The organism is Pseudomonas abyssi (assembly GCF_002307495.1).
Taxonomy (GTDB): Bacteria; Pseudomonadota; Gammaproteobacteria; order Pseudomonadales; family Pseudomonadaceae; genus Halopseudomonas; species Halopseudomonas abyssi.
On sequence record NZ_NTMR01000002.1, the window covers coordinates 394,753 to 448,278 of the forward strand.

Annotated in this window: 64 protein-coding genes and 1 tRNA gene (2 of these 65 cut by a window edge); 24 read left to right on the forward strand and 41 right to left on the reverse strand. The window is 62.1% G+C overall.

Going from position 1 to position 53,526, the window contains the following annotated elements; translation table 11 throughout:
• A protein-coding gene (locus tag CNQ84_RS02090; protein ID WP_096003253.1) for an SAM-dependent methyltransferase crosses the window boundary here: on the forward strand, positions 1-137 show its 3' end. 1,135 nt of this gene lie to the left of the window's left edge; only the last 137 of its 1,272 coding nucleotides appear in the window; the start codon falls outside the window, past its left edge; its stop codon occupies positions 135-137.
• Between the two features lies 1 nt (position 138).
• Complete coding sequence (locus CNQ84_RS02095; protein ID WP_096003254.1) at positions 139-684, forward strand: DUF2878 domain-containing protein; 546 nt, start codon at positions 139-141, stop codon at positions 682-684.
• A 6-nt stretch (positions 685-690) separates the two neighbouring features.
• Here the strand turns inward: CNQ84_RS02095 and CNQ84_RS02100 are convergent, their stop codons facing one another.
• From CNQ84_RS02100 to hemA, 6 genes are all read right to left on the reverse strand, one after another.
• Complete coding sequence (locus CNQ84_RS02100) at positions 691-1,185, reverse strand: acyloxyacyl hydrolase (RefSeq protein ID WP_245841200.1); 495 nt, start codon at positions 1,183-1,185, stop codon at positions 691-693.
• A gap of 123 nt (positions 1,186-1,308) precedes the next feature.
• Positions 1,309-2,094, reverse strand: coding sequence for a glutamate racemase (gene murI, locus CNQ84_RS02105; protein ID WP_096003255.1), 786 nt, complete (start codon positions 2,092-2,094; stop codon positions 1,309-1,311).
• Positions 2,091-2,840, reverse strand: coding sequence for a molybdopterin-synthase adenylyltransferase MoeB (locus tag CNQ84_RS02110; protein WP_096003256.1), 750 nt, complete (start codon positions 2,838-2,840; stop codon positions 2,091-2,093). Before CNQ84_RS02110 ends, murI begins: the two co-directional genes overlap by 4 nt.
• The gene (prmC, locus tag CNQ84_RS02115; protein ID WP_096003257.1) at positions 2,833-3,666 is read right to left on the reverse strand and encodes a peptide chain release factor N(5)-glutamine methyltransferase; all 834 of its coding nucleotides are present in this window, start codon (positions 3,664-3,666) and stop codon (positions 2,833-2,835) included. Before prmC ends, CNQ84_RS02110 begins: the two co-directional genes overlap by 8 nt.
• Positions 3,663-4,748 carry a peptide chain release factor 1 gene (prfA, locus tag CNQ84_RS02120; RefSeq protein WP_096003258.1) on the reverse strand — a complete coding sequence of 362 codons (1,086 nt, stop codon included), beginning with the start codon at positions 4,746-4,748 and terminating at the stop codon, positions 3,663-3,665. The genes prmC and prfA overlap by 4 nt, the downstream gene beginning before the upstream one ends.
• Positions 4,745-6,040, reverse strand: a complete 1,296-nt coding sequence (hemA, locus tag CNQ84_RS02125) for a glutamyl-tRNA reductase (RefSeq protein ID WP_096003259.1) — start codon at positions 6,038-6,040, stop codon at positions 4,745-4,747. Before hemA ends, prfA begins: the two co-directional genes overlap by 4 nt.
• Positions 6,041-6,279: 239 nt before the next feature.
• Here hemA and CNQ84_RS02130 point away from each other — a divergent pair, with 239 nt between their 5' ends.
• The 8 genes from CNQ84_RS02130 to ychF all read left to right on the forward strand — a co-directional run bounded on the left by CNQ84_RS02130 (position 6,280) and on the right by ychF (position 13,136).
• Complete coding sequence (locus CNQ84_RS02130) at positions 6,280-8,016, forward strand: tetratricopeptide repeat protein (protein ID WP_096003260.1); 1,737 nt, start codon at positions 6,280-6,282, stop codon at positions 8,014-8,016.
• A 3-nt stretch (positions 8,017-8,019) separates the two neighbouring features.
• Positions 8,020-8,637 (forward strand): lipoprotein insertase outer membrane protein LolB, encoded by a 618-nt coding sequence (lolB, locus tag CNQ84_RS02135; RefSeq protein ID WP_096003261.1) that lies wholly within the window; start codon positions 8,020-8,022, stop codon positions 8,635-8,637.
• Positions 8,634-9,485 carry a 4-(cytidine 5'-diphospho)-2-C-methyl-D-erythritol kinase gene (ispE, locus tag CNQ84_RS02140; protein WP_096003262.1) on the forward strand — a complete coding sequence of 284 codons (852 nt, stop codon included), beginning with the start codon at positions 8,634-8,636 and terminating at the stop codon, positions 9,483-9,485. The genes lolB and ispE overlap by 4 nt, the downstream gene beginning before the upstream one ends.
• Before the next feature lie 29 nt (positions 9,486-9,514).
• A tRNA-Gln gene (locus CNQ84_RS02145) sits at positions 9,515-9,589 on the forward strand.
• Positions 9,590-9,709: 120 nt separating this feature from the next.
• Entirely contained in the window at positions 9,710-10,651 is a 942-nt protein-coding gene (locus CNQ84_RS02150; protein ID WP_096003263.1) for a ribose-phosphate pyrophosphokinase, read from the forward strand.
• A 92-nt stretch (positions 10,652-10,743) separates the two neighbouring features.
• Positions 10,744-11,376 (forward strand): 50S ribosomal protein L25/general stress protein Ctc, encoded by a 633-nt coding sequence (locus CNQ84_RS02155; protein WP_096003264.1) that lies wholly within the window; start codon positions 10,744-10,746, stop codon positions 11,374-11,376.
• Between the two features lie 34 nt (positions 11,377-11,410).
• Complete coding sequence (gene pth, locus CNQ84_RS02160) at positions 11,411-11,998, forward strand: aminoacyl-tRNA hydrolase (RefSeq protein ID WP_245841202.1); 588 nt, start codon at positions 11,411-11,413, stop codon at positions 11,996-11,998.
• A gap of 37 nt (positions 11,999-12,035) precedes the next feature.
• Positions 12,036-13,136: a redox-regulated ATPase YchF gene (ychF, locus tag CNQ84_RS02165; RefSeq protein ID WP_096003265.1), complete on the forward strand. Its 1,101-nt coding sequence runs from the start codon at positions 12,036-12,038 to the stop codon at positions 13,134-13,136.
• 213 nt (positions 13,137-13,349) lie between these two features.
• On the opposite strand, the gene CNQ84_RS02170 is transcribed toward ychF, so the two are convergent.
• Positions 13,350-13,616, reverse strand: coding sequence for a response regulator transcription factor (locus CNQ84_RS02170; RefSeq protein ID WP_065335925.1), 267 nt, complete (start codon positions 13,614-13,616; stop codon positions 13,350-13,352).
• Positions 13,617-13,702: 86 nt separating this feature from the next.
• A complete protein-coding gene (locus CNQ84_RS02175; protein WP_096003266.1) occupies positions 13,703-14,611 on the reverse strand; it encodes a LysR family transcriptional regulator in 909 nt (302 codons plus the stop codon).
• Between the two features lie 395 nt (positions 14,612-15,006).
• On the opposite strand from CNQ84_RS02175, the gene CNQ84_RS02180 reads away from it, so the two are divergent.
• The 6 genes from CNQ84_RS02180 (at position 15,007) to CNQ84_RS02200 (ending at position 19,819) form a co-directional block, all read left to right on the forward strand.
• Positions 15,007-15,990, forward strand: a complete 984-nt coding sequence (locus CNQ84_RS02180; RefSeq protein WP_096003267.1) for a DUF1852 domain-containing protein — start codon at positions 15,007-15,009, stop codon at positions 15,988-15,990.
• Between the two features lie 27 nt (positions 15,991-16,017).
• Positions 16,018-17,040 (forward strand): methionine synthase, encoded by a 1,023-nt coding sequence (locus tag CNQ84_RS02185; RefSeq protein WP_096003268.1) that lies wholly within the window; start codon positions 16,018-16,020, stop codon positions 17,038-17,040.
• 91 nt (positions 17,041-17,131) lie between these two features.
• Positions 17,132-17,641, forward strand: a complete 510-nt coding sequence (locus tag CNQ84_RS02190; protein ID WP_096003269.1) for a flavin reductase family protein — start codon at positions 17,132-17,134, stop codon at positions 17,639-17,641.
• 118 nt (positions 17,642-17,759) lie between these two features.
• The gene (locus CNQ84_RS02195; protein WP_096003270.1) at positions 17,760-18,053 is read left to right on the forward strand and encodes a hypothetical protein; all 294 of its coding nucleotides are present in this window, start codon (positions 17,760-17,762) and stop codon (positions 18,051-18,053) included.
• A 9-nt stretch (positions 18,054-18,062) separates the two neighbouring features.
• On the forward strand, positions 18,063-18,212 hold the full coding sequence (locus CNQ84_RS20460; protein ID WP_165771201.1) for a hypothetical protein: 150 nt from the start codon (positions 18,063-18,065) through the stop codon (positions 18,210-18,212).
• Positions 18,209-19,819, forward strand: coding sequence for a PepSY-associated TM helix domain-containing protein (locus CNQ84_RS02200; RefSeq protein ID WP_096003271.1), 1,611 nt, complete (start codon positions 18,209-18,211; stop codon positions 19,817-19,819). The genes CNQ84_RS20460 and CNQ84_RS02200 overlap by 4 nt, the downstream gene beginning before the upstream one ends.
• A gap of 107 nt (positions 19,820-19,926) precedes the next feature.
• Here CNQ84_RS02200 and CNQ84_RS02205 read toward each other — a convergent pair whose 3' ends face one another.
• The 32 genes from CNQ84_RS02205 to CNQ84_RS02365 form a co-directional block, all read right to left on the reverse strand.
• The gene (locus CNQ84_RS02205; RefSeq protein WP_165771202.1) at positions 19,927-20,736 is read right to left on the reverse strand and encodes a DUF2971 domain-containing protein; all 810 of its coding nucleotides are present in this window, start codon (positions 20,734-20,736) and stop codon (positions 19,927-19,929) included.
• A 112-nt stretch (positions 20,737-20,848) separates the two neighbouring features.
• Complete coding sequence (locus tag CNQ84_RS02210) at positions 20,849-23,434, reverse strand: discoidin domain-containing protein (RefSeq protein ID WP_096003273.1); 2,586 nt, start codon at positions 23,432-23,434, stop codon at positions 20,849-20,851.
• On the reverse strand, positions 23,421-23,636 hold the full coding sequence (locus tag CNQ84_RS02215; protein ID WP_096003274.1) for a hypothetical protein: 216 nt from the start codon (positions 23,634-23,636) through the stop codon (positions 23,421-23,423). The genes CNQ84_RS02210 and CNQ84_RS02215 overlap by 14 nt, the downstream gene beginning before the upstream one ends.
• A 238-nt stretch (positions 23,637-23,874) precedes the next feature.
• Positions 23,875-24,702 (reverse strand): phage BR0599 family protein, encoded by an 828-nt coding sequence (locus CNQ84_RS02225; protein WP_096003276.1) that lies wholly within the window; start codon positions 24,700-24,702, stop codon positions 23,875-23,877.
• Positions 24,689-26,407, reverse strand: a complete 1,719-nt coding sequence (locus CNQ84_RS02230; protein WP_096003277.1) for a hypothetical protein — start codon at positions 26,405-26,407, stop codon at positions 24,689-24,691. Before CNQ84_RS02230 ends, CNQ84_RS02225 begins: the two co-directional genes overlap by 14 nt.
• A 1-nt stretch (position 26,408) precedes the next feature.
• Positions 26,409-27,380: a hypothetical protein gene (locus tag CNQ84_RS02235; RefSeq protein ID WP_096003278.1), complete on the reverse strand. Its 972-nt coding sequence runs from the start codon at positions 27,378-27,380 to the stop codon at positions 26,409-26,411.
• A complete protein-coding gene (locus CNQ84_RS02240; protein WP_096003279.1) occupies positions 27,380-28,219 on the reverse strand; it encodes a hypothetical protein in 840 nt (279 codons plus the stop codon). The genes CNQ84_RS02235 and CNQ84_RS02240 overlap by 1 nt, the downstream gene beginning before the upstream one ends.
• A complete protein-coding gene (locus CNQ84_RS02245; protein ID WP_096003280.1) occupies positions 28,220-31,528 on the reverse strand; it encodes a phage tail length tape measure family protein in 3,309 nt (1,102 codons plus the stop codon).
• A 150-nt stretch (positions 31,529-31,678) separates the two neighbouring features.
• A complete protein-coding gene (locus CNQ84_RS20890) occupies positions 31,679-31,807 on the reverse strand; it encodes a hypothetical protein (RefSeq protein WP_281254801.1) in 129 nt (42 codons plus the stop codon).
• A complete protein-coding gene (locus CNQ84_RS02250; protein ID WP_096003281.1) occupies positions 31,804-32,322 on the reverse strand; it encodes a DUF6631 family protein in 519 nt (172 codons plus the stop codon). Before CNQ84_RS02250 ends, CNQ84_RS20890 begins: the two co-directional genes overlap by 4 nt.
• Before the next feature lie 2 nt (positions 32,323-32,324).
• A complete protein-coding gene (locus CNQ84_RS02255; protein WP_096003282.1) occupies positions 32,325-33,086 on the reverse strand; it encodes a phage tail tube protein in 762 nt (253 codons plus the stop codon).
• Complete coding sequence (locus CNQ84_RS02260; protein ID WP_096003283.1) at positions 33,083-33,262, reverse strand: DUF7210 family protein; 180 nt, start codon at positions 33,260-33,262, stop codon at positions 33,083-33,085. Before CNQ84_RS02260 ends, CNQ84_RS02255 begins: the two co-directional genes overlap by 4 nt.
• Entirely contained in the window at positions 33,259-33,693 is a 435-nt protein-coding gene (locus tag CNQ84_RS02265; protein ID WP_096003284.1) for a phage tail terminator protein, read from the reverse strand. The genes CNQ84_RS02260 and CNQ84_RS02265 overlap by 4 nt, the downstream gene beginning before the upstream one ends.
• The gene (locus CNQ84_RS02270; RefSeq protein ID WP_096003285.1) at positions 33,690-34,205 is read right to left on the reverse strand and encodes a gp436 family protein; all 516 of its coding nucleotides are present in this window, start codon (positions 34,203-34,205) and stop codon (positions 33,690-33,692) included. Before CNQ84_RS02270 ends, CNQ84_RS02265 begins: the two co-directional genes overlap by 4 nt.
• The gene (locus tag CNQ84_RS20585) at positions 34,202-34,564 is read right to left on the reverse strand and encodes an HI1506-related protein (RefSeq protein WP_174704234.1); all 363 of its coding nucleotides are present in this window, start codon (positions 34,562-34,564) and stop codon (positions 34,202-34,204) included. The genes CNQ84_RS02270 and CNQ84_RS20585 overlap by 4 nt, the downstream gene beginning before the upstream one ends.
• A gap of 9 nt (positions 34,565-34,573) precedes the next feature.
• Positions 34,574-35,467, reverse strand: a complete 894-nt coding sequence (locus CNQ84_RS02280) for a Mu-like prophage major head subunit gpT family protein (protein ID WP_096003286.1) — start codon at positions 35,465-35,467, stop codon at positions 34,574-34,576.
• A gap of 14 nt (positions 35,468-35,481) precedes the next feature.
• A complete protein-coding gene (locus tag CNQ84_RS02285) occupies positions 35,482-35,886 on the reverse strand; it encodes a hypothetical protein (protein WP_096003287.1) in 405 nt (134 codons plus the stop codon).
• Positions 35,887-35,889: 3 nt separating this feature from the next.
• Positions 35,890-36,987 carry a phage protease gene (locus CNQ84_RS02290; protein ID WP_096003288.1) on the reverse strand — a complete coding sequence of 366 codons (1,098 nt, stop codon included), beginning with the start codon at positions 36,985-36,987 and terminating at the stop codon, positions 35,890-35,892.
• A gap of 210 nt (positions 36,988-37,197) precedes the next feature.
• Positions 37,198-37,770 carry a phage virion morphogenesis protein gene (locus CNQ84_RS02295; RefSeq protein WP_096003289.1) on the reverse strand — a complete coding sequence of 191 codons (573 nt, stop codon included), beginning with the start codon at positions 37,768-37,770 and terminating at the stop codon, positions 37,198-37,200.
• Positions 37,771-37,862: 92 nt separating this feature from the next.
• Positions 37,863-39,101 carry a PBECR2 nuclease fold domain-containing protein gene (locus tag CNQ84_RS02300; protein WP_096003290.1) on the reverse strand — a complete coding sequence of 413 codons (1,239 nt, stop codon included), beginning with the start codon at positions 39,099-39,101 and terminating at the stop codon, positions 37,863-37,865.
• Positions 39,091-40,650, reverse strand: a complete 1,560-nt coding sequence (locus CNQ84_RS02305; protein ID WP_096003291.1) for a DUF935 domain-containing protein — start codon at positions 40,648-40,650, stop codon at positions 39,091-39,093. Before CNQ84_RS02305 ends, CNQ84_RS02300 begins: the two co-directional genes overlap by 11 nt.
• Complete coding sequence (locus tag CNQ84_RS02310; RefSeq protein ID WP_096003292.1) at positions 40,644-42,302, reverse strand: hypothetical protein; 1,659 nt, start codon at positions 42,300-42,302, stop codon at positions 40,644-40,646. Before CNQ84_RS02310 ends, CNQ84_RS02305 begins: the two co-directional genes overlap by 7 nt.
• The gene (locus tag CNQ84_RS02315; protein WP_096003293.1) at positions 42,302-42,850 is read right to left on the reverse strand and encodes a phage protein Gp27 family protein; all 549 of its coding nucleotides are present in this window, start codon (positions 42,848-42,850) and stop codon (positions 42,302-42,304) included. The genes CNQ84_RS02310 and CNQ84_RS02315 overlap by 1 nt, the downstream gene beginning before the upstream one ends.
• 2 nt (positions 42,851-42,852) lie before the next feature.
• Positions 42,853-43,152: a VpaChn25_0724 family phage protein gene (locus CNQ84_RS02320; RefSeq protein WP_096003294.1), complete on the reverse strand. Its 300-nt coding sequence runs from the start codon at positions 43,150-43,152 to the stop codon at positions 42,853-42,855.
• Entirely contained in the window at positions 43,149-43,469 is a 321-nt protein-coding gene (locus CNQ84_RS02325) for a DUF2730 family protein (protein WP_096003295.1), read from the reverse strand. The genes CNQ84_RS02320 and CNQ84_RS02325 overlap by 4 nt, the downstream gene beginning before the upstream one ends.
• A gap of 109 nt (positions 43,470-43,578) precedes the next feature.
• Positions 43,579-43,989: a hypothetical protein gene (locus CNQ84_RS02330; RefSeq protein WP_096003296.1), complete on the reverse strand. Its 411-nt coding sequence runs from the start codon at positions 43,987-43,989 to the stop codon at positions 43,579-43,581.
• A gap of 8 nt (positions 43,990-43,997) precedes the next feature.
• Positions 43,998-44,633, reverse strand: a complete 636-nt coding sequence (locus tag CNQ84_RS02335; RefSeq protein WP_425439941.1) for a transglycosylase SLT domain-containing protein — start codon at positions 44,631-44,633, stop codon at positions 43,998-44,000.
• A 56-nt stretch (positions 44,634-44,689) separates the two neighbouring features.
• Positions 44,690-45,043 (reverse strand): putative holin, encoded by a 354-nt coding sequence (locus CNQ84_RS02340; RefSeq protein ID WP_096003298.1) that lies wholly within the window; start codon positions 45,041-45,043, stop codon positions 44,690-44,692.
• A gap of 97 nt (positions 45,044-45,140) precedes the next feature.
• Entirely contained in the window at positions 45,141-45,533 is a 393-nt protein-coding gene (locus tag CNQ84_RS02345; protein ID WP_096003299.1) for a hypothetical protein, read from the reverse strand.
• 354 nt (positions 45,534-45,887) lie between these two features.
• Entirely contained in the window at positions 45,888-46,325 is a 438-nt protein-coding gene (locus CNQ84_RS02355; protein ID WP_096003301.1) for a hypothetical protein, read from the reverse strand.
• A gap of 56 nt (positions 46,326-46,381) precedes the next feature.
• Complete coding sequence (locus CNQ84_RS02360; RefSeq protein ID WP_096003302.1) at positions 46,382-46,984, reverse strand: hypothetical protein; 603 nt, start codon at positions 46,982-46,984, stop codon at positions 46,382-46,384.
• A gap of 3 nt (positions 46,985-46,987) precedes the next feature.
• Positions 46,988-47,467, reverse strand: a complete 480-nt coding sequence (locus tag CNQ84_RS02365) for a helix-turn-helix domain-containing protein (RefSeq protein WP_174704235.1) — start codon at positions 47,465-47,467, stop codon at positions 46,988-46,990.
• Between the two features lie 24 nt (positions 47,468-47,491).
• Here CNQ84_RS02365 and CNQ84_RS02370 point away from each other — a divergent pair, with 24 nt between their 5' ends.
• From CNQ84_RS02370 to CNQ84_RS02380, 3 genes are read left to right on the forward strand one after another with little or no spacing between them, the layout of a single operon-like run.
• Positions 47,492-47,704: a DNA-binding protein gene (locus CNQ84_RS02370; RefSeq protein WP_200818478.1), complete on the forward strand. Its 213-nt coding sequence runs from the start codon at positions 47,492-47,494 to the stop codon at positions 47,702-47,704.
• Positions 47,705-47,714: 10 nt separating this feature from the next.
• Positions 47,715-47,981, forward strand: coding sequence for a hypothetical protein (locus CNQ84_RS02375; protein WP_096003304.1), 267 nt, complete (start codon positions 47,715-47,717; stop codon positions 47,979-47,981).
• On the forward strand, positions 47,978-48,199 hold the full coding sequence (locus CNQ84_RS02380; protein WP_096003305.1) for a hypothetical protein: 222 nt from the start codon (positions 47,978-47,980) through the stop codon (positions 48,197-48,199). The genes CNQ84_RS02375 and CNQ84_RS02380 overlap by 4 nt, the downstream gene beginning before the upstream one ends.
• A 60-nt stretch (positions 48,200-48,259) precedes the next feature.
• On the opposite strand, the gene CNQ84_RS02385 is transcribed toward CNQ84_RS02380, so the two are convergent.
• The gene (locus tag CNQ84_RS02385) at positions 48,260-48,733 is read right to left on the reverse strand and encodes a hypothetical protein (RefSeq protein WP_096003306.1); all 474 of its coding nucleotides are present in this window, start codon (positions 48,731-48,733) and stop codon (positions 48,260-48,262) included.
• A gap of 123 nt (positions 48,734-48,856) precedes the next feature.
• On the opposite strand from CNQ84_RS02385, the gene CNQ84_RS02390 reads away from it, so the two are divergent.
• The 5 genes in view from CNQ84_RS02390 to CNQ84_RS02410 are tightly spaced (at most 9 nt apart) and all read left to right on the forward strand, a layout consistent with a single transcriptional unit that may run on beyond the window.
• On the forward strand, positions 48,857-49,345 hold the full coding sequence (locus CNQ84_RS02390) for a hypothetical protein (protein WP_096003307.1): 489 nt from the start codon (positions 48,857-48,859) through the stop codon (positions 49,343-49,345).
• Complete coding sequence (locus tag CNQ84_RS02395) at positions 49,338-49,652, forward strand: helix-turn-helix domain-containing protein (RefSeq protein WP_096003308.1); 315 nt, start codon at positions 49,338-49,340, stop codon at positions 49,650-49,652. Before CNQ84_RS02390 ends, CNQ84_RS02395 begins: the two co-directional genes overlap by 8 nt.
• A gap of 9 nt (positions 49,653-49,661) precedes the next feature.
• Positions 49,662-50,630 carry a hypothetical protein gene (locus CNQ84_RS02400; RefSeq protein WP_096003309.1) on the forward strand — a complete coding sequence of 323 codons (969 nt, stop codon included), beginning with the start codon at positions 49,662-49,664 and terminating at the stop codon, positions 50,628-50,630.
• A gap of 2 nt (positions 50,631-50,632) precedes the next feature.
• The gene (locus tag CNQ84_RS02405) at positions 50,633-52,393 is read left to right on the forward strand and encodes a DDE-type integrase/transposase/recombinase (protein WP_096003310.1); all 1,761 of its coding nucleotides are present in this window, start codon (positions 50,633-50,635) and stop codon (positions 52,391-52,393) included.
• Positions 52,394-53,526 carry the 5' portion of an AAA family ATPase gene (locus CNQ84_RS02410; protein ID WP_217350044.1) on the forward strand. Its footprint extends 64 nt past the window's final position, so only the first 1,133 of its 1,197 coding nucleotides appear in the window; it begins with the start codon at positions 52,394-52,396; its stop codon lies off the right edge, out of view.

Genomic DNA, 53,526 nt, shown 5'->3' on the forward strand with positions numbered 1-53,526 from the left:
ATGACGCCTTTTTCCGACTCTGGGAGTTCTACCTCTGCTACTGCGAGGGCGGCTTCCGCGAGCGCGGCATCGGCACAGCGCAAATCCTGCTTGGCAAACCTGATGCGCGCCCTGGAGAAACCATCTTGGGGGAGTGACATGCCTGACCGGCGACTGATTGCCAATGCCGTGCTGTTCCAGCTCGGCTGGCTGGCCTGCGTACTGGGCGGCAACAGCTACTGGCTAGCGGTGCCGGCGGCGGCCTTGCTGGTGCATTTTTTCTGGACCAGCAGTTGGGCTGCCGAAGGCAAACTGGTGGTCTCGGTGATGCTGGCAGGCGCCGCGCTGGACTCCTTCCTGCTGCAGTTGGGCGTATTGGAATTTCGCGACCAGGACACGCTGGTGCCGCTATGGCTGGCCGTGCTCTGGGCGCTGCTGGGGACGACGCTGAACCACTGCCTGGGCTGGACCGCCAAGCCCATCTGGCGGGCAGTGCTACTGGGCGCTGTTGGCGGGCCGCTCAGTTACCTGGCCGGCGCACGGCTGGCCGATGTCGGTTTGCCGCTGGGTACCCCCACCACCCTGGTGCTGCTGGGCTGCATCTGGGCCTTGGTCATGCCAGTGCTGCACGGTTTTGCTCACCTTTACCGCGAGCAATATCGCATGCAGCAGTTGGCTAACAAGCGCCGCGGGGACGCATCCTGACCGCCGTCAGATCGGGTGACGGTAGTAGAGCGCGGCCTTGTTGATACCCTGGTTGGGCTGTTTGATACCGGCGTTGGAATAGTGGTAGTAGCGCAGCCCTACTTCCGCCCCCGAGGTGAAGCGCATACCAGCGCCAATGCGGTCCTCGAACTGGAATTTGGACCCCAAGTCACGACGGTTGTCCAGGTTGGTTTCGGTAAACACGGCGGCACCGATACCGCCCTCGATAAAGGGCGTCACGCCACCATTACCCGGAAAGCTCAGGGTAAACACCGGGGTCAGGGTGACACTCTCTGCGTCCAGCCCGCTCCAGTGGGTGTAGCCGGCATCCCAATAGCCACTGATTACCGCGCCACCGCCATCGCTTTGCCACAGCGTACGGCCGAAATCGAACTGCAGGCCCAGGCGCAAGGTGTCGGTCGATTCGTTGGTATGCCCCCCTTCCAGGGTAATACCATCGAGGGCGTATACGGATGAACTGCAGGCCATAATCGACAGCATACTTCCGATTATCAATGAACGTCTCATGCGTCTTCTTCCTTAATTATCGACAAATCACGCTAGATAGACCGCGAATTCACGCAAAGTTCTCCCAACAGGAATTTTTCCTGCCCATTGCGATTTCTACACCGGCAGTGCAGCAACCGGCCCCTCATCGCCCCAGAGCACGGGTAGCACGGCCCGCATCTGCTGCGGATCGCCACTGGTCCAGAAACGCACTGACGCCGTACCCGTGGCGCGCAGCAAGCCACTCTCGGTCAGTCTCGCCTGCACCTGGCGGGCAACCGCTTCGCCGGTATCCACCACCTGCACATCGGGCGGCAGCATGGGCCCCAGCAGCGGCTTGAGGAAAGGGTAGTGCGTACAGCCCAGAATCAGCGTATCGCAACCGGCAGCCAGCAACGGCTGAACATACTGGCGCAGCAGCATCGTCACCTCCGGGCCGTCGAGATCACCGCGCTCGACACATTCGACCAGCCCCGGACAGGGCTGGGCCAGCACCTGCACATCACGGGCAAAGCGGTCCAGCAGGGCAGCGAAGGTCGCACTTTGCAGCGTCCCGGTGGTAGCCAGCACACCCACCTTGCCATTGCGGGTGGCCCGTGCGGCCGGCTTCACCGCTGGTTCCATGCCGACGATCGGCATATCGAAGATCCCGCGCAGATCATTGACCGCAGCCACCGTAGCGGTGTTGCAGGCCAACACCAGCGAACGGGCGCCCCGCGCAATGAGGAATTCGGCGATATGTCTGCTGCGCTGACGAATCACCTCAGGAGACTTTTCGCCATAGGGCACATAGCCGCTGTCAGCCACATACAGCAGGTCTTCGCTTGGCAGCAGCCGGCGAATTTCACGTAACACCGAGAGGCCGCCCACACCTGAGTCGAAGACACCGATAGGGCAACTCATGCGCGCGCGCCACAACAGGCACAGCCCGGGTCACGGCGCACCCGCAGCTCGCGAAAACGACCGTCCAGCGCATCAATCAGCAGCAGACGCCCAACCAGCGGTTCACCAAACCCGACCAACAACTTGAGCGCCTCCAGCGCCTGCAGGCTGCCGACCAGGCCCACCAGCGGCCCTACCACGCCGGCCTCGCTGCAGCTGAGCGCCTGCTCATCACCATCACCGTACAGGCATTGATAGCAGGGGCTATCATCGCGGCGCGGATCAAACACGCTGAGCTGCCCTTCAAGACGAATGGCGGCGCCCGACACCAGTGGCTTACCCAGTTGCACGCAGGCGCGGTTGACCGCATGCCGGGTCGCAAAGTTATCAGAGCAGTCGAGCACCAGATCAACCTCGCCAACGGCTGTCAGCAGCGCATCGTCCGCCAGCGCGACCGGCAACTGACGACAACCAACCTGCGGGTTGATGGCAGCCAGCCGTTCGGCGGCAGAGGCTACCTTGTCACGACCAATGTCGGCTGCGTGATGAATGATCTGCCGCTGCAGGTTGGTCAGATCGACCTGATCCGGATCGGCGAGCACCAGTTCGCCCACCCCGGCAGCGGCCAGATACAGCGCGACCGGCGAGCCAAGTCCGCCGACACCGACAATCAGCACCCGGCTATCGAGCAGCCGCTGCTGGCCGTCGACATCAATCTGCGGCAACAGAATCTGTCTGCTGTAGCGCAGCAACTGCTGGTCATCCACGCCATTGCCCTCCGGTTACCCGTTGCTGGCCACCAAGATCACGCCAACTCTGAACCTGCTCAAAGCCTCGCTGGCCCAGCAGCTCTGCGACGGCTTGGGCCTGTTGCCAGCCATGCTCAAACAGCAGCCAGCCACCCGATTGCAGGTGATCGGGCACCTGTTGCACGAGCCGGCGAATATCATCCAGACCGTCAGCGCCACTGACCAGCGCGCTGCCAGGCTCAAAGCGCACATCGCCCCGCTGCAGGTGCGGATCATCTGCCGCAATATAGGGCGGGTTGGACACAATCAGGTCAAACTGCCGACCGGCCAGCGCACTGAACCAGTCGCTCGGCTCAAAATGGGCATTATCGATCTGCAGACGCTCGGCATTAGCGCGCGCCAGCGCCACAGCCTCGGCGACCCGGTCGACCCCGGTCAGCTGCCAGTCAGGGCGCTCGACCGCCAGCGCCAGCGCGATCGCACCGGTGCCGGTGCCGAGATCCAGGACCTCGGCAGGCCCCTGCGGCCCCAGCTCCAGCGCCACCTCAACCAAACGCTCGGTGTCCGGGCGTGGAATCAGCGTGCTTTCGCTGACGTCCAGCTGCAGGCTCCAGAAGCCTTGCGAGCCGAGCAGGTAAGCCACCGGCACGCCGCTGCGGCGCTGCCTGATGAGCTGTTCAAAATGACGCAGCTGCTCCGCATCGGGCTGGCGTTCAGGCCAGGTACGCAGATAGGACCGGGGTTTGCCGATGGCGTGGCACAGCAGCAGCTCGGCGTCCAGCCGCGCGGTGTCCGAGTCAGGCAACTCGGCGCTGGCCAGCAGCTCGGCCAGGGTTGGCGTCATGCCGACTCCAGCGCTGCCAGCTGATCGGCCTGATATTCACGCAGCAGCGGCTCGATGACGTTGTCGAGGTTGCCGGCAATGACTTCATCCAGGCTATAGAGGGTCAGGTTGATGCGGTGATCGGTCACCCGGCCCTGCGGGAAGTTGTAGGTGCGGATGCGCTCGGAGCGATCGCCCGACCCCACCAGCGAGCGGCGGGTATCGGACAGCTCTTTCTCCTGTGCTTCGCGTTGCTGATTGACCAGCTTGGCCTGCAGCAGGCTCATGGCGCGGGCGCGGTTCTTGTGCTGCGAGCGCTCGTCCTGACATTCGACCACAATGCCGGTGGGCAAGTGGGTCAGACGAATCGCCGAATCGGTCTTGTTGACGTGCTGCCCACCAGCGCCGGAGGCGCGGTAGGTGTCCACTCGCAGGTCCGCCGGATTGATCTCGATGTCGGCCTGCTCGTCCATCTCGGGCAGGATCGCCACGGTGCAGGCAGAGGTATGAATACGGCCCTGGGACTCGGTCTCCGGTACTCGTTGCACGCGGTGCGCACCGGACTCGAACTTGAGCTTGGCATACACAGACTGGCCTTCCACCCGCGCAATGACTTCCTTGTACCCGCCGTGCTCACCGGGATTCTCAGACAGCACCTCGACACGCCAGCCCTGGCGCTCAGCATAGCGGCTGTACATGCGGAACAGGTCGCCGGAGAAAATGGCGGCTTCATCGCCGCCGGTGCCGGCGCGAATTTCCAGAAACACGTTACGGTCGTCGTTCGGGTCTTTCGGCAACAGCAGGCGGTTCAGCTCTTCTTCCAGCTCGGCCAGCTGCGCCGTATTGGCGTCCAGGTCTTCCTCGGCCATGGCCCGCAGGTCCGGATCGCTATCCTTGAGCAGGCTGCGCGCCTCCTCGATATCACCCTGCACGCGGCGCCACTGCGCATAGCACTTGACCGTCCCTTCCAGCTCGGCGTACTCCTTGGAGTAGCTGCGAAAACGCGGCTGATCGCTGATTACCTCGGCGTCGCTGAGCAGCGCCGCCAATTCTTCGAAGCGCTCGCCGAGGGCGTCCAGCCGGTTCAACAGGGATGCTTTCATGAGTCGCCTTGTGAGGAGTTGTTACGGTTGCCCGGCGCCGAGTCGCCCAGGGCAAAGAGTTCCTGTGCCAGCGCCAGCGCTTCCACCCGCCCCTGCGCCGTCATCTGCTTGAGCTGCACACTGGGGTCGTGCAGCAATTTATTGGTCAGCATGCGTGCCATTTCGGCCATCACCAGCGCCGGATCAGCGCCGCGCTGCAGCTTGGCCAGCGCCTTCTGCAGTTCCTGATCGCGGGCCTGCTCGGCCTTTTGCCGGTAGCTGCGCAGCACATCCACCGCCGCCAGCGCCCGCAGGCGCTGCATGAAATCGCCAGTACCCAGTTCAATCAGACGCTCCGCAGCCTCGGCCGCGCCTTGACGCGAGCGCAGGTTTTCCTCAATCACCTCGTGCAGGTCATCGACGGTATAGAGATAGACATCTGACAGGCTACCAACCTCCGGCTCGATATCCCGGGGTACGGCGATATCAACCATGAACATCGGCTTGTGCCGGCGCTGCTTGAGCGCACGCTCCACCGCGCCCTTGCCAAGGATCGGTAGCGGGCTGGCGGTGGAGCTGATGACCACATCACACTCGGCCAGAATGTCCGGGATCTGGGTCAACACGATGGCCTGACCGCCCAGCGGCTCGCTTAACAGCTCGGCGCGCTGCAAGGTGCGGTTGGCGACGATAATACGCCCCACGCCCTGCTCGAACAGGTGCCGTGCGACCAGCCCGATGGTCTCGCCCGCGCCGATCAGCAAGGCGGTACTGCGGCGCAGGTCGGCAAAGATCTGGCGTGCCAGGCTGACCGCAGCAAAGGCCACCGAGACCGGGTTTTCGCCAATCGCGGTGTCGGTACGCACCTGCTTGGCCATGCTGAAAGTGCTCTGAAACAGCCGATCCAGATAGGGTCCCAGCGTGCCGGCGGTACGCGCGGCCTGCCAGGCATCCTTCATCTGGCCGAGAATCTGCGGCTCACCCAGCACCAGCGAGTCGAGGCCGGCGGCGACACGCATCATGTGATGCACCGCGCCCGCGTCCTGATGCAGGTAACTGGAACGGCGAATCTCATCTGCGGTCATACCATGAAAGCGGGCGACCCATTCCACCAGCCGCTCGGCGTCGAGCCGATCCTGAGCGCAATACAGCTCGGTGCGGTTACAGGTGGAGAGGATGGCCACTTCATCGGCGCCCGCTTCGGCGCGCAGGCGCTGCAGGGCATCGGGCAGCTGTTCGGGCGAGAAGGATACGCGCTCGCGCACCTCCACCCCTGCGGTCCGATGATTGATGCCCAGTGCAATAAAACCCATGATGCCTCGTATTGCGAGAACGGAGCTGCTGCCAAAAACGTGCAATTGTCCTATGTTAGTTCAAGCCAATCAATCGCCAGATGCCCAACAGCGCCTCCGGCCATGGCGACAGAACGCCGCGCAGGCCGCTGGCAGCCGCTGGGTTTGCCCGCACGCCTGTGTCATGATGCCACCTGCTGTACCGCGCTTGCGCGCTCCACCAAGGCAGGCCAACCGTTTTGCATGAGACTTCCTATTCTATGAAGGTGTTTTCCGCATCCACCCTGCCCGCCCTGCTCGCAGCCGGCCTTCTGCTCAGTGGCTGCAGCAGCCTGTCCCAGCCGGACGCGCCGGCCGCACCAGCAAAGCCGCCGGCCAGCAGTGAAACCGACAGCACAGCCGACACCCCGGTCACCTATGGTCGCTTTCAGCAGGACACGCTCTATGAGCTGTTGAGCGCCGAAATTGCCGGCCAGCGCAACCGCTTTGACCTGGCACTGGACAACTACCTGCGCCAGGCCCGCAGCACGCGCGACGCCGGCATCAGCGAACGCGCCCTGCGTGTCGCCGAGTTTCTCGGCAATGAGCCGGCGGCCCTGGAAATGGCACGGTTGTGGGTAGAGGTCGCACCGCAGGACCCGGAAGCCCTGCGCTCAGCCGCCATTCACCTGGCACGCACCGGTCGCCACGAGCAGGCCATGGATATGATGCAGCGCGCACTGGAGCTGCATGGCGAAACCCATTTCGATTTTCTTGCCCTGGCCGCAGCCGACACCGATGCGACCACACGCAACGCCTTGCTCGACAGCCTCGAACGCATGAACGACCGCTTCCCGGACAACACCCAGCTGGTCTTTGCCCGCGCCCTGCTATTGCAACAGGCCAATCGCAACGCCGAAGCACTAGCCCTGCTGGAAGAGCACCCGCATACGGACGAGGCGCCGCCCGCCATCCTCCTGCACAGCCGTCTGGTGGCTGAACAGGATATCGAGGAAGCCACCGAGATTCTGTATCGCGGGCTGGAGAGCTTTCCGGATGACACCCGCCTGCGCCTGATGCTGGCACGCACCCTGGTCAGTGAAGGCAACTTTGCCGACGCCCGCACGCAGTACGCCAAGCTGGCCCGCGACAACCCGGACGAACCGGACCTGCAGCTGTCGCTGGGGCTGATTGAGCTGGAACTGGGCCAGGCCAGCGACGCCGTCATTCATCTGCAGAACACCCTGCAGCTGGCACCGGGCAACAATACCGCCCGCTACCACCTGGGCAATGCCTACCTGGCCGCGGACCGCCCCGACGACGCCCTGCTGACCTGGCAGAGTATCGACAGCGGCACCGAACTACTCACCTCCCGCGTGCAGATGGCGCGCCTGTTGCTGGAGCAGGACCGCATCGCCGCCCTGCAGGCACAGTTGCAACAGGATCGTGATCAGCACCCGCAACACGGCCTGGCATTGTTCCAGATCGAAATAGAAGCGCTGCTGCCGAACCACCCGGAGCTGGCCATCCAGCAGGCCAACACCGCCCTGCAGGCCTACCCGAACGACAGCAATCTGCTCTACAGCCGCGCCATGCTGCACGAGATGCTGGGCAACCCACGCGGCCTGGAAGAAGACCTGGGCAATATCATCGCCCGCGAGCCGGACAACGCCATGGCGCTGAACGCGCTGGGTTATACCCTGGCCGATCGCAACGAGCGCCTGGACGAGGCGCTGGCCCTGATCAAACGCGCCGCCGCCCTGGATCCCAGCGACCCCGCCATTCAGGACAGTCTGGGCTGGGTCTGCTACCGCCTGGGTGATCTGGACCGCGCCGAAGCCCTACTGCGCGACGCCTACGCCGCCTACCCTGACCAGGAAGTCGCCGCCCACCTGGGCGAGGTGCTCTGGCGCCAGGGCAAGGAACGCGAAGCCCGCAAGATCTGGCGCGAGGCGCTGGAACACAGCCCCGACAGTCAGTTGATCCCCGCCACCCGCGACCGCCTGGAAGCCGAATAAGCCATGCCCCTGTTGCACCGCATCCTGCTGGCCTGCCTGCTGCTGACCCTGACCGCCTGTAGCAGCCTGCATCAGCGCGAAACCCTCGAACTGGGCGGCGACGAAGCCGCCTGGAAAACCCATCGCAGCGCCGTCGAACCCATCGACAGCTGGATCTTGCAGGGCAAGCTGGGCATTCGCAGCCCCCAGGAATCCGGTAGCGGCACCCTGTTCTGGCTACAGCGCCAGCAGTACTACGATATCCGCCTGTCCGGACCACTGGGCCGCGGCGCCACGCGCATCCAGGGTGACCGCCAGCAAACCACACTGGAGATCGCCGGGCGTGCCCCGGTGACCGCAGAATCCGCCGAGCAGCTGGTAGAAGACCAGATTGGCTGGCGTCTGCCAGTCGACCATCTGCTCTGGTGGGTCCGGGGCCTGCCGGCACCGGATTCGCCCAGCCACCTGCAACTGGACAGCAACAGTCGCCTTGGCCGCCTCAGCCAAAGCGGCTGGACCGTAGAATACAGCCGCTACCAGCAGGTCGACGGTGTCGAACTGCCACAACGCCTGCAGATTTCCGGTCACGACCTGCTGCTGACCCTGGTCGTCACCGAATGGAAGCCCGGTCTCAGCGAATGAACAGCACCACACTCAGCCTGCCCGCCCCCGCCAAACTGAACCTGTTTTTGCACATCACCGGTCGCCGCGCCAACGGTTACCACGAACTGCAGACCCTGTTTCAGTTTCTCGACTATGGCGACACCCTGCATTTCAATCGGCGCGACGATGACCAATTGCAGCTGCTGACCGATCTGCCCGGCGTCGATGCCGAAGACAACCTGATCATGCGTGCTGCGCGCCTGCTACGCGAAGCCAGCGGCAGCCAGCTGGGCGCCGACATACGCCTGGAGAAAGTGCTGCCGATGGGCGGCGGCATTGGCGGTGGCAGTTCCGACGCGGCGACCACTCTGCTCGGCCTCAACCAGCTATGGCAAACCGGCCTGTCGCTTGAGCAATTGGCCGAGCTCGGCATCCGCCTGGGCGCCGACGTGCCGGTGTTCGTGCACGGCAAGGCCGCCTGGGCCGAAGGCGTCGGCGAACAACTGACGCCAGTGGAGCTGGACGAACCCTGGTTTCTGGTCGTGGCGCCGGACTGCCACGTCAGTACCGCAGAAATTTTTTCCGACCAGAGGTTGACGCGCGATACATCGCCCATTACATTAGCGGCCTTCCGTGAGCACGGTGGTCGGAATGACTGCTTGCCGGTTGTCACAACGCGTTACCCTGAAATTCGTAACACGTTGATCTTGCTAAACAAATATTGTGAGGCTAAGATGACCGGGACTGGCAGTTGCTTGTTTGGGGCCTTCCCAAACGAATGCGAAGCTGATAAAGTTCGCGCCCGGTTGCCAGCCACACTGCGAAGTTTTGTAGCACGAGGTTGTAACGTTTCACCGTTACACCGAGCACTGCAAAAGCAAGCATGACGGATGCAGCCGTGCATCCGGACAGATACAGGGGCGTCGCCAAGCGGTAAGGCAGCAGGTTTTGATCCTGCCATGCGTTGGTTCGAATCCAGCCGCCCCTGCCATTTTTCTCTCCGGCAGCAATCACGTACAGAACAGATTCATGTCTGACTGGTTGAGGCCTCCCGGCATTCCCGCAGACCTGAATCTTCCGCCAAGACCGCTACCCAAAAAGGTAATGCTGCGTGTCCAAGATGATGGTTTTCACGGGGAACGCCAACCCCGATCTGGCACGGCGCGTCGTGCGTCAACTGCACATTCCGCTCGGCGACGCTACCGTCGGTCGTTTCAGCGACGGTGAAGTCAACGTCGAGCTGAACGAAAATGTACGCGGCAAGGACGTCTTCATTCTTCAGCCCACCTGCGCGCCAACCAACGACAACCTGATGGAACTGGTCGTCATGGCTGATGCCCTGCGTCGCTCTTCTGCGTCGCGCGTCACGGCGGTGGTCCCCTACTTCGGCTATGCCCGTCAGGATCGTCGCCCGCGCTCGGCCCGTGTTGCCATCAGCGCCAAGGTCGTCGCCGACATGCTCGACACCGTTGGTGTTGACCGCCTGCTCACCGTTGACCTGCACGCTGACCAGATCCAGGGCTTCTTCGATATCCCGGTCGACAACATCTACGGCTCGCCCGTCCTGATCGACGATATTCAGGACCAGCGTTTTGAAAACCTGATGATTGTGTCGCCGGACATCGGTGGTGTCGTTCGCGCCCGTGCCGTTGCCAAGAGCCTCGGCGTTGACCTGGCGATTATCGACAAGCGTCGCCCCAAGGCCAACCAGTCTGAAGTGATGCACATCATCGGTGATGTCGAAGGGCGCACCTGTGTCCTGGTCGACGACATGGTCGATACCGCCGGCACCCTGTGCCACGCGGCCAAGGCCCTGAAAGACCATGGTGCTGCGCAGGTCTATGCCTACTGCACACACCCGATCCTGTCGGGCAAGGCCATCGAAAATATTACCGGCTCGGTGCTGGATGAGCTGGTGGTGACCAACACCATCCCGCTGACCCCGGCCGCCGAAGCCTGCGAGCGCATCCGCCAGCTGGACATGGCCCCGATTGTGGCCGAAGCCATGCGCCGCATTAGCAACGAAGAATCCATCAGCGCCATGTTCCGTTAAGGAACCGGCGCTGGTTTACGCCCAACAAGGGCACAACCCTTCGCCCGATGCACTGGTCGCAAGTGCCCGGGTGAATTAGCAAGGAGACTACAATGGTCGACTTCTCTCTGAATGCGAAAGCGCGTAACGACCTGGGGAAAGGTGCGAGCCGCCGCCTGCGTCGTAACGCTGATCTGGTTCCGGCAATCGTTTACGGCGGCGACAAGGCCCCGCAAAACATCGCGCTGGAAGCTCGCGAACTGAAAAAAGCACTGGAAAACGAAGCTTTCTACTCCCACGTCATCAAGCTGTCCATCGACGGCAAGAAAGAAGACGTGCTGCTGAAAGCCCTGCAACGTCACCCGGCCAAGCCGCTGATCATGCACGCTGACTTCCTGCGCGTTGTTGCTGGCCACGAAGTCACCGTCCACGTTCCGCTGCACTTCATCAACGAAGACAGCTGCGTTGGCGTCAAGAAGAGCGGTGGCGTGATCTCCCACACCATGACCGAAGTTGAAGTGAACTGCCTGCCGAAAGACCTGCCGGAGTTCATCGAAGTCGACATGGCTGGCGTTGATCTGAACCAGATCGTTCACCTGTCTGATCTGAAACTGCCGAAAGGCGTTAGCATCCCGTTCCTGGCTCAGGGTCCTGACCACGATCTGCCGGTTGCCAACGTTCACGCTGCTCGCGTTGCCGCTGCTGACGACGCGCCGGCTGCCGAAGGCGAGGAGTCCGCGGAGTAATCTCCCGTACGACTTCTGAAGAGGGGCGCCCGTTGTGACGCAGGGAATCAAGTTGATTGCAGGATTGGGAAACCCCGGTCCGGAATACGAACTGACCCGCCACAACGCTGGCGCCCTTTTTGTTGAGCGCCTGGCCGCACGGCACAACGCCAGTCTGCGACCAGAGAGCAAGTTTTTTGGCCTGACTGCACGCATCAGCGTCGCCGGTCAGGATGTTCGCCTGATTATCCCCACCACCTACATGAACCGCAGCGGGCAGGCTGTCGCCGCGCTAGCGAGTTTCTATCGCATTGCACCGGAAGAAATCCTGATTGCCCACGACGAGCTGGATTTGCCGCCGGGCGTGGTCAAGTGCAAGAAAGGTGGCGGGCACGGCGGGCACAACGGTTTGCGCGACATCATCGCCAAACTGGGCAACAACAACGCATTTCACCGCCTGCGTCTGGGTATCGGCCATCCCGGCCACAGTTCGCAGGTGACCGGCTTTGTGTTGGGGCGAGCGCCCCGCTCCGAGCAGGACGCACTGGATGCCTGCATCGACGAAGCCATTGGCGAACTGCCCGGCATGGTCGAAGGCAACTGGACCGCAGTCATGCAACGCCTGCACAGCTTCAAGGCCTGAATCTCATTACGCCGAACCAACGGCAGAGGACAACACCATGGGTTTTAACTGCGGCATCGTCGGCCTGCCCAACGTCGGCAAATCCACTCTGTTCAATGCCCTGACCAAGGCCGGCATTGGCGCCGAGAACTTCCCCTTCTGCACCATCGAACCGAACAGCGGCGTGGTCCCCATGCCCGATGCCCGCCTGGACGCCCTGGCCGCCATCGTCAAACCCGAGCGCGTAATCCCCACCAGCATGGAGTTCGTCGACATCGCCGGCCTGGTAGAAGGCGCATCCAAGGGTGAAGGTCTAGGCAACAAGTTCCTGGCCAACATTCGCGAAACCGACGCCATCGCCCACGTCGTGCGCTGCTTTGAAGACGAGAACGTCATTCACGTATCCAACAGCGTCAACCCGCGCCGCGACATCGAAACCATTGATCTCGAGCTGATCTTTGCCGACCTGGAAAGCTGTGAAAAACAACTGCAGCGCGTTGCCCGCAACGCCAAGGGTGGCGACAAGGAATCGATCGCACAAAAAGCCCTGCTGGAACAACTGATCCCGCACTTTGAAGACGGCAAGCCCGCCCGCTCCCTGCTGAAGGACCTCAGCCCGGAGGAACGCCAGCTGGCCAAGGGCTTCCACCTGCTGACCAACAAGCCGGTAATGTACATCGCCAACGTCTCTGAAGAAGGCTTTGAGGATAACCCGCACCTGGACGTGGTGCGCGAGATCGCCGCCGAAGAAGGTGCCGTAGTCGTACCGGTCTGCAACAAGATCGAAGCGGAAATCGCCGAACTGGATGACGACGAGGAAAAGCAGATGTTCCTCGAAACCATGGGCATGGAAGAACCCGGCCTTAACCGCGTGATCCGCGCCGGTTACGAGCTGCTGGGCCTGCAGACCTACTTCACCGCTGGTGTAAAGGAAGTCCGTGCCTGGACCGTGAAGATCGGCGCCACCGCACCGCAAGCGGCTGCCGTGATTCACACCGACTTTGAGAAAGGCTTCATCCGCGCCGAAGTGGTCGCCTATAACGACTTCATCCAGTACAACGGCGAAAGCGGTGCCAAGGAAGCCGGCAAATGGCGTCTGGAAGGTAAGGAATACATCGTCAAAGATGGCGACGTGATGCACTTCCGCTTCAACGTCTGACGGTCTTGTCTGATCTCGGGGGCGTTCAGCAGGCTAGCCTGTTGAACGCCCTTGCTGCGCTTGTAGCGCGCCCAAAAACGCATTGATCGAGTGGCGCAATGCCCACTTGCCATGATGTCATGGCTACTCCTGCCAGCATTCTCTACGCTGACCTGTCAGCGCTCACCCCTGTGTTTCGCGAAGCGAATCACACCGCAGCAACACGGCCACCTCCTACAAGTCGGCCATATCAAGATGGTTCAAGTTGAGAATCCCATGCTGAACGGCAAACAGCGTCGCCATCGTGCGGTTTCTGATGCCGAGCTTTCGGTAAATTTCTTTCACGTAACCATCAACGGTATACATGCTGATGGACAGGATGTGCGCGATCATCTTGTTGCTCTTACCCATGGCAAGGGCTTGCAGCACTTGCCGCTCACGTGGCGTCAGCGGCAGCTGGCTTGAGTGGGAGAGTCCACTAGCGAGGTTATCCAGGGGCATGTTGGCTATCACTTTTCCGTTGCGATTGCCGCCTATCTTCCCCAGTGAACACGGGGGTGACAAATGAATAATTCAGCGCCTTCGGATTAGATATTCTTATCCGACCATTCTTTGGCGATCACGCCGACCACCCAATCATGAAACGCCCGGATGACGTCATCATCCTTTTTGCTGTTGCTATAGGCCAAAAAGCACTCACCGTGCTGGGTCACTTTTTCTGCCAGTGGCAACACCAAATCATCGTCACTACGCATAAATTGATAGGACGTTGGCAGGTAGCCCATGACAACGCCTACATTGCTCTTCACCGCCTCGATACTGGCTTGCACCGTACTGACCACCAACTCATTCGCAATCTCTGGCAGCAACCCCCACTGCGTTTGCCAGCGGGGCCACTGGTAGGTATCGCTGGCAATCTTGATGATCCGGCAGCCGCTAAAATCGCCCGCACTCAACCCCGGATGCTCGGCGAGGTAGCTGCGCGTGCAGATCGGCGTGAGTGAGATCTCCACCAAGGGGTGGTAGGTCAGCTCCGGCTCATTTCCACATTCATGACGGATGGCCACCGTCGCCTCCGAGCGCTCCAGATCGATTCTGGCTATATCTGAATCAATCTGAATGTTCAGGTCCGGAAACCTGGCCTGAAACTCGTGAATATTAGGAAACAGCAACAAACTGGCGATATTGGGCAGCGTATTGATCACAAAATGCCGCTTTTTCCGTTCCTTGCGCACGGCCAACGTAGCGCTGTCAATCAGGTCCAAGCCGCGCTTTACATGCAGGTAATAGCGCTTGCCTTCGGAGGTCAGAGATATTTTCCGGTTCTCGCGCTTGAACAGCGCGACGCCGAGGCTTTCTTCCAGCGCCTTGATCTGATGACTGACGGCTGGCGGGGACACAAACAGCTCGTCCGCCGCGTCCTTGAAACTTAATCGGCGCGCAGCCACTTCAAAAACACGAATCAAATTCAGTGAAGGCAAATGCGGGGTGGGCATAGCGTGGCTGCTCAGCTGTACAGAGGTTAATCAATACGAGGAAATGAGGCTGCAACAAGAGTATCGCACGGTTGCACAGTATTTCATCGATTCCGCTCCGGTGCCTGCCCGATGCGCGCCGTCTGGATCGGCTGGCGATGGCCCGACAGCGGTACCCCCCCGTATGCAGCCCTCCTGAATCACTGCCGAGTCCCATCAGCACCCGTTTGGCAGCACATGAAAATGACTAATGCCGGATTGAAATAAGTTCATTTTTACTCATTCAGCGCAACCCATAGAATGCCTGCCATCAACCAGGCGCGCAGCGACCAGCGGCGCCGGAGCACGCATTGCGCCCCCTGAACAGCTACCGATGACGTTCAGGTTTACTTCGGATATCAGGACTGCAGACGATCATGAGCACTGACTTCAGCTTTTCTATCAAGACCCTGCGTTTCGACGAACACTACCAGCCGTCTGAGAGCACCCGCATCACCACCAACTTTGCCAACCTGGCCCGGGGCGCTGACCGTGAGAACAACCTGCGCAATGCCCTGGCCATGATCAACAACCGGTTTAACGACCTGGCCAAATGGGATAACCCCAACGCCGACCGTTACGCGGTGGAACTGGACATCATCTCGGTCGAGCTGCACGTGGACGCTGCCGGCAAGGGCGATACCTTCCCGGCCATCGAGATTCTCAAGACAAACATCCTCGACAAGAAGACCGGCAACCGCATCGAAGGCATTGTCGGCAACAACTTCTCGTCCTACGTGCGCGACTATGATTTCAGCGTACTGCTGCTCGATCACAACAAAGGCAAACCCTCGTTCAGTATCCCCAAGAACTTTGGCGACCTGCACGGCAAGCTGTTCCAGTACTTCATCAACTCGGAGACCTACAAGCAGCATTTCAGCAAGCTGCCGGTCATCTGCCTGAGTGTGTCCGACAACAAGGTGTATCGGCGCACCGAGAATCAGCATCCGATCCTCGGCTTTGAGTACACGCCCAACGAGTCGTCACTGACCGAGCAGTACTTCAAGAAAATGGGCCTGCAGGTACGTTACTTCATGCCGCCGAACAGCGCAGCGCCGCTGGCGTTCTACTTCTTTGGCGACCTGCTGAACGACTACACCAACCTGGAGCTGATCAGCACCATCAGCACCATGGAGTCGTTCCAGCGCATCTACCGTCCGGAAATCTACAACGCCAACGCGGCCGCCGGCGCCTGCTACCAACCGGACCTGAAGAACCGCGACCATTCGCTGACCCAGATCGTGTATGACCGCAAGGAGCGCAGCCAGCTCGCCATCGAGCAGGGCAAGTTCACCGAAGAGCACTTCATCAAGCCTTATCAGACCGTGCTCGAGCAGTGGTCTGCCAGCTACACCCTTTAAACTACCGGACAGACGGCCGCATTGATTATGAAAAAATTGCTACCCACTTCGACCGCAGGCAGCCTGCCCAAACCCTCCTGGCTGGCCGAACCGGAAAAACTGTGGTCGCCCTGGAAGCTGCAGGGTCAGGAGCTGGTTGACGGCAAGCAGGATGCATTGCGCGTATCTCTGCAGGAGCAGCTGCACGCCGGCATTGATATCGTCAGTGACGGTGAACAGACCCGGCAGCACTTTGTCACCACCTTTATCGAGCACCTGGACGGCGTTGATTTCGAACAACGCGAGACCGTCAGAATCCGTGACCGCTACGACGCCAGCGTCCCCTCGGTCGTGGGCGCAGTCAGCCGTCCCAAATCCGTGTTTGTTGACGATGCGCGTTTCCTGCGCCAGCAAACCAGCCAGCCGATCAAGTGGGCCCTGCCCGGCCCCATGACCATGATCGACACCCTGTACGACGGCCACTACAGAAGCCGCGAAAAGCTTGCCTGGGAATTTGCCAAGATCCTCAACCAAGAAGCCCGCGAGCTGGAAGCCGCCGGCGTCGACATCATCCAGTTTGATGAGCCCGCCTTTAACGTGTTCTTTGACGAGGTCAACGACTGGGGTGTGGCGACGCTGGAGCGCGCCATCGAAGGTCTTAAGTGTGAAACCGCGGTGCACATCTGCTACGGCTATGGCATCCAGGCCAACACCGACTGGAAAAAGACCCTGGGTTCGGAGTGGCGTCAGTACGAAGAAGCGTTTCCCAAGCTGCAGAAATCCACCATCGACATGATTTCGCTGGAGTGCCACAACTCGCATGTGCCAATGGAATTGATCGAACTGGTACGCGGCAAGAAGGTCATGGTCGGCGCCATCGACGTCGCCAGCAACACCATCGAAACGCCCGAAGAGGTCGCCAGCACGCTGCGCAAGGCGCTGGAGTTTGTCGATGCCGACAAGCTCTACCCCTGTACCAATTGCGGCATGGCGCCGCTGTCCCGCGAGGTAGCCCGGGGCAAGCTGCAGGCCCTCAGTGCCGGTGCAGCCATCGTTCGCGGCGAGCTCTAATCGTGGCTCGGGAAGGGCCTGCCCGGCCGGCCCTTCCTGCCAGCACGGCCGCCGGGCATTGCGCACACCACACCCGAATTCAGGATTGACCATGTCAGGTTTCACCACGGCTATCGAGCCACTGCGCTTTCGCGAAGCGCTCGGACACTACGCCTCCGGCATCACCATCATTACCGCGCAGGACGGAGACGAACCCATCGGCTTTACCTGCCAATCCTTCTACAGCGTATCGATGAACCCGCCGCTGGTCTCCTTCAGCGTCAAGGCCGACGCTTACAGCTACCCCAAGATTCGCCGTGCAGGCCGCTTCGCTGTCAACATCCTGGCGGGCGAGCAGGCCGACATCTCCAATACCTTCGCCCGGCAGGGCGCGGACAAGTGGCGTGCGGTCGACTGGGAGCACTCGCCGCTAGGCAGCCCGCTCATCAAAGGCAGCCTGCACTGGCTGGATTGCGAGATTCATGCAGAACACCCCGCAGGAGATCATCTGATCGTCATTGGCGAGGTCAAAGCACTGAACCTGCAGCAAGCGCCAGCCAGCGCGCCACTGCTGTACTTTAAAGGCCAATACCGCGGCCTGGCCGAGCACAGCGTCGCCTGAACCCACGCGGGCAGTTTGCAGCGCCGTCCTGGGCCGGAGATAATTCCGCGCACCGACCCTTAGCGGAGCGCTACATGCAGCTGCCCCCGTCCACTACCCACTCAAGGCCCATCGCGTAATGGGCCTGCTGGCTACGGCGTTGCTGGTCGCCGGCGTACTGACCCTGCGTCTGACCTGGGGCAAGGCGCTGCGCGCCCGCGCCCTGTCGCTGGCTATCGCCTGGGGCTTGATCATGCTTGGCCACGTGACCTTTGCCAGGACCTTCGGAGCCGAAGTGGGGATTCCCGCAGCGCAGCTGGCCTGCATGCTGCTGGGATTGCTACTGGTCGTGGCCAACCTGCAACGCTCACCCCGACGGCTGCCACGCCAACGCACGGCCGTAGCCGACCCACCCGCCACCCGCGGCCGGTGACACAAATCCATGCGGTTGCTGCTCGCCGGCCCGCTGGCCGCGCTGGCTGCCCTGTCCGTTTGCATGCTGCTAGCCCGGCTGTTGCCGCCGCCAGCCATCAACAGCATTGTGATTGCCGGGCTCAGCGTTCCCCTCCTCTGGGCGACGGCGGTGTTATGAGCCGTCAGCACGCAACGTCTGCGCTGGCCCGCCACGGGGCTGCTGCTGTGCTGCGGGCTGTCGGCGACGCTGTTGCTGCTCAGGAGCGGCACCAGCCCATGAAGAACCTGCTCTCCCCGCGCCTGGTCAGCAGCATGCTGGCGGCCCACTCGCTGGTCGGCTTGCTGCTGGCCGCGCTGATTTACCTGCTGTGTCTGTCTGGCACCCTGCTGGTCATCGGCCAGGAAATTGAGCGCTGGGAAAATCCGCAGGCGCCACGGCTTGAGCAGGCCTCTGCCGACGCCATGATCCGCGCCTTGCAGGCAGGCATCACCCAGGCGCAAGAGGCCGGCACTCACGACTACGTGGTGGTCACCACACCGGCAGACGGCAGTCCGAATCTATCGCTGCGCTGGGTCGACTACCAGGCCGGCAGCGAGCAGCTGCTGCAGGTCAGCCCAACGGGCGAAGTGCTCGGTCCGCGCCACACGGGTTTCAGCCATTTTCTCGAGCATCTGCACTTCTATCTGCACCTGCCAGCCACGCCGGGCCTGACGCTGGTTGGGCTGATCGGCGTGTTAATGCTCATGGTGATCCTCTCAGGCGTGCTGGCGCATCCGCGCATCTTCCGCGATGCCTTCCGCTTTCGCCGTGGAGGTAATCCGCGCCTGGAGCAGGCTGACCTGCACAACCGGCTGAGTGTCTGGGCGTTGCCCTTCCATCTGACGGTGACCCTTACCGGCGCAATTCTCGGCCTCACCACGCTGGTTCTGGGCGCGCTGTCCTACGCCGCCTTCGACGGCGATACCCAGCGCGCACGAGCGGTTTTCGTCGGGCCGCAGGTCGCCCACAACGAGGCAGCTGCGCCGTTGCCTGCGCTGCAGCCCATTTTGCAGGACATCCAGCAGCGCTACCCGGACGCCCAGGTAGCGCGCCTGGCGATACGCGAATTTGGTACGGCCGGGCAAAGCGTACAAATCGACATCGCGCACCCCGCAGAGCTGGCACTGACTGACCGCCACATCTACAACGGCGCAGGCGAGCATCTGAGCAGTCGCAATGCCTTCGACGGCCCCTTTGGTGCGCAAGCCATCGCTGCCCTGGCACCGCTGCACTTTGGTCGTTTTGGCCAACCCTGGCTCGCGCCCCTGGTCAAGCTCAGCTATCTGCTGCTGGGCGCCGCGCTCTGTCTGATCACCACCAGCGGTGTGCGAATCTGGCTGCTGCGCCGCAGCGACAGTGGGCGCGCGGCACCCGGCTGGCAGCGCCAGTGGGATGCGGTGCTGTGGGGGCAGCCGCTGATCTACGCCCTGCTCGCGATACTGACGCTGCTGCGGCCTGAGGCGCCAACCTTGCCCGCCTGGCTGCTGTTGACCGCGAGCAGCTTGCTGATCGCGGCCGTCCCCGTCAGAGCGGACACCAGCAATCGACTGTGGCGCGTTGCGCTTAGTAGCAGTCTGCCTGTGCTGGTAGCCACGCACCTGGCAGTGCACGGCTGGCCGAAGGACCCCATAGCGCTGCTGATCAACGCCGCCCTTATGCTCTGCGCCATGCTGCTAGTGCTGCGCCTGAGGCGCAGCGCCGCCCCGAGCACGCGTTCCTCCAGCCCCCGCCGCCAGCACCCGTAACCACGACGCATCCGCGCCAGACATCAGGTGTAGCGCCGCGCGATGTTTGAGTTAGTGAAGCGCGATATTTTGACGGATTGCTCTCTTGCGCTCTGCGCAAAGAAATTTCAACTTGGCGGGTTGAGCTTAGGGTCAGGATGCCCAGGTATATATACTTCATAGGTGCTACCTGACAGCTGGGCCCGATAGAGTGGGATTTCCTTGTCGGTATCCTGTTCCGCTTTGGTGACCGCCAGTTTGAGTTTCTCGAACATCTCATCGCTCATTCTCGCGCCGGCGGTCACAGAGTTCAGGAACAGCTGTCGAGAATAAGGGTGAATACCAGGACCGCGCCTTACATCCAGAGTGCGCTCCTCCTCTTCATACTCCCAGTCGCGACTCTTGGTCAGGAACACATCTTCAAAGTCGGGCTTCACCGCACCCCACTCCAGCCTGGGTCTCTCGTCCGCATACCTGACCGGAAGAGGCATAAACTCGGTTAGATCCAGATACGGTGCATCCATACTGATACTGAACTCCACCAAAAAGCCTGTATGGTTCTTTGCGTAGTGGGCCCACATTAGCTGGCTTGAAGGATTGCGGCTGAGGCAAAAGATACCCGCTTGGGCCCCAAGCTGTTCTGTCCATGCGCCTGAATCGACGGCCCGCAATATGTTGGCAACCCACTTTCCTTTCTGTTGGATGCGCTTTGCTGGGCTCAAACCTTTGGAGTCACCAACTCTCTTTACCAAGTCCGGCCGCCGACTAAAAATATCGGTCATGCTTTCCCTGTCATAAGCAGGAGAACAGTCAAACGGATCATTAAAATCCGAGGGCCGCGAAAAGCTAAGCGTGCCCTCGGTGATGATCTTGAGATTGTCGTCAGTCATTTCCCTGTATTTATAGCGATACAGGACATCCGCATTGTCGTCTTCCATCCATTTCTCCATTCCGGTGCCATACGAGCGCCAGATTAGCCCAGTAGGCTTCGCGCTAACATACCTACTGAAGACGACTACGCCTGAACGGTCGCCCGTCTTCATTGCGTGCTCACAGCGTGTATGTCCTCTCCTCACCAGACGCCCAGCCAGTCTGATCTGTAACCACGTGGGCATCAGACCAGACCACACCATCGTCCGAGTACTGCAGTACCCACGCCTTGGGCGTTCTAGTGGTCCATGCACCGCCGCCCAACACCTGAACCGAGTAGCTAGCCAACTCAACAGCGGCAGGCATTTCATAACTGAGCCAAATAGGCAGCGGGGTGCCGTTCTGCGATACAAACCGTGTCGACGTTTCGCCGTCGAATGCTGCGGCGGGCAGGTAAGGTGCGCCGGCCGTTGAACTTGCCGCCGCAGTGCCACCTACGGCCATGTTCGTGTCAGATGCGTCCAACAGCTTTAGCTCGGCTATGGCCACGTAATAATCTGCCGCCCCGTTGTTCTCTGTCACATACAAGCGCCAGAACTGATGCGCGCCGACGCCTGCAGGCGGGGCAAGAGCGACGCGGTGGGTGTGGCGCTGGGGGCTTTCAAGGCCGTCTCGTACCGCCCACAGCTCAACATCGACCTCGACGCCCTGGTACTCGGTCGATAGCGTCAGCTCTGTGCCGGCAACGCCGGATGCAGAGTCCAGCACCGTTGCCGTGTCCGCCAGCAGCATTCGCGCGCTGTAGGTTGTTCCAGGCTCCGGCCCAACAGTGCCAAACGCGGTATCGATCAGTTGATCTGCCTGCATCAGCCGGTCTCTGTGCGCCCAGCTCAGCACCAGCTCGCTGCCGCTCTCGACTGGGTATGCCTCGCCGTTGATCAGGAACTGGCCCGGCGGATAAGGTCGTCCCTGGCGCGCCTGCAGGGTCTGTGTGAGCGTGCCGGCCAGCTCTGGGGCCAGGCGGCCGCTTGATGTGTTGGTCAGCAGCTGCGCCTGCATCGTCGTGCCCAGGGAATAGGCGGTTTCGTCGAGGCCGGTCCAGTCCTCATAGAACCAGATCCGGGTGCCGGCAGCATGGTCAGCGGGTACCGTGTCAACGCAGCCGCGCGCGATGGTGACTGCACCCGTCTCCGGGTCGATGGCGTCGATGCGCACAATCTCCTCGCCCAGCAGCGCAGCAGTACCGGTTACGACGTCGTCCAGGCGGGTGGCGCTGTTGAGGGTGATCTCAGTAGCCAGCTTGTTGATCGCCGCTGCGAGCACGCCGGAGGGGCACCAATCTGCGATGCCCTGGTTGATGAACTCCCCGCTGGCACCAACGCGGGTGGTCAAGCTGTAGTTGAGAGACATCATCGACGGCGCGCTGGCCAGGCTGCCGAGGTAGGCGGCGGACACATCGATCAACTGCAGGTTGGCCGGGTCCACACGCTGAACCAGGTCGCGCCAGGTGGCCTCCATCAGTTGACTGATGACAACGGGTTGCGGCGTGCGATCGGGCGGCTGCCAACCTGCCGGCGGCACGCCAACAAAGGAAGTGCTGGGCAGGCCGAACAGATCCTGCACCACGGTGACGGTAATACGGCCATTGGTGAGCAGCCCGTCCTCAATCTTGCCCACACGCACAACCACCTGCTCGATGCCACGGCGTAGTGAGCGGATGCGGATCGGGTCGCCCAGGTTCAGATCGCGGCCGCGACGGTCGAGTACGACCTTGAAGCGGCGCAGCCCCCCGGTTTCAATGCGCATGTCGCGCTCCAACAACCGGCCAGCAATCTCGGCTGTAGGCGCGCCCAGGTAGTCGACCGTTTTAGGGGCGCGCTTGCCACGCGCCGATATGGCGGCGTTGACGCCGCGTACGGTCTTCTTTTCACCATCTATCGCATCAATGTAATTGACCACCATCGCCGACGGCATGTCGTCGACCGATGGAGCTTCATTCTCCAGCTCTTCGAGCAGCCCGCTGTCCTCATCAAACAGTGGCAGCTCGGCAGGGTCGTAGTCATCCCGTAACAGGCGGATGCTGCACAGCCCGGTTGTGCGGTGGTTAAACACCTCGGCGCCAACGTGCGCCTCAATAACATCCGTGAACGCCTTGAAGGTATCGCCCCGGTGCCACTCGATGCACAGCCCAAGCCCCTCGGCATAGCAGGTATCGGCAGCCGCTCGCCAGGCCGCATCGTCCATGATTGACCGGCTCCAACCTCGGAACAGCCGGCTAGTGCGGATCTGATACAGGATATGCACCGGGTTCATGGCCTTGATCTCGCCATCGGCCAGCCAGATGAACTGCTTTTCCGGGTACCAGGGCGCCTCCTGGCCCCACAGCCGGTTGCCGCCTCGGCGCAGCACCTCCCATGGCTTGGGGTACGGGTTGCCTGTCGTAATCAGGCCACTATAAAAAGCCGAGGTGAACCCTCTGAAGGCGGGCGCCACACCGCCCAGCATTGCGGCTAGCTTGGGCAGGACGCCCTGGGTTTCTTCGCCGAACATCACATCCATCCGGCCCTGCAGGCCGCCTTCACCTTCATCGCCACCGAACAGCTCCGGCGCGTCGATAAAGATCTGGCCGTTATCGGTAATTGAGCCGCGCCACGCCTGCTTGTCGCTCGCGCGGATCTCTACCAGTTCATCAAGCGGCAGTCCCAGCCCCATGTGAATGTCGAAGTAGTACCGGGTAACCCGCGGCTTGCTGCTACTGCTGCCCATGGAGTGCCTCCGCGTGTTCCACCAGGTGCAAAGCCAACGCGTCGCCGGTTGCGCGCAATTGCTCGCTGTCGATGCCTGAACGGAGAAAGGCCAGCCAGTCCAGCCCATGGCGTGCGAAGAACACCCGGCTCTGGCTATGGCAGTAGCCTTGGCGGCCGTTCCAGGTAGGTACCGAGTGCAGGTGGTCGATAGTGATGATCACTTTTTGCCCCCGCCAATCTTCACTCGCCGCGTGCGGTAGTTACCGACTGTCAGGCACATCCAGCTTTTGCTCCAGCACTGACCGAACACGGCCGTTTTTGGCTCACCCTCTTCAAACAGGGGGAAGTCAAAGTCCTCAAATGCCGCCGGCTTCTGCTGCGGCGGTTTGGGCGCGAGCGCAACCGATAGGACGTAGGACGCAACCATAATTGCGATTTGGACCCACATAGCAGTACTCCTTACCAGACGGCGTTGCCATCGAATGGACTGCGGCGCTCCAGATCAGGAATGCCGCGAAACCGGTCACTGTTTGCATACTTATCGGTGCAGGTGCCGAACAGAAAGTCGCAGCCAGGCAGCACTCGCAGTCGCAGTGTTGCCGATGCCGGAATACCGGCGGTGCCGCCCAGCAACCGCAACTCGGTACCCACATGCCGATCGATGTGCCGGCGGTCGTACTCCCCTGAGCCAATCGGCCACTCAACCCACCCGGCCATAAACCAGCCGTCCGGGTACCCGGCAGCCGCAGCGCACTGAACAGCCGCCCCATCCATGGACTGAATGGTCATCGAAACCCGGTGGGCGGTCAGATCCACGCCGCAGCGCTCGTCACCCAGGGTTGCCGTGCAAAACTGGGAATACGCATCATCCAGGCCAGGCTGGCCCATCTCGGCATCACGGCTGACGCAAGTAATGCGGCAACGATCCAGCGCTGGCCAGTTCACAGACTGGATGCGCCCGGCCCACCTCAAACGGGGGTCGTTGTCGCCGTAGTGCATGTCAAATACAGTCAGTTCTATCTGATCGCTTGGGCAGCCTGTGCGCCACGGCTGCGCGACCTCAATGTCTGCCGGCGCAGTCACAACGAACTTGTCAGCAGTAGCATCGCCAGTGAACTTGGCACCGGCATCGGTCACGCCGCCGCTGAGCGAGCGATAGACCTCCGAGCCAACTGTGATATCGCGGTCTGCGCTGCAGTACAGCCAGCGCAGCACGCCTCGGCTGAATCGATACAGGGCCACAGGCTGGGCGGCATCAATAGACTGTTCGTAGCTATTGAAGGTCATCGTCGCGCACCCCTCTGAATGTCACCTGTGCAGCGGCGGCACCCTCGCTGTCGGTTATGTGATCTAGCGTCACTCGGTCAGCGCTGCCTCGTGACAACACCAGCCAGCAGACGCGAGCGATCGCCGAAGGGGCCACGGTAACGCCCAGCGCCGAGTCAATGGCGAGTCGCTCGACCTCTGCATCAATCTCGCTGGCACCGGTGATGCGGCGATATAGCACCTGGCCATCTACCAGCTCGATGCGGATATCCCGCCGTCCCACGCGCTGCAGACCAAACCGGCTGTAACCTACGTTGGCAACGTCGATGGTCAGCGAGGTATCGGTCGTTGCTGCAACAACGGTCAGGTCATCGGCGTGGGTCGGTACCCATACCGCCCGCTGCCGGCCGCGCAGGTAGTAGAGCAGCGAGCGCAGCCAGGCGCGCTCGGCGCGCCCTAGATCCACCCAGCGCCAGTCGGTGATTGGCATCGCGCGTCCGGCGACGTCGGTTACCAGCGGCAGAGCGGTACGGCTGTCCAGTGTCAGCAGCAGGCGCTCAAACTGATGCGTCAGATCCTCGGTCTCGTCCGGCCGCAGCTCAAGCACCGGCCAGCCCCGGTAGGCCGGCAACTCCGCGACGTCGAGCGCTGGCCAGTCACATGCCTCCATCACTTGAAACGTCACGTCCGCCTGCATCAGTTGGTCAGTCAAGCGCACCAGGTCAGGCTGCTGCATCAACTGGGCTGTGCGAACAGGATAAAGCCGGGTGCCCACCGGCCAGGCCTGCAGGGTTGGTCGCTTCAGGGTGAGCCCGCCAGCGTCTACTGAATCAATCTCCACCACCTCAGAATGAAACGCCGTTTCAGCGCGCAGCATCGCCAGGCCACCCGCGCGAAAATCCAGATATTCAGTAGCGCAGGGAATACTCAGCGACTCTGCCGGCACATCTACGCCCAGCCGTTGGATATCCGGCCAGATGGGCAGCGCCCAGATCCTGCTGCCCCAGCCAAACAGCGCCAGGTCCAGCAGCTGGCGCTCGCGGCCTTCCACGTACATAGGCGCGCTCAGTTCACGGCGCGGGGCCGTGCGCAGCGCGCGGCGCTGCTCGGCCTGGCTTTCTGATGCCAGCACATCGGTCAGCCACTCCAGCTGCTCCTGCACCCCCTGACCCCAATCAGGTGCAAACGCCCAGGCAATGATGCGGTTGGCGGTGATACGCAGGCCGGGCTGCTCTCCGTTGGCAAATACCCAGCTCAGCAGCGTGTCGAGCACTGGCTGCCCATCTGGGGTGACTGATACTTGGTATTCGCGCTCCTGCAGGGCGGTGAACAGCAGCGGCGGTGCGGGCTGACCGGAGACGTCCAGCCCCTCGTCCAGCCCGCCGATTTCGCTCAGCGACTGCGGTACCAGGTGCGCGTTCCAGATGAAAACCGACATGGTCTGGGTGGATGCTACGTTGCCTAGGTCCAGCTGCTGCGGGCTGCTGTGAACGCGGTGGTAATAGTCGTCCGAGAAACGGCGCTGTAGCTGGCCACCAAGCACCCTCTGCTGCGGCGCGCTAACCGGCAGTTGACGGGTGAGCGGCTGGGCAGGCCGGCGCTGCATGGCCGACTCGGCCGGCGGCCAGCCGACGATAGCATCGGGGTCCAGGCTGTCCACATCCCCGCTGATATAGGGATTGTCTGAGAGCGCCAGACCTTGAGGAACCCATCCAGTCAGCAGCATGTCATGGCCCGTCGTATCTGATGGCCATACCGAATGCACCGGTGTGCGCCTCGTTGGTTACCGAGGTCACGCCGGGCACCCGGCGATAAAACGGGTAAACGCGCCATTGCTCGCCGCCCATCGCGATGATCTGGCCGGCCTCCAGATTGTCGACGCGCACGTAGCGGGCATGCGCCAGGTCTGCAACCTTCGATACCTTGCTCTCTGCTCTGACCAGCACTGGCTGGATCGGTAGCAGCGCTGCCTGCTGATTCCAGCCAACGCTGCGCACCAGGAGTGGGCTAAGGGGCACGTTCGCGTGAATCGTGTTGATGAGGCTGTGAGAGTTGCTGTTGGCGCTGGGCCACGGCCAAAGGTTGCCGTCAAAGCCTGTGCAAACGGCATTATTCTGGCTGTCTGCACTCTGGCTGCCACCGCTTCCACTACCGTTTCCGTTCCACAACAGGCCTGCAGAGGTCTGGGAGTCAGAAGTATCATCTGTGCCGCGTGTCCCGCCCCCACCTAGAGCGCTGATTCTGATGCCTGCATTGTTAGGCCCACGCAAACGCCGACTGATTGCCGATAGCCACAGCCCTGACCCTGGCAGGTCGAGTGTTGACACCCCAAACGCGCACCATAGGTAGTAGTCCACGCTGTAGCGCACGACGAAATACACCTCGTCCGGGTCGGAGTGGATATGCACGTAATAATCGACGGGCCAAACCACCTGGTTGAGCAACCGGCTGGGGCAGCCGAGGCGCGGCATCTGGGGGGATGGGTCAGTCAATACCGCGGCGGCTTGGCCGGTGCCGCCCTGCAGCAAAATACCTTCACCCTCCGAAAACGTCTCCGGGCTGCGCACCCATAGCTTCACGAATGCCGTGCCTTTGCTCAGGATGCCGTCATTCCACGCCCAGCCCTCGTCGGTACAAGCGGACACCAAGGCACTCAAAAGGTCGCCCCATGAGGCTGCGCTGCCGTTCACGTAAGCCATTAGCTATCCATCCTCAATGCGACGTAGTCGTTGAACCCGGTGCGCCAGGCGTCCTGCAGCACCACCCATGTCTCGCCGCCAATCACGAGAGTGTTTTCGGTTGCGTTGTCGAATCCGGTGATGTGGGCAACGCCATCCAGCTCACCCAAATCGCCCAGGGTGTCCGAACTCAGGGCGATGTTGTTCAGCGCATAGTTGTCATTGGAATCGCGCTCTTGCGTGGTTGCGCCGGCCAACCACGGGTTTGCATACGGCCAGCAGTCGGGCTGGTGCCACACGCCATCGTTGAACAGCACCCGCATGTTGGCTCCACCTCTGAACGGCATCGAATGACCGGTATCAGAAAACCGGGTCGCCGGGGTGCCGTTCAGCATGCCGCCTACCGCCAGTGGATAGGGGTACTGGCTCGGCCTGGCATAGGGTAAGTACTTGCCGGCATAGCCCAGCTCATAAACCGGCGTCCCCACCTTCATGCCCAGCACAATGCGTTGCGGGTTTAGGGTCAGCCAGTAGTCAACACGCTGGTTGTGGCAGGGAATGCCAGAGAGCATCGCCCCCGGCTGGCTATCAAACGGGTTACCCGGCACGTAGCCGGTGAAGCCGGCCGCGCACAGGTTGTAGTAGTCAGCGGCTGCATTCTGGTAGGTACGAAACCCGACGAATATCTCCTCTTCGCCGCTGTAGCCAGCACCCTTGAGAATAAGCTCGCGGTTATCCGGCGCGGTGTCGTAGCGCAGCACCGTCCAGCCGTTGTCTGCAGCAAAGTCGCGGATCTGCTCCAGCATCGCGTAGTGCGCAAGCTGGCTGGTGTTATCGACGTATCCGATATCGTGTGGCATTTAAAGCTCCAGTAGCTGGCGAATGGTGGCCTTGTCTTCCTGCACGACGCTGAGGAACTTCTCGCGGCCCTGACGGCTCCACGCGCCATTGACGATGAACTGTTCCGGCACCCCGACGAATACGTCGACGTTGTTCTGCAGCTGCGTGCCCTCGGCTCGGCCTGTCTCGGCAAGCTGGCCCGCGTTCATGACGGGCGACGGCATGGCAGGCGCCGGCACTCCGGCCAAGCCGCCGGTAGCCTGGCCGACCGCAAAGTGGTCATGTAGCGCTGCCCAGCCTCGGGCGTTGATGTCCTCCAGCAGCGGCAGCATGCCGGGCTGGTTCACCACGGCAGCGCGGGTAACAAACTCTTCATTTGAGAGCCAGGTAGCGATGCTGTCGCTGGTGCCGGTACCGGGGCCGAGCACCTGGCCACCGGCCGCCCGCATCTTGCCGGCCTTAACCAGAGAGCCTGCCGCTCCCGCGCCACCCAGCCCGCCACCGAATGACGAAAACAACGCGCCCATGGCTGCGTTGGCCAGCTGGTTGGCAGCCATCTGCGCCATGGCCTGGATAACTGTTTGAGCCAGGGACTGAATCGCGCCGCGCAGGTCCATGGTGCCGGTGGCCAGCCCGGTCAGTGCGTTGGCCAGGCCGTCCTCCAGTCCGCCGCGCAGCGTCTCAACCAGCAGGCTGGTGGTGGACTGCAGCCGGATCATCTGGTTATCAATCTCGGCAAGCACGGCCGTGGCCGCCTCACCAATTGCATCGGGCATGCTCGCCATGTCGTCCAGCATCGGCCGGATGCGCTCCAGCTCGTCAGCGGTAGCGCGGTGCAATTCCAGCAGCTGCTCGCGGGCCGCGACCTCAGACAGCAGTCCCGCGTCCTGCTGCACGTTGATGGATTGCTCGTCGCGCTGTTGTCGGGCGAGTACCTCATCGATCTGCCGCTCCAGCTCCTGCAGCTGGGCCTGCGCTGATTCCACACCGATCAGCTTGTCTACTAGGGTGGCTGAGTCAGTTTCGCCACGCTCCAACAGCCGATCGCGCAGGGCGCCGTACTTGCGCTCAATTTCGGCCTCGGTCGCTTCGACGGCGTTACCAGTGGCCTTGAGGTAATCCAGCTGCAGCTGGGTCAGTAGTTGGGTGTCGCGCTTGGCTTGTTCATCGGATGCCTTCTGCCGCTCGGCAGCATCCAGCGCCTCCCACGCGGCCTCGGCCCGCTCGCGCATGGCGCCGGTCAGGTTGCGCTGCTCCAGCTCGTACTCGCGGGTCGCGGCTTTGCCTTGGCCGAAGGTGGCGGCTTCCTTCTCCAGCTGCTCGACCCAGCGGCGGTTCTGCTCGGCCAGACGCTCGGCGTCGGACGTGCCCGAGCCACCGGTGGATTGAAAGCGCTTTTCAATGGCGGCAATGTCGCGGGCGACCAGGTCAGGAGAAATAGAAGGGTCGTTCGGGTCAGCGGCGCGAATGCGCTCGACTTTGGCCCGGTATTCCGCGATGGCCTTTTCACGCTGCTCAACGCGGGTGAGTGATTGCTCGCGGAGGTCCGCGATGAATTCCTGGGCCTCGATGGCTTCGTTGTTTAGGCGTCGTTCTTCGCCCTCGCGTTCAGCCCGCGCATCACGCTCCTGGATATCCAGGCGCAGTTGCTCGCGCTGAGCCTCCAGTTCGTCGTCGCGGCTAGTACGAACACGGAATGCCATCGGGTTGGGAGTAGCATTGCGGGCGCGCTGCTCGATCTCACGCTCGACCTTGGCCAGCTGCTGTTCAAGTGTGGCCTCGCGGCCAATGCCCAGCATCGCGTCCCAGGACTCCGCCGCGATCGACTTGATGCCGCGCCATGCGGTTTCAATCAGCCCAAGGTTCTCCACCACCTGGCCTGCACGGCTTTGCATGGTGTTGGAGTAGGTATCCATCGCCAGGCGCACTGCGCCAATCTCGTCGCCCTGGTCTTTGAGGGAGCGGATCTGCTGCATGACGGAGGCAGTAAGGAAGCCGTACTGCTCATTCAGCTTGATGATGCCCTGCACCGGATCGCGCGCGAGGCTCTCGTATTCTTCGACCGTCTCCTCGACCGCCTTACCCAGCGCGATCTGCAACTGGATGGCGGTCTGGGCTACCTGCTCCAGTTGATCACCTGCCAGCTTGCCCGATCGAGCGGCAGTAGCCAGTGCAGCGGCGGCCTGGCGCTGGGTACCCGCTATGCCGTCAATACGCTCTGCCATGGCAGCCAGCTGGTCGGAGCTGGTGCCGGCTGCGTTTCCAGTGAGAATCAGCGCCTCGCGGTACCGGCGCGCCTCTGCAGCGCCTTGCTCATGAGCAACAACAAGCCCTATAGCCGCTGCGGCAGCAGCGCCAATCGCCAGTGTCATCGGGTTAATTGAAGAGACGACCGCTCGGGCCGCTGGGCCGATACCGCCGAAGCTGTCCTTGATCTGGCCGCCTTGCTGGATAGCCACCATCCATACGGGCATGCCGGTTGCCAGGCTGGTGGTGACGTCGGTGAGCTGCATTGGCAGCTGACGCATCGCCTGCTGATACTGGCGGGTGGTGAGGGCCGCGCGGCCGGTCATGTCTGAGGCCGCTGCTAGGCGGTTGCGGTTCTCTGCCAGCTTGGTGTTGTAGACAGACCAGGTCTCGGTATCGATGCGCCCGGCGCGGTGCGCCTGGGCCAGTTGGCGCTCCATGGCATCGAGCCGGTCCAGTTCACGAACCACCGGGTCAATACGGCCCAGCAGATCGGTCAGCTCCTGCGCCTGCTCGTCGGCAGCAGTGGCGGCCGTGCGCGTCGAGGTTGCGACCTTTTCCTGGGCTGAAGCTGTCGAGGTCGCCCCTCGCTCTGCTTGGTGGTAAGCGTTCATTGCTGCCGTCTGTGCGGCAGCGACCTTTGCCGACGAAGCGTCAGCCCGGTCCAATGCGGTACTCATTTGCACAGCGCTTTGCGCTGCCTGCTCGTGGGCATTCGCTTGCGCCAGGCTGGCGTCCACCATCATGCGAATCCGCAGCGCTTGCTGCTCGGCAGATTCACCCACCTTGGCTAGGTCTGAAGCGGTGGCTTCAGCGGACTCACCGACCTTAGCTATATCAATTGCGGCGGTGTCTGCGACGGAGCCAGCATCGCCCAAGGCGTTACTCAGTTCATCGCCAAGGACTTTCACACGGGGAGCCACCCGATCAGCAGATTCTCCCACCTTCGACAGGTCTGTCGCTGCCGTACCAGCAGCACTTCCGGTGTTGGTCAGCTCCTGCGAAAACTCCTGCAGCTCGGCCTTGCCCTGGTCAAGGTCGGCTTTGATTCGGAGGGCTATTTCGAGGTCTTTGTTCGACATGGGCGCATGGGTCTGAGGAAGTTCAGTCCCATGGTCGCGCGCGCGTGATGAGATGTATTTTTGCCGGCGCAAAAAGAAAGCGGCCGAAGCCGCTGATGCCTATCCGTTGGGGCCGACCGGCTGCATCCCGCAGCCTCCCTGGTACCCTGACTAAACCTTGATCTTGTCCAGATGCTCCTGCGCCACCTTGCCGCCCATGAAGCCGGCGTTTACGTCGCTTACCAGCTGGCGGCGCTTGCTGCGGTCGCGGGCCAGAGCCCTGTCCAGATACAGATTCACTTGGCGGCGGGTGTAGCGGCCGATGTCTTCTGGTCGGTGGCCGTGCTCGATGAGGACGGCGTAGGCATCGCCCCAGCGTCCACTGCTGCCTTGACCATGTTGGCCTTGATGCGGTCGAACACCCTCCGCAAGAAAAAAGGGGCGTTTACGATCCACCACAGGTACATCAGGTTCATGCCGTTGCGGTCATCCAGGCCGCGAACCCACTCGACCTCAACATCGGCTGCAATGGCGATCAATTGCTCCACCTGGTCCGCATGCGCCGCGAGCAGCGCCACGATCTCTTCAAGCGGCGGCGAACGCTCGATGGTCACCGCTTGGCTGATGTCATCAACAATGCCTTTGTACAGGGGGGCGATCTTCAGCCCTTCAATAAACCCGTACTCGCGCATGGTGATGGCCCGGCCGGCGATGGTCGTCGAGCGATCCGGGTGAAGCACTTCCAGATCATCTGCGCCCACCTCGGCGGGTGCCGAGGCAGGTGCGACGATATCGGCCTGCTTTTTACGCGCCATGGTCAGTAGCCCACGGTGACAACTTGAGCAAACTGCCCAAGTTCGCCATCAGCTGGTTTGCTGGTGTCCTTCAGCGGTTTGAAGCTGACCGGAGATTGCGCAAGTTGCTGACCGTTGTTGATCAGCTCCAGGTTCTGCAGCAGACCAGGACTCACCTTGTAAAACTGGACGTACTGCTTCTTGTTGCCCTCGGCCAAGTTGATGCCCTTGTAGCGCAGGGCAATTTCCCCTTTCTGGCCATTCAGCAAGGCAACACGCTTGTACGCGCTATGGCTGTACGAAACCTTCAGCGGCATGGTCGGCGCGGGGTCCGGCAGCGAGTTAAAGGTCAGCTCGTTGTAGCCGTCGTACTCGTAATGAGACGGGTCAATGGTCGCCGGGGTACCGGTGCTGTCGATCACCACGATGTTGGAAAGACCGAAGTCATCAAGCACCAGCACGTCACCTGCGGCCACAGTGCCAAGGGGTTCTTCCGAAACCGTGCCGGCTGCCTTCTCGGTGTTAGTGCCACGGGTGAATTGCGCAACGTTCTCGGCCGATAGGGACTGCAGCGTGATAGAACCGTTACACGTGACGCCAGTGACGATTTCCCGCACCTCGCTCTTTTCACCACTGTAGGACTCATTGTGCGAGAACTTTGCCTCTTCAATAGCAAGAGCCATCGCACTCACGTCGCCCAGCCACCGCCAGGCACCGATCACACCATCTACGATTGGCGCGATCTCAACTTTACCCTGGCCGTATTGATAGACTTCCTGGCTCATTTCTCACCCCCAGTCTTGGGTTTGTCTTCAACTGCAGGCGCAGCGGCTTCGATCACGCCGAGGCCCAGCAACCAGTCACGGGTTGGTTCCGTGACGTCGATTTTGGCGCCGGCCTTGTAATCCTTACCGGCATGCTTGTGAGCCTTCAGCAGGGTCACCTTGATTGTCTTGCTCATGTATTTCCCCTGAGAACGTGGGTTGTGGTGAAAACATCAATCCAGAGCACCCGGCTGGCGTCGCTGTCCAGTGCGTCGCCCTGCAGCCAAACGATGGGGCTCCAGCCTTCGGGCGTCCAACCATTCAGCGCCTGGCGCACTGCGCCGACGATGCTGCTGATATCGTCCAGTGCGGCCTTGCCGGACTGATCGCGGTAATTCTGCGCAACGATCACAACGCCGAAGGTCGCCTGGGCCGGTGTGGCTCGACGCGGCTGCGGGGTGCCCGCCGCCGGGTTGCGCTCGGAGGCCAGCACCACATACGCGCTGCCGGGCCGAAAACTGCTCAGATCCTTGATCTGGCTGTACTCAACCACGCCGGCAACCGTATCCAGAGCCGGCACAGCGGCCTTCAGGCGCGCTTCGATGATTGAGGTATCAAGCGGGTTCATCGGAACGCCTTCAGCTCTTTGCGGCTGAACACACTCGGCGACGCATCAAAGCGCACATCAATCGCGCTCGGGCTGGCCTGCACCGGGTCGTAGACGCCCAGGCTGAACTTGCCGTCTGCTGTCAGCTGCAGCAGCTTCATCGCGTCGCGGTAGTCCCGCACGATCGGGTCGGTACCCTCGTTGCTGACTCGGTGCTGGTGCAGGTTGTACCGAGTGATGGCCCGGCACCACACGGTCACCATGTCCGGCACCGGATCGAGTGGCAGGTACCCACGCTTGGCCAGGAATCCGTCAATCACCGCTGCAGCGTCTTTCACCGCATCATCAATGCGGGCAAGGGCCTCATCGGCTCGGGCGTTTTCGTCAGCCGTCCAGCTGCTGCGGTCGGCGCCGGTCAGGGCGGCTTCCATCAGCTCTGGCGGGGTCGCGCGCAGGTGCGCCGGAGTAGCCGCCTCGGCCAACTCCTTTGCACCTGGCCGCTCGGCCAGCTGGGCGTGGGTGATGTAGCTCACTCGGCGTCATCCTCGGCGGTGACGCTGGTGCGCTCGACCACCAGATTGGGGTCAGACTCCAGCGTCTCGATCTGCTCATCCGTCAGGGCATCCAGCGCGATGCCGAAACCCTCACGGGTAAAGCGAAAGCCGCAGCGGCGGAATGACTCCGGTACCGACCGAATCCACAGCGCTTCTACGGCAGCACCCTCCTTGGCAGCCTCCGCGCTGGGCATCTCCTGTGCTGCCGGGGCAGCGGTAGCGGCCGAGGCCGCTTTCTCGGTGGGTTGTGCGGTTGCCTGGTCAGCGGCCGGCGTACTTGTCGCCGGCTGCTTGTCCTGGTCTTTGGTGATGGTAGCGGCGGGTTTCTTGGCAGCCATGGTGCCCCCTTACGCAAGCCACGGGGTGACGAGCACGTCGACCGCGTCGCGGTTGATGTTGGTTGCGCCGGCTGCATTGCGCTCGGCCTTGACGACCTCAAGCGCGGCTTCGCGCAGCGTCGGGGGCACGACCAGCAGTTTCGGGCGAATGTTCAGGGGGCGCTCGTTGTCGCCTTTCAGGCTCTGCATCGACGCATACGCATCATTGAAGCTCGACGCGTCCAGCGCTTCCTTGGAGCCATGGGCCAACTGCCAGAGACCGAAGCCGACATTGAGGCGGGCATCCACGCCGTACACAAATTCCTTGCGGGTGAATACGTTCTCGTCGGTTTCCTGGTTCTTGGCCACGAAGTTGTACGGCTTGCGCTTCTGCAGCAGGATCGGCCGGATCATGCGCGTGGTATCTAGCAGGAACCACGGCGTGCCAGAGCCGCCCTGGAAGTTACTGACCGACTGCTCGACGCCGGCCTTGTTCAGCACCGGGTGATCGGTATCAAAGAAGTTCTGGCCGTCGTAGCACTTCTGGTTGAAACCGTCTTTCAACAGCGCATACACCAGCTCGGCCGGGTGCTCCTTCGCGTCCTGGCCGAGCTGGGCCATCAGCGGGGTGTACACGCCGTACTGGTCGTCCTCGATCGCTTCGCGCGGGACGCCGACGGTGTTCTCAAAGGTCCGGTTCTTGATCGAATAGCCGTGCTGCTTCAGGTTCTGGATGACGCGGTCGCCAATCCACTCACGGAAGCCGGTAGTCTGGCCCAGCCAGCCGTATTCCTCGGTGGCGGTGGTCGACTTCACTTCGAGCACGATCTGGTCATAGTCGACCAGGGCATCAGTGAATGCCTGTGCAAAGGCGGCCTTGAACGCGACATTCAGGGTTTTCAGGTTGCCACTGTTGATGATCATCTGGGTCTTGCTCCTTAAATCTCGACCCAGACGCCGTTGTCATCCACATCGCGGATAACGCCAGCAACTGAGCGGGTGGAAGTGCCATCGGTTTTCGCCACGGTCTCGTCGTCGACGATGTACGCGCTGTTGCCGATGTCAGCGCGGGTGATCTCATCCGTGCTGGCGCTGTTGGCAAACGGGAACACCCCGCGACGAACCTCAACGCGCAGATCACCTGCAGCGCCGTCGCGGTTGTCGACCTGCTCCTGGGCAACGCCCCGAGCGATCAGCGTGGTTGCGGTTGACCCCGGCACGGCGTTGCCCGATGCATCCAGGCACACAATGGAGCCGGCAAAGATGCGGGTAGCTGCAGCGACCGGGTCGCTGTACAGCACGCCATCACGGCGCTTGGTGTTGCGGTCAGCAGTGAGTGCCATGGGTTAAGCCTCCTTCTGGGCTTTGAATTGCTCGGCGCTGATGCCGGTCGCCGCGCATACCGCCAGCTCGGCCTCGGTCAGTCCGGTTTCGTTGTCGACCACCGGCGCCTTGCCTTTGGTCTGGGTGCTGGTGAGCGCCGCGATCGGCGTGACCGAATCCAGATACGAGGTCAGCGCGGCCACGTTCGATTTGCCCAGCTCACGTGCCCAGGGCTCCAGCGCCTTGGCCAGGCGGCCATCCTCCAGCGCGGCATCAATCAGTTGGGTGACGTCCTTGTCGTCACGCTCCTGCAGGCGGGCAGTCAGTGCAGCCAGTTGCGTCTGCATTGCTGCGACCTGGTCAACCGGCACGAACTTGGCCGGATCAACAGAGGCGACCTTGGTTTGCAGCGCGGTGCAGGCGGCGATCACGGCGCCCTGGTCGGCTTTTTCATCCAGCGCAAGAGCTTTGCGCACGTCGGTCAGCGGGTCGGTAGCCAGGCGCGCGGTCAGCGCGGTGATGGCTGCTTGTTCGGTTGTGTTTTCGGGCAAGCCGAGCGCGGCGAGCAGCGCTTTGAGCAGTTCATTCACGGAGTCATCCTCGGGTTGGTTAAACCCGAACGTGGCCGCGGCCAGCAGGGTCATTTCCTGCAGGCCGTGGATCGCCGGGTTGTTGGTAATGGCACCCATGTGCAGCTCGACCACTTCGCCGGTGGTGCCGTTGTACTCAAACACCGGGCTGAAGAAGCGGTATTCCTTCTTCTTACGGTGCTCCAGTGCGGGGTCGGTCAACTCAGCGATGGCAAACAAGCCGACGCCTTCCTCCCATTCCAGGGATTGGAACCAGCCAGCGGCCGGAGCCGGCTGACCGTTCTTTTCCTTGTTCAGGGTCTGGTGTTCGTAGTCGAGCACCAGCGGCTGGACGCGAGCGTTGAAGCGTTCAATCACCCGCTGCGCGATGCTGGCGTCGATGTACCAGCCCGGCACGTCGATCTGGCGACCGTCAGCCGGGCGAAAGAATCCGGCCGGCGTTACCTGAAAGCGCACCAGGTTGCCGTTGGCGGCCTCCGGCATCTGAAACGAGCACGGGGCAATGGCGAAATGGGAGAGATGTCTTTTCATGTGGCCATGATTGGCCCTGCGGGAGCGTTTGTATTTTTGCGGGCGCAAAAATCAGCAGGCGGGGAATTTCAGTCTGCAGATGCAGGTGAGAGCACAACCGAGGCATAGGAGTGGCGCTAAACGCGTTTATAAACGCTAAATCAGCGTGAAACGGGGTTTGGTGCGAGCATCCGTAGCCGGTAAACGCCCTCAAGGGCTTCTGCGGGCGTTTTAGGGGCCTGTGCCAAAACCGGCCCTGCGGATGTAGTCGAGAGCGATATTGGTCAGTTCTTCGCTATCAGTGTCACTGGTACCCAGCCACGGCCGGGCCGGTATCTGGATGGAGTAGTTGCCAATGGTCACCCACTGGGCAAAGTTGCTTTTGCGCTTCGGTACGAACCGATTGCCGATCGCGCCGCTGCGTTCCTGTTTGAAGTATGCCTGCTGGCTGCGGACAGCAACATCGATGGTGCCGCCGAAGTGGTGGATGGCCGCGTAGATCCGGTTGCTGCCGAACAGCAGATCCGCGCCGTTCACCTGGTAAAGCAGGGTGTTCGCCAGGTGGCCATCGAGCTGGAGGATCTTGTCTCTGTTTTTCTTCTTGCGGCGCTGGTAGGCCGGGCTCAGCGCCTGCCAAGGCTTGCCGTCTGGTGAGGTCTGGCTGGCGAAGCGCTGATCGTGGGCAATCAGCAGGTACTCGCCCATGCTGCGCAGCAGTGGCGACGGGTCGCCTAGCGCCTGCGCGGCCTGGTTGATGATCGCCAGCGCCTGGCTGTTGTCGAATTCGAGTGTGGCACCTGCCATGGGTTGATCCTATACTGTGGCCAAGCTGCTGCGTGGGGTTCCCGGCTATTGAACATCCAAGCGCGGCAGTGCCAGGGGTGCCGGCCCCTGGCTCATTCTTCCCGCCTGTATAACCGCACGCCCACCCGCATATCGTTGATGTCTTGCTCTGGTCGAAACGTCGTTACACCAGACCAACCGTCTACGCCCAACTCAAACACGGCCAGCATTGGCGTCGACTCACCCTCTACCAGGTACTGAGCAACATAGCGGCGCCGAACCACGGCCTTTTTCTGCCCGTGGTGCCATTCCACTCGTGCCCAGATCTCATCTGGCAGCCGCAAGGCTGCAGCCAGCAGCGCCATGAAGGGGCCGCGCTCATTCTTCATCGACTTGAGTGCGCCCTTGGTGGTGGTGAACAGCTCGCTACCAATCACCAGGCGTTCACCCAGCACATCCCGAAAGACCGCCGGGGTATCCATATCGGCCCCGAACGCCTGCAAGAATGCTTCGGCGTAATCTTTCGCAGGCAAGTCTGGCGGCAGCAGGCCCGCTGGCGCCGGCCGGGGCGCCGGCAGCTCGTCCGGTGGCCGCGTATTGGGTAAACCCGGCCCGCCAGTCGAACCCGGCAATGGCGGGTCGGGTAGCTCCGGCGGGATCTGGCTGTTAAGCCGTGATTGGCCCGGCACGTACTCAAAGCCGGGGTCGATACCCTTGGGCACCTCCACCACGCGCGGCCCATTGGGGCTGCGCTGGCCGATCATGCGCTGCTCCATGACGATGGGCGGTGCGGTGTCTGGCCCGGTCTTACCCATGCGCTCAAGGTCGCGCTGGCTCAGGGCGCGCACGCTGCACTGACAGCCCCAGGCGTTGATCGGGAAGTGGTACTGCCACCACGGGTCGCTCCAGTGCAGGATCATCCCGTTCCAGGCTTCGTGCTCTTCGCGTGGGTGCTCCACCGCATCGCTATGGATGTACTGCCAGTAGGGGCGCTCCTCGCGCACGGCCATCAACTGCTCGTAGCGGCCGGCCATGTAGCTGCTGCGCAGGTTGGTCTCGTAGATCACCCGGCTGCGCCAGTTGCGGCCGCCGTTGTAGCTCCAGCCATGGCGCGCGACGATGGCGTCAAACTCGCGGCGGAACTCCTCAAGGCTGGTGCCGCCGGTAATGGCTTTCTCCACCGCCTGGCGAAAGTCCGCCACCAGCTCGTCGCGGTTGGCACCGGCGACCACAAAGGCGTAGTCGTGCTCGCGAGTGTAGATATCGGTCCAGGACTCGGTCGGCAGGTTGAGCTTGCGGCGAAGGAACTCGTTCTGCTCGCGGAACGGCAGGCTGACAGCGCTAACGGCCACGGGCGGCCTCCTCAATGATATCCAGCCGGCCCTGCAGCGCAGCGGCGGCCAGCGCCTGCGCCATGCCCTCGGCGTACTGCTCCAGGCTCATGCCCGGCAGCAGGTTGGCCAGACCGTCGCGGATCTGCTCCAGGCTGTCTGCGTTCTCAACCAGGTCGCGAATCTGCTCTATCCACGACGCGGTTGCTGGCTGCAACCGATCGTCCAGCCGGTCGGCCGCATTGAGTGCGCCTTGTTGCGCGGTGGCCGCTGCGGTCTTGGTGGCTGGCTCTGCCACCGGCGCAGGGGCCCTCTGCGGCGCCTGCAGCACGTCCTCATCGCCTTCTGGCTCAGGAATGCCAAGGCGCTCCTGCGCCCACTGGCGTGGCACCTGAATGCCTAGCCCGGCCAGCGCCGGCAGCGCCTCGGCGTAGTACTTGAGGTCTTCCGGCTCCTGCAGGTCAAACTTAAAGCGCGGGCAGCGCTTCCAATCTGTCACCAGCCCGTTGAGCAGTGCGATCGGGTAGACCAGGTCACGGCTGAGGGTCTTGGCCACCTGCTTGGCGTCGGAGTCGCGCAGTTCCTTGCGCACTTCGTTGTGGACGTTGCCCAGGGCGTTGGTGCTGCTCGCGCCGTCGGCCTGACTGGTCAGGGTGCCGCCGAGGATGGCTTTGCTCTGGGTTTTCTCGCACCACTCGATCATCAGCTTGAATGCAGCCGGGTCTCCCTCGGCTGCGTTGAGGAACTCCAGCTCCATGCCATTGGGGATGATGCCGGCGGCGTTGTGGCCCAATGCAGCCAGCGCCCGCAGTAAGGTCAGCTTCTCCGCTTGGGTAGCGCCACTGGGGTACTTGCCCACGCGCATCGGGATGCCGTAGATCTCCAAAAACTCGGCCAGGTCGCCCAGGGAGTAGTTCTTGAACAGGTATGGCCACACCAGCACGCGGAACAGCGCAGAGCGTTCCAGGTACCCGCTTTTGGCGCGGTGCGCGTGGGTAATCCAGCCGAAAGGCTGAAGGGGCTCGCCACCGGCCGAGCCGCGCAGGCGGATCTCCTGCCGCACGCCCCGCGCCAGCTGGAACCAGCTCTGCGGGCGGTGATCGATGTGGCGCGGCAGCCACGTGCCCTCGGTGTGCTCCCACTCAATCTCCTGGCAGACAAAGCCCTTGCCGATCGCGTCGGTGGTATCGAACAGCACCTCTTCAAAGTCATCCAGCCCCTGCAGCAGGCTGTACAGCTCGGCGGCGGCCTTCTTCTCGGCGGCGGTGGCGTTATCTGGCGGCACAATGTCCCACTCCAGCCCGGTGATGGCGCGGCGGCGCTTGGACATCTCCGACATGATGTGGCCGTCTTTTTCTTCCATGTCTTCGAACAGCTCAAACTGGGCGACCACGTCGCCTTGCTCTGCGCTGTCGAGGATGCTGGCCAGCTTGGACGGCGTAAGCCCGCGCGACGGGTGGCCGCCTACTTCATGGTGCAGGCTGGTCAGGTGCGCGGTCTGCGGCTCGCGCAGATCCTCGGTACGCAACGGCTGACCGTCTGGGCCGAGGATGCGTGAAGTGGTCACCATGCTGATTGCTCCGGCAGGTCGATATCGGTGTCGTCGGCGTCGAGGTTGTCGAAGCCGCGAGAGTGTTTGGGTACAGCGGTAAAGTCGATCTCGGTGCCGTCCATGAGGCTGGCGCGCACGGCCATCACCAGGCCGACCGCAAAGTCGCCGTGGCGCTTGCCTTTGCCGCTCTGGGATTCCAGATCCTTTTTGCGGCCCTTATCGATCACCGGCACGCCGGCTTCCACCTTGATCGATAACAGGTCGTCGAGGGTGTTCTGGTGGCGCGGCACCTCGATGTTCAGCGCCTCAAACTCGCCTTTCAGCTTGGGCAGAAACTCGTGGTACCAGGACTGCGACAGGTGCACCTGGTCAACAGCCTGGCTGCCGTACTTGAGGGCGGCTTGCTCGGCCAGGTAGCCGCCGTTGCCAGTGGCATCGAAGGCCAGACCGCCGCGTCGGGGCAGCCGATCGCAGATGAAGAACATCACCTGGCGCTGCTGCTCGTAGGTCACGTTGCGCAGCTCGACGGTAAAGGGCACGCGCTTGCGCAGGTCCGGCCGGATGGCCATGGGCACGAACACGGTCAGGTCGCCCCGGCGGGCAAAGTCCTCGCCGAACACATGGCGGTCGCGCGGGTTGAGCCGCGCCAGCTCTGGCAGCAGGTTCTCGGTACACCACTGCTCGATCTCGGCCTCGCGCATGGCCGGGGTCCATTCCTCAAAGCCTGCAGGTGCCTCGTAGCGGTAAATACGGATCGAGTGGTCCGCCACCATGGCCTGCTCGATGAGCACGCGCGACAGGTACGCGCCGCCGCTCTTCTTGGGCACACAGCCGTACTCTTCGTCGGCGCTCTCGGTATTGGGGGCGTTCTTGTACAGGCCGTCGCGCCACTTTTTCTCGGCTTCTGCTGACCAGGTCTGGCCGGTGACAAAGCAGATCCGCTTGTACAGGCCCTCGGCGATCGCATCATCCAGGGTGATGCGGTGGACGCTGTAGTCCTTGCGGCCCTCACGGGCGTCCTGAATGTAGCCGTTGAACGCGTTGTCCACGCCGTTGTGGGTACTGATCAGGCGCACCTTGTTGCCCCACATGGTCAGGGCCAGTGCCGCCTTGAGCAGCTCTTCCAGGGATTCATGGAAGGCCGCCTCATCGATCACCACGTCGCCCTGCAGGCCGCGCAGGTTGCTCGGGCGGCTGCTCAGCGCCTGGATCTTCCTTCCGGTCTTGGGGAACCGGATCATGTAGGTAAGGATTTCTTCCTTCTTGCCGTCATCCCAGAACGTCTGCTCGTAGACGTCGGCCTCGGCCAGCTCGTTGAAAGCACGGGCGAACAGCGCGCAGGCCGCGATGTATTCCAGCGCCATCTCTTGTTTGCTGCCCACGTAGAAGGTGTTGCAGCCGCCACGGCGCTTCGGCTTGGCAGCATTGACCACGTTGCGGCCGGCCTCTGCCCAGGTGAGACCGGTGCGGCGCGACTTCTCCGCGATCATGATCTGGCTCTCGTCCTCAAACCAGCGCTGCTGGTACCCGAGGAACACCGGCTCGTTTGCGGCGACTGCGTCTGCAATGTCCTGCGGGACTTCAACGCCGTGCAGGGCCATCTCCTCGGCAAGGTCGATCTTACGCGGGGCGCTGACGGCGGTAATCGGCTTGGCGGGTGGCAGGACCATCAGGCTTTACCCAGCAGAATGTTGCGGATGCGGCTTTCCAGCTGCTCGCTCATGCCGTCGCTGCCGCGCATCTCTTCCAGGCGCTGCTCCTGCTCCTGGATCAATGCCTCGCGGGCTTCGCGCTCGATCGCCTTGCGCTCCTCGCGGCTGACCTTGCGGGCGGCGAGCACGTCTTTGGCGGCGCGGGCCAGTTTGCGCACGTCATCAACCGTAGTCTCTTCATCGATCTGCGCGCCCAGGGCGGCATGGGTTGTCAGCGTGGTGATGGACTGCACCATCAGCGCGCCGGCCTTGTCGTCCGGGTTCTCGCCCAGCTCTTCAACCAGCAGACTGGCCATGGCCTGCTGCTCGCGCAGGCGCTTGCTCATCTCGTCGAAGCTGACCTTGTAGCGGCCAACGGCTGAGCGGCTGGGCTTGTCGGATTGGGGGAACTGCTCGTGCAGGTCCTCGATCAGCTCATCGAGCGTCATGCGGTTTTCGCGCAGGCGGCGCTCAATATGGGACCGGACGCCGGGGTCCAGCTTGTCGATGCTCGATTTGCGGCCCATGGTCAGGCTCCTGGACGCTTCACGCCATCAACGCGCGCGCGGCCCGCAGCGACGTCAGAGCCGCGCTCAGTCAGCTTGGCCAGCAGCACCGCACCGTCGCTCACATCATCGAGCACAACCAGTTGCTGCTCTTCGAGCCAACGCAGCTCAGTCTTCACCTGGTCTCGGCTGGGTTCGTGCCCCCATTCCTGCAGCACGGCATGCAACACCGAGCTGTTGGCACGGTAGGTGGGCATTTCCGCCAGGATGCGCAGGATCACCAGGCGGCGGTCTTCGCTGAGAAAGTTGGCGTATTTGCTCATTGAGCCCTCGCATTCAGTAGGTAGTCATTGATTCGGTCGACAGATCTGGCCAAAGGGGCCAGTTCCCGAGCCACCCCCGCAAGCTCTGCCTTGATGGCCTTCATGTCCCCAGCCAGCTCGGACATTTGGTGGCTGTCTGGCATGTGCAGCAGCTGCTGCTCCAGCGTGAGGATTCGGGAGTCTTGGATGCTGAGCCGATCGGCCAACGCCTCGGCGTCGGCTTTGGAACTGGATTTACGCGCAGCCGCGATCGAGAAGATGCCCACGGCGACGGTGAACACGAATTGGCCGGCACGGATGAGCAAGTCGATATCCATTCAGCGTTTCTCCTGCAGGTAGTTCACCAGCTCAACCAGCCGGCCCCCGCAGAGGCCATACAGGTCGTACATTTGCTTCAGCGTCAGCAATGCCGCATCTGCGCTGTTGTCATTCATCGCCACTGGCGGCGGGCACGGCACCGCCAATGCCGCCGGCAGCGGCGGCTGCTGCACGATCACGGGCGGCGGCGGTGTGGCGCATGCTGTCATCATCAAAGCGGCACTGAGCACGCTCATCAGCAGTAAGGGCGAGCGCATCGCTAAGCTCCTGTGTGGACTTCTGATCCGCCTGCATGCGGGCGGTCGTGGATACCGTCAGCTGCTGGCTGACGTCGTGTGCTTTGCCGACCAGGTACTGACTGGAGGTAATGAGTACCGTCAGTTCGTCGATAGTCTGCCGTTGGCATTCGGCCTGGCCTGCGGCAAGCCCTTTCTCATAACCGGCTTGCTCGGCTTGGCTTCTGAGGATTGGCTGCATGATCGCGAGTGCGGCCACCGCAGCGAAGAGAAACCACACCATGACGTTCCTCACAGCTGATACCTCTCAGCGCACACACCCGCCCCCCAGCCGGCAGCCACATACATAGGCTCCCAGCGTTCAAGGATGTTGCGGGGGTAGTGGCGGTTCTCGCGGAAGTTGGCAGCCGAGCGGCCTGCGTTGTACCGCTCGACAGAATTGAACCAGGTCAGCGGATCGGCCCCGGAAGCCGACGCCAACCGGCGGTCGCGGTTGATCCACCCGAGGCCGCCGTTGTATGCGGCCAGCGCCATTGCCCACTTCTCGCAGGGGCTCGCGGCCTGAATGCGTTCGAGGTGCCACTGGTTGTAAGCCACCATTGCCCGGAGCGCCCAGCCGGGGTTAAACGGCTGGGCCGGCCCCACGCGGCGCGGGTAAATCGCAGCCATCCACTCAGCGGTGGCCGGCATAAACTGCGCCAGCCCCTGCGCACCAGCATGGGACGTGACGCCGGGACGCCAGCCGCTTTCCTGATGAATCTGCGCAGCCAGGGTGGCGACCGGCGCATCAAGGCCAAAGCCATGCTGCGCCACGCGCACCAGGTCACGCCGGTATTGCTCTGCAGCACGGGGCACCTCCTGAGCGGCAGCGGGTGAGGGTTTACAACTGGCCGCCCCTAGCACAATGGTCCAGAGCAGCAGCACGATCAGGCCGGGCAGGCGGTAGCTGCGGGGCCGCTGGACGTGGTGACGGGCAAACATGATCAAAGCCCCAGGGTCAGGCCAAGCACACAGGCCAGCACAATCAGCGCGCGGCGCAGGCAGGCGGCGGCAAAGGCAGCTGTGTACCGGTATGCCTCGGCGTCGTCCGTCCACCCTCCACCAGGTGCGTTGCGATTCTGCAAGCACGAGTGCGGGCGGGCATACGGGAACAACGCGCGGTCCAGCCAGTAGGCCAGCACCACGCCAAGGGTCACCAGAGCGACCTTGTAGGCGATAACCGGCATCTGCTCGGGCGCAGCAAGCGCCAGGGCAACAAGCAGGAACACAGAAACCAGAATCCAAAGCGTCAGCCGAGGCAGGCGGGATCGAGGGTTACACGCGGGGGAACTGTACATTGCTCATCTCCTGAAGTCTGAGGTTGGAACCGTTCAGAGCTTCAGGGTGAGCTATTGGGGATTAGGTGTAATTTTGCCGGCGCAAAAATCGAAGTAACTACATAGTAGCCTTGCACACCGGGCATCTGTAATTAATGCCCATATCGGCAAACCTGCCTCCCATGTCGGTTACGCGCACCTTATTTTGGTGCGCATCCCAGCAAGCGGTGCAGTACTTCCCATCATCACCATCAAAGACATACACCGAGCCTTCGTATTTTGGCGCTGCGGTGCTGCGGGCCTCCAGGGTCTCGCGCAACTCCCTATTTTCGTCCATTAGCTCGGCGAGCTGGCCTTTTAGATCCGCCGCCTGAAGCTTGGCGTCAGCCAAGTTTTCGGACAGATCGGCTATCGCCATTCTGATGTCAGCGTCGCCCACCTTTTTGGCCAGCTCCCGCAGTTTCTGCGCGGCCTGCATTGCTGCTTGAATCGCCGGAAGAACCTCAACCATTAGCACGCCTCCCTTGTACCGCGCCTCAAGGCTCGCGGTTGTACTTCGCCCAGTAGTCCTTTCGCATCCCCTCGCACGCGCCGGGGTTGCCAGTTGATACGGCCATCTTCTGGCACAGCTGGTAGGCCTCGCGATCCATGAGCCGCTGCTCTCGGGTTGGGTCATTCGCTTCGATTAGCCAGTAAAGGCCAATCACGCCGACGAGAACTACTGCGCCCCATTTGAGTAGGCCGCCGGCACCCGAGGCGGGTCTTTTCACCGGAGCGCCGCAACTTGGGCACTGACTGGCCCGCTCGGACACCTCTTTTCCACACTCAGCACATCCTACAAGCGCCATAAAACCTCCCTGCGTTGTCAAAATAGCTGCCCAATTGCGACAGCGATCAAGCCTGTTAGCGCCCCAACGACGCCGGTGATTGCGGCCAGCCACGCAAGCGCGGCCTCCCTGCGAGACTTGCGCTCCTCGCGGATAGAGCGCCGCAAGAGGTGAATCCCTTCATCGGTCAACACCCGGTAACCGGTAACCTCACACCTCTCCCAATAGTCATCCTGTGGCGTTGGCAGCATTAGAGCATAGGCGATCGACAGCAGGCGGCGGGTAACCAGGCTCGCTCGGGTAGAGTCCAACATAGTGATTTCAAAGTACTGGTCCTGGTGCAGCCCCTGGATCAGCTGAATGTTTTCCTCATCAGCTTTAGCCTTCTTGATCGCCTTCTGGTGGGCCTTCAGTACCGCCGCGCGGTCCCTCTCAAGCTTTGCCAGACGCCACTTGAACAATATCCATTGAACCAAAACAGCGCCCTCCAAAATATTAGAAAACGCGCCATCAGAAACTTAGCCACCAGGGGCTAGAACATCAGCCCAAGCAGAAAGCCGATAGCCCCAATGACAAAGCATTGAATCGGGTACTGGCGCAGTAGCGCTCCAAACGGCATAGGCTCAGCGTGCTGGCCAGCAGCTTTGGCTTCGCTCAACAGCTCACGCCGCTGTTGCTGGTACTGCTCCATGTGCGCAACAGCCTCTCTTAGCTTCTCGCTTGGCATGCCGTACAAATGGGCATCGCCGAGAACGGACAGACAGAATCGACTCAACTCATCAGACGCCTGCTTGCCGCGCGACAGCTCATTCAAGCGCGCCCTCAGATTCTCGCGACGCTGTTGCTCGTAGAAGTTCTCGCGGAACCGCTCCAGAGCATCAACGGCGTCCTGGTACTGGCTGCTGCGAATCTCCCCAACGGTCGTAACGCCCACGGCCACATGCACCACCGTAACCCATAGGTGCCTGGCCGATTGGTTGCACTCGTCAGCGATCGATGAAACCAGCCCGCGCAGGGCGTCTCGCTGGGCTTTCACCAGCAGGTCGTCCTTCGACTCGGGTGCGAGGTTCACCTCAATCAAATCACGCCCCGCAACCCTATTTCGCTCCCCCTGCACATCTACTGCGTTGTTCACGTACTACTCCTTGCCCTGCAAATCCCTGCCCGCCGTGCGGTTGTTGTTACCTTGAACCACAACGCCGCCTGAAGCCCTGGCCGGTCTTTTCGTCGTTTTACCACCCGTCAGTAGGTCGGCTAGCAGCGCTTTTCTGGCCGCTGCCCCCATCCCTCTGTACGCCTCAAGCAGCAGCTGCTCGTCAGCTGGCAAATGGTGCGACGTCGCGCCATTTGATCGCTCACCAGTAAGCAAAAAACTGATGTCGACGCCTTCCTCAAGCCAGGCAGCAAGTGCGTTTGCGTCAGGCACAGAACGCCCTTGCTCCCAGCCGATCTGGGTTCGCTTAGAAGCGCCAGCCATTTCCGCGAACTCCGGCTGGGTGTACCTGAGGCGCTCGCGCTCAGCTTTGAGACGCTCCCCTAATGAAGAATTTGTCACCTTATCACCTTGACAGGTGCCATATTTGGCACCATTATCTCTACAACAAAAGCCAAACATCATTCAGCAACCAACGGAGCCACCGCCATGGCAAACCAGAAGGTACTGACCCCGGAACAGGTCAAACAGCGCTTCAAGCAGCGCGGCATCACTGTCACCAAATGGGCCGAAGAGCACGGCTTCAAGCGCAACGCGGTTTACCGCGTGCTCAACGGCTTTGATAAAGCCCATTACGGCCAGGCGCACGATATCGCTGTCGCCCTCGGCCTCAAGTCCTCTGACACATCAGTCGCAGCCTGAGGTCACCGCCATGACCTTCAACCCGCAACCCGCATTCGGCCCGGCCGAACCGGTCGACGCCTACAGCCGCCTGCTGGACGTTGTTATTGCCAGCTCGCCTGTCTCTCAGGCCGACACACTCAACGCTCTGCGCGACGCCATTACCCGCTACCAGCTCAACGGCCCGATCCAGCGCGTTACCACCGGTGAGCAGCAGCTGCTGAGCCAGTTGGTAAACCAGCTGCAGATCCTCGCCGTGGGTGAGCTGCTGACTGCTGGCCAAGGAGGTATCCAATGATCCAACAAGCCGCCACTACCACGTCCCTACAGCAACTCAAGCTGCGCAGCCGCGTTGCCCTGCGCAGCTGGATTGCCGCCGAAGACCGCCGCCGCACCGTACCCGGTGGCCGCGAGCACTTGGAAGAGCGCTGGCTATGGCGCTGCATCGCAGAGCGCTGCCGCCTGGAGTCACGCCGCGTAGAGCGCAAGATCAAGCGCCTGGAGGCAGAGGCATGAGCACCGTATCGTTCTCCAACCTGGACGCCGCCACTCGCAAGGCCGTCGCCGCGCATGTGCTCAACGGGTTGCATCAGCATCAGGCCCGCTGGCACGCAAAGAAAGGACGTCTCGCAGCCACTCCGGCAGTTGCTCGGTGCCCCGGCTGTAGTCACTCAAGCGCGCTACGACGCCTTGCAGGTGGAGCGGTGCCCCATGTTGCCTCATGCCCGCAAAGCACACGTCCAGATAGTCCGCAAACTCCCGCGAGTTCAGCTGGCCCTGAATCAGCAGGTACTGAAGCATGAGCTGGGCCATTAACTCCCACTCAGATGCCGGGTACGCGCTGGCCTCCTGCTGCGCCATGTCTGCAGTGCGCCTGGTGCGCCGCGCCAGCTCAGCCAGCGCCTCGGTGCCTTCGTTCTCTACGCCTAGCCACTGTGCTGGAGCCTCCAGCTCGTCGGCCAAGCGTGCAGCGTTAAGCGCCCCTGACTCCTGCAACTGCTCTACCAGCTTCTCAAATGCAAACTCAAGGGCTGTTGCTCTGTCGGTCATGGCCCGCCGTCCTCGTGCTGTGAATGTACATCAAAAGGCTATCGCTCTTGAAACGGTTTTGCCCAGAGGGAAAAAACCTATTTGTTTGGAACAGCCGCGCGGCAGACGCCTCGGGGGTATCCAATGACACGCCGAAATTGGAAAAGCTGGGTGCCACGCTCGCCCGCCGAAGCGATGGAAGGCTGCGCACAGCGCGCGCTGGATAAGTACAACCGAGGCATTGAGCGCCTGGCCTGCGACCACCTGGGGCAGCACAACGCCAGCAGCCTGTACAAGTGGATGGGCAATGGCCGCCTGCCGCTCACGCTGATATTGCCTTTGGAGCGCGCCTGCGGCGTGCCCTTGATCACCCGCTACTTGGCAGCGGCCCACGGCAAGCTGCTGGTCGATATTCCCACCGGCCGCAAATGCCAGGCGCAAGACGTGCAGCAGCTGCAGACCGTACTCAACAACGCGGTTGGCGCGCTGCTGGCCTTCAGCGATGGCAAGCAGAGTGCCGGGCAGACCCTAGACGAGGTGCGCGCCGGTATCGAAACGCTGGCGTGGCACCACGGCAACATCCAGCAGCATGACCACCCCCAGCTTGAGCTTGGAGACCCCGACGATGAGTAAAGACAACACCCGCACCAGCGACAGCGGTGCCCGCGTGCTGCGCGTGATGAAGGCGCTCAAGGGCCACACGCTGAACGGACTGAGCAATGGCGAGCTGGCCAAGGCGCTGGGCGAGTCCCCGGCCAACATCAACCGCTGCATGAACACCCTGATCGCCGAGGGGCTGGCCACCCGTTTGGAGACCGGCCGCTTTGCGCCCGGCATGCAGCTGCTGCAGATCGCCCAGGCAACGGCCATGGAGCTGAGCACGGCCGAGGCCCGAATCCGCGAAATCAACCAACGCATGCTGGCTGGCGCCGGCCGCTAAGGAGCACCTATGAGCAACACTGCTGAATTCATCGAACAAGACGCGCCGGCCAAGGCCGGACGCAAGCCAGGCAAGGCGGCAGCGCTGGTGCCCGACGTGGAGCTGAGTGGCGACCTGGTGAGCGCACAGAATCAGATGGCTGTGCTGAACGCTGAGCAGGACGACAGAGTGCGCGCGGTGGCTGAGCAGCTGGGCTACGCGCTGCCGGCTGACTGCACCAACCCGGATCTGATCCAGCGCGATATCGCCGCGAACATGCGCCGCAGCGTTGAGGCTTGCCTGGAGGTTGGTAGGGGGCTGCGAGTGCTGAAGGAAGCCTGCGCCCACGGCGACTTTATCGAGCGCCTGGACCGCCTGGGCGTGGACCGTCACGTAGCCGCACGCTTCATACAGGCCGCTGGCAAGTTCGCAAATGTGCCGACGTCGGCACATTTGATTAAGGCCATCGGCAGCCAGAGCAAGCTGCTGGAAATGCTCGTCCTAGACGACGAACAGATCGAGGAGCTGGAGCTGACCGGCCAGACCGGCGAGTTGACGCTGGATGACGTAGCCACCATGAGCGTTAAGGAATTGCGCAAGGCGCTGCGTGAGGCCCGAGAGAACGGTGAGGCCAAAGACCGGGTACTGGCTGACCGCTCCCATAAGATCAATGAGCTTGAACACCAACTGGCGAAGAAGCCCAAGGTCGTGGTGGTTAAGCCCGACGAGGAAGCGGCAAAGCTACGCAAAGAGGTGGTGACCACTACCTACGAGTTGGAGACGCAGCTGCAGGGCACCCTGCGCAAGGCGTTCGCGGACTTGGCCGAGCTTGGACTGGAGAGCGGCGAAGACCACCGCGCGTTCGGCGCGGCTCTGGTGCGCAACCTAGAGGTGACGCTGGCGGCGATTCGCTCTGAGTTCCATTTTCCTGAGCTGAGCATCGACACGTTGCCCACCTGGAACACGCTGCTGGGCCTCGACGAAGCGGCCGAGGGCTGATCATGAACCCGGTACTCATGCAGGAAATTCAGGCTGTAGCGCGGCAGGCCGAAGCGGCCGGACGCGGCGAGCGCCGGGCGATCCTTGAGGCGGGCGCTGCTCGCCTTGGCATGTCGGTACCGACCCTGTACCGCAAGCTCCAGGAGGTCACCGTGCGCCCCCAACGTAAACGCCGCAGTGACGCCGGCAAAACCGGCATCCCGCTCAAAGAGCTGCAGCTTATCTCGGCACTGTTGGTCGAGAGCATTCGCAAGAACCAGAAACAGCTATCCAGCGTGAAGCTGGCGGTAGAGCGCCTGCGCAGCAACGGCCTGATTATGGCCGGCCGTGTGAATGAACAGACCGGCGAGTTTAAGGCGTTCTCAACCTCTGCCATCAGCCGGGCGCTGTACAAGGCAAACCTGCACCCTGACCAGGTGCTGGCCCCGGCGCCAGCGGTATCACTCGCCAGCCGGCACCCCAACCACGTATGGCAGGTGGATGCGTCAATCTCGACGCAGTTCTACCTTGCCGACGACGGCGCGGCGGTGATGGATCAGGCGCAGTTCTACGATGGCAAGCCGGGTAACCTGAAGAAGATTGAGCGGCAGCGCCTCTGGCGCTACGTAATCACTGACCATGCCAGCGGCGCAATCTATGTGCAGTACGTGCTGGGCGCTGAGAGCGCCGAGAACCTCTGTCATGTGCTGATCAGCTGCATGCAGTATCGCGGCGTGGCGGACCCATTCCACGGCGTGCCCTGGGCGCTGATGACCGACCCCGGCGCAGCGATGACGTCTGCCATGTTCCGCAACCTGTGCCAGGCGCTGTCGATCGATCTGATCATCAACGAGGTCGGCAACGCTCGCGCCAAAGGCCAAGTCGAGCAAGCGCACAACATCGTCGAGTGCCAGTTTGAGTCCGGCCTGAAGCTGGTACGCGCCACCACCCTGGAGCAGATCAACGAGCTGGCCGGCCAGTGGATGCGCCATTACAACGGCGTGGCCATCCACAGCCGCCACCGCAGCACCCGCTTCGCCGTATGGCAGCGCATTACCGCCGAGCAGCTGCGCGTTGCGCCGGCTGCGGAGGTGTGCCGCGAGCTGGCCATCTGTGAACCCGAACAGCGCAAAGTGTCGCCGCTGCTGCGCGTGTCTTACCGTGGCGCTGACTATGACGTCAGCACCGTGCCGGGCGTACTGGTCGGCGAGAAGCTGCTGCTCACCCGCAACCCATGGCGCGACGCGGACAGCGCTCAGGTAGTTGTCACCAACGAGGAAGGCCGGCGCGCGTTCCATGTTGTCGAGCGCATCCAGCTGGATGAGTTCGGCTTTGCCACCACGGCCGCAACTATAGGCAGCGACTTCAAAAGCCACAGCGAGACCCCGGCACAAGCCGCCAAAAAGGTGCTGGAGCAACTGGCCACCGAAACCCAAACCGAGGAAGAAGCCAAGGCAGCACGCAAGGCCAAGGCGCTGCCGTTCGGTGGCCGCATCGACCCGAACAAGCACATCACCGATACCGAGCTGCCGGCCTACCTGCCCAAGCGCGGTACCGAGTTGGAGACCAATACAGACGTGGCGGCAATTGAGCCGTCGCGCCTGACCCACTTCGCCGCTGCCAAGCGCGTTATGGGGCAGTTCCCCGGATGGGGCAAGGAGCATTTTGCAGCGCTGAAGGCAGGGTACCCAGACGGCGTTCTGGAGACCGAGCTGGATGCTGTTGTGGAAGCCGTTCGCGCCGCCCTGGTGCGTCCGAAACTCAGCGTCGTAGGAGGTAAATAGATGATGCTGCAAATGAGGCTAAAGGAAGTACTGCAGCTCTCTGGCCTGTCGCAAGCCGAGCTGGCCAGGGCCGTTGGCCTGTCCAGTGCGGCGATCAACCTGCTGCTCAATCGTAGCCTCTACCCAAAGCTGACAGACGAAGAAACGCTGCGCAGCAACATTACCAACTGGCTGAAGGAAAAAGGAGTGGAGGCAGAAGCGCTGGAGGGTTGTTTTGACCCTGCAGACGAGCGGTACAGGAAGACCAGCTGGGGCGGCAACCCCAGCTGGCAAGGCAAATCCCAAACAGACGATATGGAAGTGCAACCCATGCTACTACGCAAACAATCATTGACGCCACAGGCCAAGCGGCAGTTCGGGCTGGTGCCTGACCCCTTTGCTAACCCCCGGTCCAGCGAAGACCTGTTCGTATCGCCGGATATTCGGTACGTCCGCGAGTCGCTGTACCAGGCCACCCAGGACGGCGTGTTTCTGGCCATTGTCGGCGAAAGCGGCAGCGGCAAGAGCACCATTCGCCAGGAGCTGCATGAGCGGCTGCGCAACGACAGCCGGCCGACCATCATCATTGAACCCTATGTGATCGGTATGGAAGAAAACGACACTCGGGGTAAGCCACTGAAGGCCGGCGATATCAGCGCTGCCATCCTGTATGAGGTGGCCCCTGAGCAGCGTTTGCCGCAGACCTATGAAGCCCGTTTTCGCGCGGTACACAAGGCGCTGCGCGAGTCCTTCCGGCTGGGTAACCGCCACATCCTGATCATTGAAGAAGCGCACAGCCTGCCCATCCACACGCTGCGCCACCTCAAGCGGTTCTTTGAGTTGGAGGAAGGTTTCGCGCGGCTGCTGTCGGTGGTGATGATCGGGCAGACCGAGCTGGGCGAGCGCCTGAGCGAGCGCAACCCCTCGGTACGGGAGGTGGTTCAGCGCTGCGAAATTGCCACGCTGCAGCCGCTGGACGCCAACCTGACCGCGTACCTCAAGCACCGCTTTGACCTGGCCGGCAAGACGCTAGACAACCTGGTTACGCCGGAGGCAATCGAGGCCGTTCGCCAGCGCTTGCAGGGCTTCAATCAATCGCGCGGCCACTACAGCATGCTGCACCCCCTGGCCGTTCATAACCTGCTGATCGCCGC

Excerpts from the sequence above, each read along its gene's own strand:
- CNQ84_RS02095 (WP_096003254.1), top strand. The coding sequence starts at position 139 with ATGCCTGACCGGCGACTGATTGCCAATGCCGTGCTGTTCCAGCTCGGC.
- CNQ84_RS02100 (WP_245841200.1), bottom strand. The coding sequence starts at position 1,185 with ATGCTGTCGATTATGGCCTGCAGTTCATCCGTATACGCCCTCGATGGT.
- murI (WP_096003255.1), bottom strand. The coding sequence starts at position 2,094 with ATGAGTTGCCCTATCGGTGTCTTCGACTCAGGTGTGGGCGGCCTCTCG.
- prmC (WP_096003257.1), bottom strand. The coding sequence starts at position 3,666 with ATGACGCCAACCCTGGCCGAGCTGCTGGCCAGCGCCGAGTTGCCTGAC.
- prfA (WP_096003258.1), bottom strand. The coding sequence starts at position 4,748 with ATGAAAGCATCCCTGTTGAACCGGCTGGACGCCCTCGGCGAGCGCTTC.
- hemA (WP_096003259.1), bottom strand. The coding sequence starts at position 6,040 with ATGGGTTTTATTGCACTGGGCATCAATCATCGGACCGCAGGGGTGGAG.
- CNQ84_RS02130 (WP_096003260.1), top strand. The coding sequence starts at position 6,280 with ATGAAGGTGTTTTCCGCATCCACCCTGCCCGCCCTGCTCGCAGCCGGC.
- lolB (WP_096003261.1), top strand. The coding sequence starts at position 8,020 with ATGCCCCTGTTGCACCGCATCCTGCTGGCCTGCCTGCTGCTGACCCTG.
- ispE (WP_096003262.1), top strand. The coding sequence starts at position 8,634 with ATGAACAGCACCACACTCAGCCTGCCCGCCCCCGCCAAACTGAACCTG.
- CNQ84_RS02155 (WP_096003264.1), top strand. The coding sequence starts at position 10,744 with ATGGTCGACTTCTCTCTGAATGCGAAAGCGCGTAACGACCTGGGGAAA.
- ychF (WP_096003265.1), top strand. The coding sequence starts at position 12,036 with ATGGGTTTTAACTGCGGCATCGTCGGCCTGCCCAACGTCGGCAAATCC.
- CNQ84_RS02170 (WP_065335925.1), bottom strand. The coding sequence starts at position 13,616 with ATGCCCCTGGATAACCTCGCTAGTGGACTCTCCCACTCAAGCCAGCTG.
- CNQ84_RS02175 (WP_096003266.1), bottom strand. The coding sequence starts at position 14,611 with ATGCCCACCCCGCATTTGCCTTCACTGAATTTGATTCGTGTTTTTGAA.
- CNQ84_RS02180 (WP_096003267.1), top strand. The coding sequence starts at position 15,007 with ATGAGCACTGACTTCAGCTTTTCTATCAAGACCCTGCGTTTCGACGAA.
- CNQ84_RS02185 (WP_096003268.1), top strand. The coding sequence starts at position 16,018 with ATGAAAAAATTGCTACCCACTTCGACCGCAGGCAGCCTGCCCAAACCC.
- CNQ84_RS02190 (WP_096003269.1), top strand. The coding sequence starts at position 17,132 with ATGTCAGGTTTCACCACGGCTATCGAGCCACTGCGCTTTCGCGAAGCG.
- CNQ84_RS02195 (WP_096003270.1), top strand. The coding sequence starts at position 17,760 with ATGGGCCTGCTGGCTACGGCGTTGCTGGTCGCCGGCGTACTGACCCTG.
- CNQ84_RS20460 (WP_165771201.1), top strand. The coding sequence starts at position 18,063 with ATGCGGTTGCTGCTCGCCGGCCCGCTGGCCGCGCTGGCTGCCCTGTCC.
- CNQ84_RS02200 (WP_096003271.1), top strand. The coding sequence starts at position 18,209 with ATGAGCCGTCAGCACGCAACGTCTGCGCTGGCCCGCCACGGGGCTGCT.
- CNQ84_RS02205 (WP_165771202.1), bottom strand. The coding sequence starts at position 20,736 with ATGGAAGACGACAATGCGGATGTCCTGTATCGCTATAAATACAGGGAA.
- CNQ84_RS02210 (WP_096003273.1), bottom strand. The coding sequence starts at position 23,434 with ATGGGCAGCAGTAGCAGCAAGCCGCGGGTTACCCGGTACTACTTCGAC.
- CNQ84_RS02225 (WP_096003276.1), bottom strand. The coding sequence starts at position 24,702 with ATGACCTTCAATAGCTACGAACAGTCTATTGATGCCGCCCAGCCTGTG.
- CNQ84_RS02230 (WP_096003277.1), bottom strand. The coding sequence starts at position 26,407 with ATGCTGCTGACTGGATGGGTTCCTCAAGGTCTGGCGCTCTCAGACAAT.
- CNQ84_RS02235 (WP_096003278.1), bottom strand. The coding sequence starts at position 27,380 with ATGGCTTACGTGAACGGCAGCGCAGCCTCATGGGGCGACCTTTTGAGT.
- CNQ84_RS02240 (WP_096003279.1), bottom strand. The coding sequence starts at position 28,219 with ATGCCACACGATATCGGATACGTCGATAACACCAGCCAGCTTGCGCAC.
- CNQ84_RS02245 (WP_096003280.1), bottom strand. The coding sequence starts at position 31,528 with ATGTCGAACAAAGACCTCGAAATAGCCCTCCGAATCAAAGCCGACCTT.
- CNQ84_RS02250 (WP_096003281.1), bottom strand. The coding sequence starts at position 32,322 with ATGGCGCGTAAAAAGCAGGCCGATATCGTCGCACCTGCCTCGGCACCC.
- CNQ84_RS02255 (WP_096003282.1), bottom strand. The coding sequence starts at position 33,086 with ATGAGCCAGGAAGTCTATCAATACGGCCAGGGTAAAGTTGAGATCGCG.
- CNQ84_RS02260 (WP_096003283.1), bottom strand. The coding sequence starts at position 33,262 with ATGAGCAAGACAATCAAGGTGACCCTGCTGAAGGCTCACAAGCATGCC.
- CNQ84_RS02265 (WP_096003284.1), bottom strand. The coding sequence starts at position 33,693 with ATGAACCCGCTTGATACCTCAATCATCGAAGCGCGCCTGAAGGCCGCT.
- CNQ84_RS20585 (WP_174704234.1), bottom strand. The coding sequence starts at position 34,564 with ATGGCTGCCAAGAAACCCGCCGCTACCATCACCAAAGACCAGGACAAG.
- CNQ84_RS02280 (WP_096003286.1), bottom strand. The coding sequence starts at position 35,467 with ATGATCATCAACAGTGGCAACCTGAAAACCCTGAATGTCGCGTTCAAG.
- CNQ84_RS02285 (WP_096003287.1), bottom strand. The coding sequence starts at position 35,886 with ATGGCACTCACTGCTGACCGCAACACCAAGCGCCGTGATGGCGTGCTG.
- CNQ84_RS02290 (WP_096003288.1), bottom strand. The coding sequence starts at position 36,987 with ATGAAAAGACATCTCTCCCATTTCGCCATTGCCCCGTGCTCGTTTCAG.
- CNQ84_RS02295 (WP_096003289.1), bottom strand. The coding sequence starts at position 37,770 with ATGGCAGGTGCCACACTCGAATTCGACAACAGCCAGGCGCTGGCGATC.
- CNQ84_RS02305 (WP_096003291.1), bottom strand. The coding sequence starts at position 40,650 with ATGGTGACCACTTCACGCATCCTCGGCCCAGACGGTCAGCCGTTGCGT.
- CNQ84_RS02310 (WP_096003292.1), bottom strand. The coding sequence starts at position 42,302 with ATGGTCCTGCCACCCGCCAAGCCGATTACCGCCGTCAGCGCCCCGCGT.
- CNQ84_RS02315 (WP_096003293.1), bottom strand. The coding sequence starts at position 42,850 with ATGGGCCGCAAATCGAGCATCGACAAGCTGGACCCCGGCGTCCGGTCC.
- CNQ84_RS02320 (WP_096003294.1), bottom strand. The coding sequence starts at position 43,152 with ATGAGCAAATACGCCAACTTTCTCAGCGAAGACCGCCGCCTGGTGATC.
- CNQ84_RS02325 (WP_096003295.1), bottom strand. The coding sequence starts at position 43,469 with ATGGATATCGACTTGCTCATCCGTGCCGGCCAATTCGTGTTCACCGTC.
- CNQ84_RS02330 (WP_096003296.1), bottom strand. The coding sequence starts at position 43,989 with ATGGTGTGGTTTCTCTTCGCTGCGGTGGCCGCACTCGCGATCATGCAG.
- CNQ84_RS02340 (WP_096003298.1), bottom strand. The coding sequence starts at position 45,043 with ATGTACAGTTCCCCCGCGTGTAACCCTCGATCCCGCCTGCCTCGGCTG.
- CNQ84_RS02345 (WP_096003299.1), bottom strand. The coding sequence starts at position 45,533 with ATGGTTGAGGTTCTTCCGGCGATTCAAGCAGCAATGCAGGCCGCGCAG.
- CNQ84_RS02365 (WP_174704235.1), bottom strand. The coding sequence starts at position 47,467 with ATGATGTTTGGCTTTTGTTGTAGAGATAATGGTGCCAAATATGGCACC.
- CNQ84_RS02370 (WP_200818478.1), top strand. The coding sequence starts at position 47,492 with ATGGCAAACCAGAAGGTACTGACCCCGGAACAGGTCAAACAGCGCTTC.
- CNQ84_RS02375 (WP_096003304.1), top strand. The coding sequence starts at position 47,715 with ATGACCTTCAACCCGCAACCCGCATTCGGCCCGGCCGAACCGGTCGAC.
- CNQ84_RS02380 (WP_096003305.1), top strand. The coding sequence starts at position 47,978 with ATGATCCAACAAGCCGCCACTACCACGTCCCTACAGCAACTCAAGCTG.
- CNQ84_RS02385 (WP_096003306.1), bottom strand. The coding sequence starts at position 48,733 with ATGACCGACAGAGCAACAGCCCTTGAGTTTGCATTTGAGAAGCTGGTA.
- CNQ84_RS02390 (WP_096003307.1), top strand. The coding sequence starts at position 48,857 with ATGACACGCCGAAATTGGAAAAGCTGGGTGCCACGCTCGCCCGCCGAA.
- CNQ84_RS02395 (WP_096003308.1), top strand. The coding sequence starts at position 49,338 with ATGAGTAAAGACAACACCCGCACCAGCGACAGCGGTGCCCGCGTGCTG.
- CNQ84_RS02400 (WP_096003309.1), top strand. The coding sequence starts at position 49,662 with ATGAGCAACACTGCTGAATTCATCGAACAAGACGCGCCGGCCAAGGCC.
- CNQ84_RS02405 (WP_096003310.1), top strand. The coding sequence starts at position 50,633 with ATGAACCCGGTACTCATGCAGGAAATTCAGGCTGTAGCGCGGCAGGCC.